Annotated in this window: 60 protein-coding genes (1 of these 60 cut by a window edge); 37 read left to right on the forward strand and 23 right to left on the reverse strand. The window is 53.8% G+C overall.

Annotation, left to right across the window (positions count from 1 at the left end; all coding sequences use genetic code 11):
- Positions 1–171: 171 nt before the first annotated feature.
- On the reverse strand, positions 172–2,274 hold the full coding sequence (locus tag ACO5R6_RS00005; protein WP_485625118.1) for a sodium-translocating pyrophosphatase: 2,103 nt from the start codon (positions 2,272–2,274) through the stop codon (positions 172–174).
- A gap of 191 nt (positions 2,275–2,465) precedes the next feature.
- Positions 2,466–2,651 carry a 50S ribosomal protein L28 gene (gene rpmB, locus ACO5R6_RS00010; RefSeq protein ID WP_485625119.1) on the reverse strand — a complete coding sequence of 62 codons (186 nt, stop codon included), beginning with the start codon at positions 2,649–2,651 and terminating at the stop codon, positions 2,466–2,468.
- Between the two features lie 169 nt (positions 2,652–2,820).
- On the opposite strand from rpmB, the gene ACO5R6_RS00015 reads away from it, so the two are divergent.
- From ACO5R6_RS00015 to recG, 3 genes are all read left to right on the forward strand, one after another.
- Complete coding sequence (locus tag ACO5R6_RS00015) at positions 2,821–3,180, forward strand: Asp23/Gls24 family envelope stress response protein (RefSeq protein ID WP_485625120.1); 360 nt, start codon at positions 2,821–2,823, stop codon at positions 3,178–3,180.
- An 18-nt stretch (positions 3,181–3,198) separates the two neighbouring features.
- The gene (locus ACO5R6_RS00020; protein ID WP_485625240.1) at positions 3,199–4,794 is read left to right on the forward strand and encodes a DAK2 domain-containing protein; all 1,596 of its coding nucleotides are present in this window, start codon (positions 3,199–3,201) and stop codon (positions 4,792–4,794) included.
- Positions 4,795–4,891: 97 nt separating this feature from the next.
- Complete coding sequence (gene recG / locus ACO5R6_RS00025; protein WP_485625121.1) at positions 4,892–6,982, forward strand: ATP-dependent DNA helicase RecG; 2,091 nt, start codon at positions 4,892–4,894, stop codon at positions 6,980–6,982.
- 22 nt (positions 6,983–7,004) lie between these two features.
- Here recG and ACO5R6_RS00030 read toward each other — a convergent pair whose 3' ends face one another.
- Positions 7,005–8,753 carry an Rqc2 family fibronectin-binding protein gene (locus ACO5R6_RS00030; protein WP_485625122.1) on the reverse strand — a complete coding sequence of 583 codons (1,749 nt, stop codon included), beginning with the start codon at positions 8,751–8,753 and terminating at the stop codon, positions 7,005–7,007.
- Between the two features lie 155 nt (positions 8,754–8,908).
- Here ACO5R6_RS00030 and ACO5R6_RS00035 point away from each other — a divergent pair, with 155 nt between their 5' ends.
- The 32 genes from ACO5R6_RS00035 to rsfS all read left to right on the forward strand — a co-directional run bounded on the left by ACO5R6_RS00035 (position 8,909) and on the right by rsfS (position 35,799).
- Positions 8,909–9,787 (forward strand): YicC/YloC family endoribonuclease, encoded by an 879-nt coding sequence (locus ACO5R6_RS00035; RefSeq protein ID WP_485625123.1) that lies wholly within the window; start codon positions 8,909–8,911, stop codon positions 9,785–9,787.
- Between the two features lie 23 nt (positions 9,788–9,810).
- Positions 9,811–10,455: a guanylate kinase gene (gene gmk, locus ACO5R6_RS00040; RefSeq protein ID WP_485625124.1), complete on the forward strand. Its 645-nt coding sequence runs from the start codon at positions 9,811–9,813 to the stop codon at positions 10,453–10,455.
- A gap of 2 nt (positions 10,456–10,457) precedes the next feature.
- On the forward strand, positions 10,458–10,871 hold the full coding sequence (rpoZ, locus tag ACO5R6_RS00045) for a DNA-directed RNA polymerase subunit omega (RefSeq protein WP_485625125.1): 414 nt from the start codon (positions 10,458–10,460) through the stop codon (positions 10,869–10,871).
- A gap of 1 nt (position 10,872) precedes the next feature.
- The gene (gene rimO, locus ACO5R6_RS00050) at positions 10,873–12,219 is read left to right on the forward strand and encodes a 30S ribosomal protein S12 methylthiotransferase RimO (protein ID WP_485625126.1); all 1,347 of its coding nucleotides are present in this window, start codon (positions 10,873–10,875) and stop codon (positions 12,217–12,219) included.
- Positions 12,206–12,748 carry a CDP-diacylglycerol--glycerol-3-phosphate 3-phosphatidyltransferase gene (pgsA, locus tag ACO5R6_RS00055; RefSeq protein ID WP_485625127.1) on the forward strand — a complete coding sequence of 181 codons (543 nt, stop codon included), beginning with the start codon at positions 12,206–12,208 and terminating at the stop codon, positions 12,746–12,748. Before rimO ends, pgsA begins: the two co-directional genes overlap by 14 nt.
- A 1-nt stretch (position 12,749) precedes the next feature.
- On the forward strand, positions 12,750–13,259 hold the full coding sequence (locus ACO5R6_RS00060) for a CinA family protein (protein ID WP_485625128.1): 510 nt from the start codon (positions 12,750–12,752) through the stop codon (positions 13,257–13,259).
- A 2-nt stretch (positions 13,260–13,261) separates the two neighbouring features.
- On the forward strand, positions 13,262–13,807 hold the full coding sequence (gene rsmD / locus ACO5R6_RS00065) for a 16S rRNA (guanine(966)-N(2))-methyltransferase RsmD (protein WP_485625129.1): 546 nt from the start codon (positions 13,262–13,264) through the stop codon (positions 13,805–13,807).
- A gap of 8 nt (positions 13,808–13,815) precedes the next feature.
- Positions 13,816–14,304 (forward strand): pantetheine-phosphate adenylyltransferase, encoded by a 489-nt coding sequence (gene coaD / locus ACO5R6_RS00070; protein WP_485625130.1) that lies wholly within the window; start codon positions 13,816–13,818, stop codon positions 14,302–14,304.
- A 4-nt stretch (positions 14,305–14,308) separates the two neighbouring features.
- A complete protein-coding gene (locus tag ACO5R6_RS00075) occupies positions 14,309–15,022 on the forward strand; it encodes an ATPase (protein WP_485625131.1) in 714 nt (237 codons plus the stop codon).
- 61 nt (positions 15,023–15,083) lie between these two features.
- Complete coding sequence (locus ACO5R6_RS00080) at positions 15,084–15,881, forward strand: pseudouridine synthase (RefSeq protein WP_485625132.1); 798 nt, start codon at positions 15,084–15,086, stop codon at positions 15,879–15,881.
- Positions 15,865–16,578, forward strand: coding sequence for an HAD family hydrolase (locus tag ACO5R6_RS00085; RefSeq protein ID WP_485625133.1), 714 nt, complete (start codon positions 15,865–15,867; stop codon positions 16,576–16,578). Before ACO5R6_RS00080 ends, ACO5R6_RS00085 begins: the two co-directional genes overlap by 17 nt.
- Positions 16,575–17,540, forward strand: a complete 966-nt coding sequence (locus tag ACO5R6_RS00090) for an RluA family pseudouridine synthase (protein WP_485625134.1) — start codon at positions 16,575–16,577, stop codon at positions 17,538–17,540. The genes ACO5R6_RS00085 and ACO5R6_RS00090 overlap by 4 nt, the downstream gene beginning before the upstream one ends.
- Before the next feature lie 2 nt (positions 17,541–17,542).
- A complete protein-coding gene (locus ACO5R6_RS00095) occupies positions 17,543–18,073 on the forward strand; it encodes a Holliday junction resolvase RecU (protein WP_485625135.1) in 531 nt (176 codons plus the stop codon).
- Between the two features lie 108 nt (positions 18,074–18,181).
- The gene (gene hisZ / locus ACO5R6_RS00100) at positions 18,182–19,366 is read left to right on the forward strand and encodes an ATP phosphoribosyltransferase regulatory subunit (RefSeq protein ID WP_485625136.1); all 1,185 of its coding nucleotides are present in this window, start codon (positions 18,182–18,184) and stop codon (positions 19,364–19,366) included.
- 3 nt (positions 19,367–19,369) lie between these two features.
- Positions 19,370–20,026 (forward strand): ATP phosphoribosyltransferase, encoded by a 657-nt coding sequence (hisG, locus tag ACO5R6_RS00105; RefSeq protein WP_485625137.1) that lies wholly within the window; start codon positions 19,370–19,372, stop codon positions 20,024–20,026.
- Positions 20,023–21,372 (forward strand): histidinol dehydrogenase, encoded by a 1,350-nt coding sequence (gene hisD, locus ACO5R6_RS00110; protein ID WP_485625138.1) that lies wholly within the window; start codon positions 20,023–20,025, stop codon positions 21,370–21,372. Before hisG ends, hisD begins: the two co-directional genes overlap by 4 nt.
- Positions 21,372–21,962: an imidazoleglycerol-phosphate dehydratase HisB gene (gene hisB / locus ACO5R6_RS00115; RefSeq protein ID WP_485625241.1), complete on the forward strand. Its 591-nt coding sequence runs from the start codon at positions 21,372–21,374 to the stop codon at positions 21,960–21,962. Before hisD ends, hisB begins: the two co-directional genes overlap by 1 nt.
- A 291-nt stretch (positions 21,963–22,253) precedes the next feature.
- Positions 22,254–22,619 (forward strand): phosphoribosyl-AMP cyclohydrolase, encoded by a 366-nt coding sequence (gene hisI / locus ACO5R6_RS00120; RefSeq protein WP_485625139.1) that lies wholly within the window; start codon positions 22,254–22,256, stop codon positions 22,617–22,619.
- Complete coding sequence (locus ACO5R6_RS00125; protein WP_485625140.1) at positions 22,616–24,484, forward strand: TIGR03960 family B12-binding radical SAM protein; 1,869 nt, start codon at positions 22,616–22,618, stop codon at positions 24,482–24,484. The genes hisI and ACO5R6_RS00125 overlap by 4 nt, the downstream gene beginning before the upstream one ends.
- Positions 24,474–25,271, forward strand: a complete 798-nt coding sequence (locus tag ACO5R6_RS00130; RefSeq protein ID WP_485625141.1) for a TIGR03936 family radical SAM-associated protein — start codon at positions 24,474–24,476, stop codon at positions 25,269–25,271. The genes ACO5R6_RS00125 and ACO5R6_RS00130 overlap by 11 nt, the downstream gene beginning before the upstream one ends.
- Positions 25,272–25,326: 55 nt before the next feature.
- The gene (locus tag ACO5R6_RS00135) at positions 25,327–26,559 is read left to right on the forward strand and encodes a ribonuclease E/G (protein ID WP_485625142.1); all 1,233 of its coding nucleotides are present in this window, start codon (positions 25,327–25,329) and stop codon (positions 26,557–26,559) included.
- 49 nt (positions 26,560–26,608) lie between these two features.
- The gene (locus ACO5R6_RS00140) at positions 26,609–27,292 is read left to right on the forward strand and encodes a response regulator transcription factor (protein ID WP_485625143.1); all 684 of its coding nucleotides are present in this window, start codon (positions 26,609–26,611) and stop codon (positions 27,290–27,292) included.
- Positions 27,285–28,199 (forward strand): sensor histidine kinase, encoded by a 915-nt coding sequence (locus ACO5R6_RS00145; protein WP_485625144.1) that lies wholly within the window; start codon positions 27,285–27,287, stop codon positions 28,197–28,199. The genes ACO5R6_RS00140 and ACO5R6_RS00145 overlap by 8 nt, the downstream gene beginning before the upstream one ends.
- Before the next feature lie 171 nt (positions 28,200–28,370).
- Positions 28,371–29,126: an ABC transporter ATP-binding protein gene (locus ACO5R6_RS00150; protein ID WP_485625145.1), complete on the forward strand. Its 756-nt coding sequence runs from the start codon at positions 28,371–28,373 to the stop codon at positions 29,124–29,126.
- The gene (locus tag ACO5R6_RS00155; RefSeq protein ID WP_485625146.1) at positions 29,123–31,108 is read left to right on the forward strand and encodes an FtsX-like permease family protein; all 1,986 of its coding nucleotides are present in this window, start codon (positions 29,123–29,125) and stop codon (positions 31,106–31,108) included. Before ACO5R6_RS00150 ends, ACO5R6_RS00155 begins: the two co-directional genes overlap by 4 nt.
- Positions 31,109–31,286: 178 nt before the next feature.
- Positions 31,287–31,595 (forward strand): 50S ribosomal protein L21, encoded by a 309-nt coding sequence (rplU, locus tag ACO5R6_RS00160; RefSeq protein WP_485625147.1) that lies wholly within the window; start codon positions 31,287–31,289, stop codon positions 31,593–31,595.
- Between the two features lie 5 nt (positions 31,596–31,600).
- The gene (locus tag ACO5R6_RS00165; RefSeq protein WP_485625148.1) at positions 31,601–31,924 is read left to right on the forward strand and encodes a ribosomal-processing cysteine protease Prp; all 324 of its coding nucleotides are present in this window, start codon (positions 31,601–31,603) and stop codon (positions 31,922–31,924) included.
- A gap of 3 nt (positions 31,925–31,927) precedes the next feature.
- Entirely contained in the window at positions 31,928–32,218 is a 291-nt protein-coding gene (gene rpmA / locus ACO5R6_RS00170) for a 50S ribosomal protein L27 (protein WP_485625149.1), read from the forward strand.
- A gap of 216 nt (positions 32,219–32,434) precedes the next feature.
- Complete coding sequence (gene obgE, locus ACO5R6_RS00175; RefSeq protein WP_485625150.1) at positions 32,435–33,721, forward strand: GTPase ObgE; 1,287 nt, start codon at positions 32,435–32,437, stop codon at positions 33,719–33,721.
- A 2-nt stretch (positions 33,722–33,723) separates the two neighbouring features.
- Entirely contained in the window at positions 33,724–34,020 is a 297-nt protein-coding gene (gene yhbY, locus ACO5R6_RS00180) for a ribosome assembly RNA-binding protein YhbY (protein WP_485625151.1), read from the forward strand.
- A gap of 88 nt (positions 34,021–34,108) precedes the next feature.
- Complete coding sequence (nadD, locus tag ACO5R6_RS00185; RefSeq protein ID WP_485625152.1) at positions 34,109–35,455, forward strand: nicotinate (nicotinamide) nucleotide adenylyltransferase; 1,347 nt, start codon at positions 34,109–34,111, stop codon at positions 35,453–35,455.
- On the forward strand, positions 35,452–35,799 hold the full coding sequence (gene rsfS / locus ACO5R6_RS00190) for a ribosome silencing factor (protein ID WP_485625153.1): 348 nt from the start codon (positions 35,452–35,454) through the stop codon (positions 35,797–35,799). Before nadD ends, rsfS begins: the two co-directional genes overlap by 4 nt.
- Positions 35,800–35,957: 158 nt before the next feature.
- Here the strand turns inward: rsfS and lexA are convergent, their stop codons facing one another.
- Entirely contained in the window at positions 35,958–36,572 is a 615-nt protein-coding gene (gene lexA, locus ACO5R6_RS00195) for a transcriptional repressor LexA (RefSeq protein ID WP_485625154.1), read from the reverse strand.
- A gap of 240 nt (positions 36,573–36,812) precedes the next feature.
- Here lexA and yneA point away from each other — a divergent pair, with 240 nt between their 5' ends.
- Entirely contained in the window at positions 36,813–37,154 is a 342-nt protein-coding gene (gene yneA, locus ACO5R6_RS00200; protein WP_485625155.1) for a cell division suppressor protein YneA, read from the forward strand.
- A 269-nt stretch (positions 37,155–37,423) separates the two neighbouring features.
- Entirely contained in the window at positions 37,424–38,518 is a 1,095-nt protein-coding gene (locus ACO5R6_RS00205) for a tyrosine-type recombinase/integrase (RefSeq protein ID WP_485625156.1), read from the forward strand.
- On the opposite strand, the gene ACO5R6_RS00210 is transcribed toward ACO5R6_RS00205, so the two are convergent.
- From ACO5R6_RS00210 to mutL, 19 genes are all read right to left on the reverse strand, one after another.
- Positions 38,502–39,425 (reverse strand): RluA family pseudouridine synthase, encoded by a 924-nt coding sequence (locus ACO5R6_RS00210; protein WP_485625157.1) that lies wholly within the window; start codon positions 39,423–39,425, stop codon positions 38,502–38,504. The two genes, ACO5R6_RS00205 and ACO5R6_RS00210, sit on opposite strands and share 17 nt — an antisense overlap.
- Positions 39,426–39,448: 23 nt before the next feature.
- Positions 39,449–39,973: a signal peptidase II gene (gene lspA / locus ACO5R6_RS00215; RefSeq protein WP_485625158.1), complete on the reverse strand. Its 525-nt coding sequence runs from the start codon at positions 39,971–39,973 to the stop codon at positions 39,449–39,451.
- Between the two features lie 5 nt (positions 39,974–39,978).
- Positions 39,979–41,109 carry a 3-dehydroquinate synthase gene (gene aroB / locus ACO5R6_RS00220; RefSeq protein WP_485625159.1) on the reverse strand — a complete coding sequence of 377 codons (1,131 nt, stop codon included), beginning with the start codon at positions 41,107–41,109 and terminating at the stop codon, positions 39,979–39,981.
- Positions 41,110–41,168: 59 nt separating this feature from the next.
- Positions 41,169–41,681 (reverse strand): cell division protein SepF, encoded by a 513-nt coding sequence (locus ACO5R6_RS00225; RefSeq protein ID WP_485625160.1) that lies wholly within the window; start codon positions 41,679–41,681, stop codon positions 41,169–41,171.
- 11 nt (positions 41,682–41,692) lie between these two features.
- Positions 41,693–42,394 (reverse strand): YggS family pyridoxal phosphate-dependent enzyme, encoded by a 702-nt coding sequence (locus ACO5R6_RS00230; RefSeq protein ID WP_485625161.1) that lies wholly within the window; start codon positions 42,392–42,394, stop codon positions 41,693–41,695.
- A gap of 17 nt (positions 42,395–42,411) precedes the next feature.
- Positions 42,412–43,779, reverse strand: coding sequence for a biotin/lipoyl attachment domain-containing protein (locus tag ACO5R6_RS00235; RefSeq protein WP_485625162.1), 1,368 nt, complete (start codon positions 43,777–43,779; stop codon positions 42,412–42,414).
- 96 nt (positions 43,780–43,875) lie between these two features.
- Complete coding sequence (locus tag ACO5R6_RS00240) at positions 43,876–44,292, reverse strand: twitching motility protein PilT (protein ID WP_485625163.1); 417 nt, start codon at positions 44,290–44,292, stop codon at positions 43,876–43,878.
- 89 nt (positions 44,293–44,381) lie between these two features.
- On the reverse strand, positions 44,382–45,368 hold the full coding sequence (locus ACO5R6_RS00245; protein WP_485625164.1) for a D-alanyl-D-alanine carboxypeptidase family protein: 987 nt from the start codon (positions 45,366–45,368) through the stop codon (positions 44,382–44,384).
- Positions 45,352–45,747 (reverse strand): methylglyoxal synthase, encoded by a 396-nt coding sequence (gene mgsA / locus ACO5R6_RS00250; protein WP_485625165.1) that lies wholly within the window; start codon positions 45,745–45,747, stop codon positions 45,352–45,354. Before mgsA ends, ACO5R6_RS00245 begins: the two co-directional genes overlap by 17 nt.
- Positions 45,744–46,883: an FtsW/RodA/SpoVE family cell cycle protein gene (locus tag ACO5R6_RS00255; protein ID WP_485625166.1), complete on the reverse strand. Its 1,140-nt coding sequence runs from the start codon at positions 46,881–46,883 to the stop codon at positions 45,744–45,746. The genes mgsA and ACO5R6_RS00255 overlap by 4 nt, the downstream gene beginning before the upstream one ends.
- A 2-nt stretch (positions 46,884–46,885) precedes the next feature.
- Entirely contained in the window at positions 46,886–47,584 is a 699-nt protein-coding gene (locus tag ACO5R6_RS00260) for a septum site-determining protein MinC (RefSeq protein WP_485625167.1), read from the reverse strand.
- Positions 47,585–47,631: 47 nt separating this feature from the next.
- Positions 47,632–50,487, reverse strand: a complete 2,856-nt coding sequence (locus ACO5R6_RS00265) for a penicillin-binding transpeptidase domain-containing protein (protein WP_485625168.1) — start codon at positions 50,485–50,487, stop codon at positions 47,632–47,634.
- Positions 50,480–51,016, reverse strand: coding sequence for a rod shape-determining protein MreD (mreD, locus tag ACO5R6_RS00270; RefSeq protein ID WP_485625169.1), 537 nt, complete (start codon positions 51,014–51,016; stop codon positions 50,480–50,482). The genes ACO5R6_RS00265 and mreD overlap by 8 nt, the downstream gene beginning before the upstream one ends.
- Positions 51,009–51,869 (reverse strand): rod shape-determining protein MreC, encoded by an 861-nt coding sequence (gene mreC / locus ACO5R6_RS00275; RefSeq protein WP_485625170.1) that lies wholly within the window; start codon positions 51,867–51,869, stop codon positions 51,009–51,011. The genes mreD and mreC overlap by 8 nt, the downstream gene beginning before the upstream one ends.
- A 10-nt stretch (positions 51,870–51,879) precedes the next feature.
- Positions 51,880–52,893, reverse strand: a complete 1,014-nt coding sequence (gene mreB, locus ACO5R6_RS00280) for a rod shape-determining protein MreB (protein ID WP_485625171.1) — start codon at positions 52,891–52,893, stop codon at positions 51,880–51,882.
- Positions 52,894–52,904: 11 nt separating this feature from the next.
- A complete protein-coding gene (gene radC / locus ACO5R6_RS00285) occupies positions 52,905–53,594 on the reverse strand; it encodes a RadC family protein (protein ID WP_485625172.1) in 690 nt (229 codons plus the stop codon).
- A gap of 54 nt (positions 53,595–53,648) precedes the next feature.
- On the reverse strand, positions 53,649–54,944 hold the full coding sequence (locus ACO5R6_RS00290; protein ID WP_485625173.1) for a methionine gamma-lyase family protein: 1,296 nt from the start codon (positions 54,942–54,944) through the stop codon (positions 53,649–53,651).
- Positions 54,916–55,881, reverse strand: a complete 966-nt coding sequence (gene miaA, locus ACO5R6_RS00295) for a tRNA (adenosine(37)-N6)-dimethylallyltransferase MiaA (RefSeq protein ID WP_485625174.1) — start codon at positions 55,879–55,881, stop codon at positions 54,916–54,918. Before miaA ends, ACO5R6_RS00290 begins: the two co-directional genes overlap by 29 nt.
- On the reverse strand, positions 55,878–56,164 hold the end of the coding sequence (mutL, locus tag ACO5R6_RS00300) for a DNA mismatch repair endonuclease MutL (protein WP_485625175.1). Its footprint extends 1,639 nt past the window's final position; 287 of the gene's 1,926 nt are visible here — the last part of the coding sequence; its start codon lies beyond the right edge, outside the window; its stop codon occupies positions 55,878–55,880. Before mutL ends, miaA begins: the two co-directional genes overlap by 4 nt.

Genomic DNA, 56,164 nt, shown 5'->3' on the forward strand with positions numbered 1-56,164 from the left:
TCTATTTACAAGGCTTTGAAGGGGTTTTCATCAACACGTTTTGTCCTATAACTCGCAGTGAATAGCCCCCGACCCAAGATAGATGGGCCGGGGGCATTCTTATTGTCAGAGGAAGGAGCTAAGCCAGGAATGGATGAATCAGAAGAAGACTTCATCCGTAAAGGGGCTGGGTCAGATGAAGAACTGGGTCAGATGAAATGCCACAACCAGACCTGAGAAGACAATGGAGATCGTGGAGCAGAGCTTGATCAGGATATTCAGGGCCGGGCCGGAGGTGTCCTTGAAAGGATCGCCGACCGTGTCCCCAACAACCGCAGCCTTATGGCAGTCCGATCCCTTGCCGCCGAAATGACCGCCCTCGATATACTTCTTGGCGTTGTCCCAGGATCCGCCGGCATTGCTCATGAAGACCGCCATCGCAAAGCCGGTGACGGAGACACCACCCAGGAGTCCAACGACAGCCTCGCAGCCGAGAATGAGGCCGGTCAGGATGGGGACAATGATCGCCAAGAGAGCGGGGGTGAGCATCTGGCGCAGGGCTCCCTTAGTGCAGATGGCAACACAGCTGGCGTAGTCCGGGTCCGCAGACCCGTCCATAATTCCCCGGATCTCGCGGAACTGACGGCGAACCTCCCTTACGATGCTCTGGGCGGAAATCTGTACCGCACTCATGGTATAGGACGCGAAGACGAAGGTGAGCATGGCTCCGACAAAGAGTCCGACCAGCACAGACGGGTTGGTCAGGGAGAGGTCCATGAGCTTCTTCCCGGAAAGGGCAAGCTTGGAATCCGCAATCGAGACATAGGAGACCAGGAGGGCAAGGGCGGTCAGTGAGGCGGAGCCGATTGCGAAGCCCTTGCCTGTAGCCGCGGTGGTATTGCCAAGAGAGTCCAGCGCATCTGTGCGGTCACGGACGAAATCCGGAAGGCCTGACATCTCGGCAATCCCGCCGGCATTGTCTGCGACGGGACCGTAGGCGTCCGTCGCCAGCGTGATGCCCAGCGTGGACAGCATGCCGACGGCCGCAATCCCGATTCCGTAGAGCCCCTGATTGTAACTCCGGTAGCCCCCGGCGGTCACAAAGGAGATGATGACAGCTGCCGCGACGATGAGGATGGAGGGCATGGTGGACTTCATTCCCAGGGAGATGCCGCCGATGATCAGGGGACCGATGCCGCTCTTGGATGAGGCGGACAGGCTCTGGGTGGGCCGGTAGCTATCGGAGGTGTAATATTCGGTGAAATATCCGATCGCCGTGCCGCTGATCAGACCGCAGAGGATGGAGACATAGACGCCCATGTTCCCCAGGATGAAATAGGTCAGGGGGGCCGCCAGGAGGGCTGCCAGAATGGTCGCGGAATAAGTGCCCTTGCGAAGAGAATAGAGCAGGGATTTCTGGTTGGTGGTCTCATCCGTGCGAACCAGGAAGCTTCCGAGAATGGAGCACAAGATGCCGATGACGGCCAGAGCCAGGGGGAGAAGCATCCCCTTGTAGCCATAGCCTGCCAGAGGGCCCAGTGAGAAAGTCGCCAGAATCGAGCCGACATAGGATTCATAGAGGTCGGCACCCATCCCGGCGACATCACCGACGTTGTCACCGACATTGTCGGCAATCGTGGCCGGATTGCGGGGGTCGTCCTCCGGGATCCCGGCCTCAACCTTGCCGACCAGGTCTGCACCGACATCTGCCGCTTTTGTGTAAATGCCGCCGCCGACGCGGGCGAAGAGGGCCATGAAGGAGGCCCCCATTCCGTTCATGACCATGATGCTGCCGAGCTCCATGGGATCCGCAATATGGAAGGCGAAGCGGAGAAGGAAGAACCAGAGAGACACATCGAGAATTCCGAGGCCGACGACCGTAAAGCCCATGACAGAGCCGGAAGCGAATGCCACGCGAAGGCCGCTGTTGAGACTCTTAGATGCCGCCTGGGCAGTGCGGGAGTTGGCCTGGGTGGAGATCTTCATGCCAATGTAGCCGGCAGACATGGAGAAGATTCCGCCGGACAGGAAGGCAAAGGGGGTGAACTTGGAGAGCATGGACCCATTGCTGGCAAATGCCATGAGAAGGAGGAGGACAAATACGATTGCGAAGATTTTGGCGACTGTGGCGTACTGGTGTTTCAAATAGGCATCTGCGCCGTCTCGGATTGCGGATGCAATCTTCTTCATCCGGTCTGTTCCCTCGGGACAGGCCATGACCGCGCGGCGCCGACTCTGCGCGAAGAGGAGCGCGGCAAATGCTCCAACAAATCCAATCGCAAAGTAAAGTTCCATACAAGGCCTCCTTATCTATGCTTTTGTCGAAAGAATATTGCATCGGCAACTCTTATATATGAAATGATAAGGTCTGTTTTCCCGAATGACAAGAGACAGAAGGGCTTTATTTGCAGAGAATCATTTTGATCAAGAAATAAAAAAAGACCTGCGAAGATATCGCAGGTCAGGGGATCCCAAGATCCGCTTGCTTAAGCGCGCTCAACTGCGCCGGAGCGGAGACAGGAAGTACATACATATGCCTTCTTCGGGCTTCCATTCTCCATAATACGAACAGACTTTACATTGGACTTCCACATTCTGTTAGATCTTTTATGAGAATGGCTCACTTTAATACCAAAATGAGCGCCCTTACCGCAAACTGCACACTTTGCCATCGTCAGACACCTCCTTAAATTAAGATTATTTGCCCTCAGTGGCAAATCACAACAGTGATAATATAGCAGAGTGGAAACTTGAAATCAAGTAAAATCCCTTTGTATTTTCAAGGGAATCCGATATAATTGCTTATGAAATATGTCTGTTGGGAATGGAGGTACCTATATTATGCAGGGTGCAATGTCTACCGGACTTGGCAAGATTGAGATTAACCCGGATGTGATCGCAACCTATGCCGGTTCTGTTGCAATTGAGTGCTTTGGTATCGTGGGTATGGCAGCGGTCAATATGATGGACGGGCTGACGCGCTTGCTCAAGAAGGATTACCTGAACCGGGGAATCAATGTCACGATTGTCGACAGCAGTGAGATAGCGCTGGATTTCCACGTGATTGTAGCATACGGCGTTGCTATCAGTACGGTCTGCAGCAACCTCAGAGACACGGTGAAGTATCAGCTGGAGGCATTTACCGGAATGAAGGTGAGAGAAATCAATATCTTCGTCGAGGGCGTTCGCGTTACTGATTAAGGAGGAACTCAGGTGGAAATGAAGACGATCAATGCTTCGCTCCTTGCGAAGGCATTTCTCGGTGCCTCAACGAACCTAGATAATCATAAGGAATGGATCAATGAGCTGAATGTATTTCCGGTTCCGGACGGCGATACGGGAACAAATATGACGGCGACGATTGCATCGGCTGCTCATGCGGTGGAAGAGCTTGGCAGCGAGGCGGTCATGAAGGATATCTGCAAGGCGATATCCTCCGGCTCTCTGCGCGGCGCAAGGGGCAATTCCGGTGTCATCCTCTCTCAGCTCTTTCGCGGTTTCTGCAAGATCAGCAGGGATTACTCGGAACTCAATGTTCAGATTCTGAGCGACGCCATCCAACGGGCCTGTGAGACTGCCTATAAGGCAGTCATGAAGCCCAAGGAGGGCACGATTCTTACCGTTGCCCGGGGAATTGCGGACAAGGCCCTTGAAATGGCGGCCCAGACGGACGATATCCTGGTATTTACGGATGCTATCATCAAGGAGGGAGACCGTGTTCTGGCTCAGACGCCGGACCTGCTTCCCGTCTTGAAACAGGCCGGAGTCGTGGATTCCGGCGGCCAGGGCTTGATGGAAGTCTTAAAAGGAGCCCAGATTGTTCTCTCCGGCGGGACCGTAGAGTCCAAGGCTGTTGAGATCCGCACGGAGGCCTCCTATGCCTATCGGCTCCGCTTCAAGGTCGTCTCAGATATGCTTGTCACAGGAGACCAGGTCTCTGATTTAAAGCACAAGATTATGAAGGACAGGGACTGTCAGGTGACCGGCAATGCCAACTCAATCTCGGTTACGATTGAGTGCGATGATCCGGGTCAGGTGATTACAATCGCCATGCAGTACGGTGTCTTGCATGAGGTTCATCTGCACTCCAACCCCAATGCCAAGGCATTCATGGTCAAGGAGACAGAGACAGATGCGCCGGCCGCTGCGCCTGCCAAGGAGATCGCCTTTGTCGCAGTCTCCATCGGCGAAGGGATTAATGATGTCTTCAGACAATTGGGCTGTGACCACATTATTACCGGCGGGCAGACCATGAACCCCTCGACGGAGGATATTCTCTCCGCAATCGAGAAGACCAATGCCAAGAACATTTTTGTTCTTCCCAACAATAAGAACATCATCATGGCAGCCAAGCAGGCTGCGGAACTGACAGAGGACAAGAAGGTCATAGTTATCCCGACCAAGACTGTCCCGCAGGGCATCACGGCCATGATTAATTTCATCCCCGAGCAATCTCTCGAGGAGAACCGCGACCGGATGATCGAGGAGATCGCTCTCGTCAAGACGGGGCAGATCACCTATGCCGTGCGTGACACCCTGATAGATGACAAGCAGATTCACCGGGGCGACTTTATGGGAATCGGAGATGACGGAATCGTCTCTGTAGATTCCGATCTCAACCGGGCCTTCGATCAGATGATTGCCGGCATGGTGGATGAGGACTCCTCTATCATCAGCATCTACTTCGGAAAGGATGCGGACGAGAAAGAGGCCAATGCTCTGGCGGATCGGGTTCGAAAGGCTTATCCCCGGCTCGAAATTGAGCTGCAGAATGGCGGACAGCCTGTCTACTACTATGTGGTCAGTGTCGAGTGAGGACTCGGTCTGATATAAGTGCCCAATGAGGTAGCCGACCGATATATACCGTATGAGGGACTTGTCCCCTCGCGGTGTATGCCGGTCGGCTCTTCTTATGAGACAAGAAGAGAAAATCAACCGGAAGAGGGACACTATGAATTATATGGAGCGCATACGTGATCTCAAGGGAGTGGGAGAGAAGACAGAGAAGCTCTATCAGAAACTGGATATATATACGGTGGGCGACCTGCTCTTGCATTTTCCGAGAAGCTATCAGACCTATCCCCCACTCGCAAATTACGAGAAACCGGAGCCGGGGCAAAAGATCGCTCTTCTGGCAAGGCTTAAGAGTCCGGCCAGAAATAAGAGGGGAAGGCAGATGGATGTGACTCTTGCCACGGCTTTCTATGGAGACCATAGCCTGAATCTCATCTGGTTTCGCACGCCCTATATCAGAAGCCGGCTGACCGTGGGAGAGCCCTTCGTATTCTATGGAAAGCTGGAAGAAGAGCAGGGTAAGTTCTCCATGTCTCAGGCGCAGATCTTCCGTCCGGACCAGTACGAGAGCCTCATGCAAGAGCCCCAGCCGGTCTATGGACTGACCAGGGGCCTGACCAATCACAAGATTCGAAAGCTGGTCCGGGAAGTCTTTGACAGCGGAATCTCCATGGGCGAGTACCTGCCGCCTGAAATCCTTGAGACAAATCAGCTGGTTCCCTATGAGTGGGCCATGAAGCAGATCCATTTTCCGGAAAATCTCGACCATCTGATCAGAGCCAGAAAGAGGCTGGCCTATGATGAGTTCTTCTTCTTCCTCCTGGAGCTGGGGAAGAACCGTATGGAGATGATCCCGGAAGAGACGGGCGATCGCATTGTGAAGACCGGGCAGGTGGAGAGAGTGAAGGCGGAGCTTCCCTATGCCCTGACAAGAGGGCAGGAGGAGGCCCTCTCCGATGTGCTCTCAGACTTGAGTAAGACCCAGGTCACGCAGCGCCTGATTCAGGGGGATGTCGGGAGCGGCAAGACGATCATCGCCTTTCTTGCCATGCTGGCCTGCCTGGAGAACGGCTATCAGGCCGCCATCATGGCGCCGACCGAGGTCCTTGCGAGGCAGCATGAGAGAGCCTTCCGCAGACTCTGTCAGGAACATCATCTTCCCTATACGGTTGTCTGTCTGACCGGGTCTTCAGGTGCAAGACAAAAGAGGGAGATTCAGGAGAAGATCTCCAAGACCTCGTCTCTTCTTATTATCGGAACCCAGGCCCTGATTCAAGACGCGGTGGAGTACAGGAAACTGGCCCTGGTGGTGACCGATGAGCAGCACCGGTTCGGGGTCCGGCAGAGGAAGATATTCTCCGCCAAGGGACAGTCGCCCCATGTTCTTGTTATGTCGGCGACACCGATTCCAAGGACGCTTGCCATGATCCTGTATGGCGATATGAATCTGTCAGTGATTCGAGAAGTGCCGGTCGGCCGCAAGAAGATTAAGAATGCGATTATCCGGTCCGAGGAGAAGAAGACGGCCTGGCGATTTATCGCCAGAGAAGTGCTGGCCGGAAGGCAGGCCTATGTAATCTGTCCGCTTGTAGAGGCGTCCGACGTCAGCGAAGACGAAAATGTTACAGACTATGCAGAAAAAATGAGGGATTTCTACGGAGGTCAGATCAGGCTTGGTATCCTGCACGGGCGCATGAAGTCCGCAGAGAAGGACCGGGTCATGGAGGACTTCGTCTCGGGCGAGGTCCAGGTGCTGGTATCGACGACGGTCATTGAGGTGGGGGTCAATGTGCCCAATGCCAGCGTCATGCTCATCGAGAATGCCAACCGGTTCGGTCTGGCCCAGCTGCACCAGCTGCGGGGGCGCGTTGGGAGAGGAGGAGACCAGTCCTACTGCATCTTTATTGACGCTTCGGACACAGAAGAGGTCTCCGGGCGGCTTGAAATCCTGGTTCACTCCAATGATGGATTTGAAATCGCCTCAGAGGATTTGAAACTGCGGGGGCCCGGTGACTTCTTCGGCATCCGCCAGTCCGGGGATCTGGACTTTAGGATTGCGGACATCTACCAGGATGCCGATATGCTGCAGCTTGCCTCCGACGACTGCAGGGAGATTCTGGAACTTGATCCAGAGCTTGCACTGGAGGAGCACGCGAAAATACGGACCTTCCTGGACCGAAGGCGCCGGGACCTGTATACCAATCTCTGATGCAAGACCGAGGAAGGAATCCTCAGGATTCCGCCGGCCGGACCCCCTCCAGAGAGGGCCTGGCAAGGAGGGAGTAGTTGCTGTGGTAGATGACAAAGCCCGCAATTCCTCCGGCCGGCCTCTTGACATTCTTCTTCTGAAGATAGTCCACCTCAACACTTCCGGAATTTCTCCCCTGGGAGTAATAGGCGGCGAGAGAGGCGGCAATCTCATAGATATGATCCGGCATATCGCCACCCGAGGGATTCTTTACGATGACATGGGACCCGTGGATCTTCTTGGTGTGGAACCACCAGTCATTGCCGCTTGCCAGCTGGAAGGTCAAATAGTCATTCTGCTCGTTATTCTTTCCAACATAGATATCGAACCCATCCTCCGTAATATAGTGAAGGGGCTTGCTCTTGCCCTGGATTCGCTTGCTCTTGCCCTTCTTGCGGAGATAGCCGTAGCGAATCATCTCCCGGCGGATGGCCTCTAGGTCCGCGGGATCCTGGGCGATCTCTATGGCAGTCAGCATGGACTCCAGATGGGAAATGGTCTGACCGGTCTCTGCAATCAACCGGCCGCAGGCCTCTTTTGTCCGCTTGAGCTTCTCATAGCGGGCAAAGTATCTGGAAGCATTTTCCATAGGAGACAGGAGGGGATCCAGGGGAATGCTGATTTCCCGGTTGTCGTAGTAATTTATGCACCTGAGCTCCCGGTCGCCCGGCTTGGCACTGTAGCCGTAGGTGTGAAGCAGCTCTCCCCGAATCCGGTAGAGATCCATCTTGTCCGCGGACTTCTCCTGTTTCTTCTGAATGGCCTCTTTCTTGCGGGCCCGGTCCAGAAGAGTCGTCAAGAGCTGCCTTAGGTCAGAGGACTTCTGCCGGATGTTGGCAGCCCGGTTGCGACCGGCGTAGAAATCAACCAGAAGTCGAGAGATAGATTGGTATTCCGTCAACGCGGCATCGGGATAGAAACTGATCCCGAAGGCCGCATACTCTATGGGAGAACCGGTCTTGGAATCCCGGACCAGGCAGGGCTGATAGCGGTCGGAGCGAAGATCCTGGGTCATCCGATCCCATGCCCCGTAGAGCTGCATTTTCTGTATTTCGGTCAGAGCCTCGCTGTTGTCAACCGAGGACAGGCCCGCCCTGCAGATGATCTCATTGGCGATGACAGAGGAAAAACCGGTATAGGAGCGGTAGATGGCCTTTGCCAGGGGGGCGGGAGAGGCGAAGACCGAGGACATGAATTCTTCCTTCCCGCCGGTCAGGGGATCCAGCCTTCCCTCCTGAGCCGGAATGAAATAGGCCCTGCCGGGCAGGACCTCCCGGACCGAGGAGAGGGAGAAGGGAATGCGCTTGATGGCGTCGATGATCTTGTCTTCGGAATCGCAGAAAATGATGTTGGAATGCTTGCCCATGATCTCAACATAGAGGAACTTCTCGACCGGGTCCCCCAGTTCATCCAGGTGGGAGATCCGAAAGCGGATCACACGCTCAAAACCAATTTGCTCAATAGACCTGATATGTCCGCCCTGGATGTGCTTGCGGAGAAGCATACAGAAAGCAGGGGCGGTCATGGGGGCAGTCTTGTGCTCATCCGTCAGATAGATAAGGGGGAGAGAGGCGTTGGCAGAGATCAGGAGACGGCGGTTTGCGCCCGCCGTCTTGATGGTCAGCTCCAACTCGCATGCCTCCGGCTGGATAATTTTTGAGATCCGGCCGGAGCTAAGCTCCTGCCTTAATTCCGCGACCAGGCAGTGGATGGTGGAACCGTCAAATGCCATATCATCAACCTTCTTTCATACATTTCTCCAACAGAGACCATTATACAGGATTTTCGGCCCAAAAAGTGATCCGTCCGGTTTGACGGAGTTTGCATCCTAGAATATAATAAATTGACTTATCTCCGTCTATTCAAGAGTGATTTGTGAGGCTCAGTATGGTTTGCAGTATGACAGGCTTTGGCAGAGGCGCGGCGAGCAGCGCATGCGGAGACCTGGTCCTAGAGATCAAGTCAGTCAATCACCGCTATTTTGAGTGCGTCGTGAAGCTCCCCCGCTCTTCCTATGCGATGGAGACAGAGATCCGAAACCGCATACAGAGCGTGATATCCAGGGGGAAACTGGATGTCTGCCTCAGCTTTCACAAGACCGGAGCAAGCGGTTATCAGCTCAACTACAATGCCGATCTGGCTGATCTTTATCTAAAACGGCTCAGGCAGATGTCCGACGAATTTGAGATCGGAGACCGGGTCTTTAACATAGATCTGGCCCGTTTTCCGGATGTACTGACCTTGGAGGAGAGGGAGCCCGATTCGGACATGCTATGCCGGCTTACGGAAGAGGCTTTGGACCAAGCGCTGACAGACCTTCTGGACCAGAGGGCCAAGGAGGGAGCCCGCCTGGGGCAGGACCTGACCCATAAGCTGAATCGTCTGGAAGAACTGGTCCTGTCCCTGGAGGAGAGGTCCGGTCAGATAATCGCAGAGTATACGGATCGGCTGCGGGGCAAGATCAAGACCCTTCTGGATGAGGAGGCCGTTGACGAGAACCGGATTGCCCAGGAGCTTGTCATATACGCGGATAAGATCTGTATTGACGAGGAGATGGTCCGACTCAAGAGTCATGTCGCCCAGGCGAGAGATCAGATTCAAAGAGGCGGCGAGGCCGGACGAAAAATAGATTTCCTGGCCCAGGAGATGAATCGGGAGGCCAATACGATCTTGTCCAAATCGACGGATGCAAGGACTGCCGATATCGGAATCGAGATGAAGACGCTGATTGAGAAAATACGCGAGCAGGCGCAGAATATCGAATAAGAGTCACAGATAAGGAGTGATCCATGTTACAGAAAGACAGTGGAATGGTCATCGTACTCTCCGGATTCTCAGGTGCCGGCAAGGGAACCATTATGAAACACCTCATGACGGATTACCCGGATGCCTATCACCTGTCCATCTCTGCCACAACCCGCGCTATCCGCGAAGAAGAAGTGGAGGGACGGGAGTACTTCTTTAAGACCAAAGAAGAATTTGAACAGATGATTGCGAATGGAGACCTCCTCGAGTACGCCAATTTCAATGACAATTACTATGGGACCCCCAAGGCCTATGTCAAGGAACAGATTGAAGCCGGCAGAGATATTATCCTGGAGATCGAAGTGCAGGGAGCCCTGCAGGTCAAGAAGATCTTCCCGGATGCCCTCCTGCTCTTTGTGACGCCGCCGTCCGCAGAGGCTCTTAGAGACCGCCTGATTGGGAGGGGGACAGAGAGCGAAGAGGTTGTCGCCCAGAGGCTTGCCATCTCTTGCAGAGAATCAAAGCTCATGGATCAATACGACTATCTGATCATCAACAACAAGCTAGAGGACTCTGTCGCCCAGGTTCACTCAATCATCCAGAGTGAACACAACAACACCTCACGAAGAAGAGAGGCAATTGCTCAGATTCAGAAAGAACTGCAGGTATTTGCGAAAGGAGAGCAGTAACAATGGCCAAGAATGATGTGCGCTTAGAGATGATTCACCCCTCCTATGTGGAGCTCATGCAGATTATCAATAATCAGGTGGAGGTGGGAGAGGAGCCTATGGTCAACTCCCGCTATACGATTGTCGCAGCTTGCGCCAAGCGCGCCCGTCAGCTGATCGACGGAGCCAGGCCGATGATCGAGAACACGGAGGGAATGAAACCGATCACAATCGCCGTCCATGAACTCGCCGAGGGAAAACTCACAATCCTGAATGAGGAGGAACTTCTGGCTGCCAAGGCCGCTGTCAAGGCGGAGGAGGAGAGACGAATGGCTCTTGCGGCGCAGCAAGAGGCCGCCCCGGAGGAGGCTGAGACTGAGGAAGAGAAAGAGAAAGAGGAATCCTCTGCCGCAGACAGGGATACAGAGGAGGTATAGCTTGTCCTATCAGATCCTCTTTATCTCCCTTGGATGCGATAAGAACCTGGTGGACTCGGAACACATGCTCTCCCGCCTGCACAGAGATGGTTTCTCTCTGACAGATCGGGAGGAAGAGGCGGACATCATCATTGTCAATACCTGCGCCTTCATCGACTCCGCCAAGGAAGAGAGCATTGAGACCATCCTTGAGATGGCTGCCTATAAGAAGGAGGGGCGACTCAAGGCGCTGATTGCCACGGGCTGTCTCTCCCAGCGCTATGCTGACCAGATCCGGGATCAGATACCGGAGGTCGACGGAATCGTCGGAACGAATTCCTATGACGATATTGTCCCCGTCCTGCGCGCTGTCTTAGAGGGAAAGCCACAGACCAGGCTTGACAGCCTTGACGGTCTCCCGGATGATGAGGAGGGAGGACGTCTCCTCACAACAGCCGGCCACTATGCGTATCTCAAGATTGCCGAGGGCTGTGACAAGGGCTGTAGCTACTGTATCATTCCGCAACTCCGCGGAAGCTACCGGTCCGTCCCCATGGTAAGATTAGTCAAAGAGGCAAGAGATCTGGTCGCGGGGGGCGTGCGGGAACTCATCCTGGTCGCCCAGGAGACGACGCGCTACGGGATCGACCTCTACGGCAAGAAGATGCTGCCGGACCTCCTCGATAAGTTAAATGCCATTGAGGGCCTCCAATGGATCCGCCTGCTCTATGCGTATCCGGAGGAAATTGACCGGGAGCTGATTGAAGCCATGGTCTGGAATCGGAAGGTCCTGCACTATATCGACATGCCCATCCAGCACGGTGACGATGAGGTTCTCCGCCGCATGGGCCGCAGAACCAGCAGGGCGGATATCCGGGAGAAGGTCGCCATGTTAAGAGAGGCGATGCCGGACATCTGCATTCGCACCACGGTAATCTGCGGTTTCCCCGGAGAGACGGACGAGATGCACCGGAGACTGCTTGATTTCATCCGGGAGATACGGTTTGACCGCCTGGGGGCATTTACATACTCGCAGGAGGAGGGGACGGCCGCCGCTCGATTTGAGGATCAAATTGATCCCGAGCAAAAGGAAGAGCGCCTGGCCCGGGTCATGGAGCTGCAGCAGGAGATCAGTCACAGGATAAACGAGTCCCTGATCGGCTCCGATCTGCAGGTCATGATCGAGGGGAAGGTCGCTGATGAAGCCGCTTATATCGGCCGCAGCTACCGGGATGCCCCGGATGTGGACGGATATGTCTTTGTCAATGGAGAAGAGGAGGTCTTCCACACCGGAGATCTGGTCCTGACCCATGTGTCAGGCGCCTATGAATACGATTTGATTGGAGAAGCTGTCAATGAACCTGCCTAACAAATTAACGCTCTTTCGCGTCTTCTTGATTCCGGTCTTTGTTATCCTCTATCTGGTCGGCTGGAGATCGCAGGAGATGCGCCTTGCGGCGGCTCTGGTCTTTATTGCAGCCAGCCTGACCGACCTTCTGGACGGGAAGATCGCGCGCAAATACAACCTGATCACAGACTTCGGCAAATTCATGGATCCCCTGGCCGACAAACTCCTTGTGGTCTCCGCCCTGATCTGCCTGATTGTCTCGGGGCAGGTGTACGCCTGGATTGTCATTATCATTGTGGCAAGAGAGTTCACGATCAGCGGTTTTCGCCTGATCGCCTCTGATAACGGGATCGTTATTGCCGCCAACTACTGGGGCAAATTCAAGACGGTCTTTCAGATGCTGATGGTCATTGTCAAGGTTCTGGCATTCGAGAAAGTCTACTGGACAATTCTGGGTGACATTCTCATGTGGATCGCTCTGGCCCTGACTGTGATCTCACTGATCACCTACCTGCTGCAGAATGCAGCTGTCTTAAAGGAGCAGAAATAGCATGGAAAACAATCTTCAGATGCGAACCGCACAACTGGCTGACCGGTTGGTCAAGGAGCTCGACCGCGCGGGCTGGTCTGTCACCAGCAGTGAGTCCTGCACAGGAGGGCTGATCTCCGCAGCTCTGGTCAGCGTCCCGGGAGCCTCGAACGTGTTCTCCCAGGGCTTGATCACCTATTCGAACCAGTCCAAGGAGTCTCTGCTTGGGGTGCGGCACGAGACGCTGGAAGCCTTCGGACCGGTTTCTCCGCAGACCGCCCGGGAGATGGCTTTTGGATCCAGGGTCTGCTATCAGTCAGATTTCGGCATCGCCTCAACCGGAGTTGCCGGGCCGGACGGAGGCAGCAAGGACCGGCCGGTCGGCACGGTCTACCTGTCCTGCTCTTATGAGGGCAATACCATGGTCCGCCATTATATCTTCTCCGGGGATCGAAATACAGTCCGCGCCAAGGCAACTGCCGCCGCCCTGGAACTTCTCCTGGACTGTGTCACAGAGAAGAGCGAGGCCTGACTATGCGTGTGATCGCAGGAAGCGCCAGAAGGCTTCAGCTGTCTACGCCCAGGGGCTTAAAGACCCGTCCCACCCAGGACAGGGTCAAGGAGACCCTCTTTAATATGCTGCAAAACGATATTGAGGGATCCTACTTTGCGGACCTCTTTGCCGGAAGCGGCCAGATGGGGATCGAGGCTCTGAGTCGGGGGGCCAGGACGGCCTTTTTCGTTGATCATGAGAGGGAGGCCCTGGCTTGTATTCGGGAGAATCTGATTCGATGTCATCTGGATGGTAAGGCCAGAGTGATCGCCTCTGACGTGTCTTCTGCACTGGCCGTCTGGGACAGACGAATTGTCCCGAATATTGTCTTTATGGATCCGCCCTATGGACAGGATCTTGAGAGACCGGTCCTGATGCAGCTTAAGGAGATACTTGACTCCCGGGCCCTTGTCATTCTGGAGAGCTCTTTGGATTGCGATCTCTCCTACATCGAGCCCTGTGGGTATCGCATAGACAGAGTCAAGCGATACAAGACCAACCAGCATATTTTTCTGTCTTTGGAGTGAAGAGGACGATGCGAACAGCAATTTACCCGGGTTCTTTCGATCCGGCGACTTTCGGACATCTGGATATTATTGAGCGATCCAGCAGGCTCTTCGATCAGCTGATCGTCGCGGTTCTGAATAACTCGGCCAAGAATTCCCTCTTTAGCGCGGAGGAGAGAGTCTCTATGCTTAAGACTCTGACTGCCGATTATCCCAATGTCCGGGTTGACTCTTTCGAGGGCCTTCTGATCGATTATGCAAAGCGCGTCGGGGCCGGCTTCCTGGTCCGCGGGTTGAGGGCGGTCAGTGATTTCGAGTATGAACTTCAGATCGCTCAGACCAACCATGTGGAGTATCCGGGAATCGACACGATTTTTTTGACAACAAGTTTGAATTATTCCTACTTAAGTTCTACAATAGTAAGGGAGTTTGCATCCTATGGGGGCGATATTCGCCATTTTGTTCCGGCGGAGATTATTCCGTTGATTTACGACAAATACCATATCAATAAGGAGTGAAAAGATGGCAAGTAGAATCGAAGATATAATCAGTGAGATTGAGGAGTACATCGACAGCTGTAAACCGTCAGCCTTCTCCTCGACCAAAATTGTTGTCAATCGTGATGAGATCGACGCCCTGCTCGAGGAACTCAGGAGCAAGACCCCTGAGGAGATCAAGCGCTATCAGAAGATCATCAACAACAAGGAGGCTATTCTCGCAGATGCTCAGACGAAAGCGGATGCCATCATAGCCCAGGCCCAGATTCAGACCAATGAGCTTGTGAGCGAACATCAGATTATGCAGCAGGCTTATGCCCAGGCCAACGAGGTGGTCAATGTGGCGACCCGCAATGCTCAGGAGATGCTGGATAAGGCAACGGAGGATGCCAACAGCATCCGGACCGGTGCGATTGAGTACACGGATGACCTGCTCGCCCGGGTCCAGGCCCTTGTGGAGAAGTCCCTGCAGGACGCGAATCAGTATTATACCGCTCTGGAAGAAGCGGTTCGCGCATCTGATGAGCACTTCTCTTCCTCCATGAACGGCTACCTGGACCTGATCCAGAAGAATCGAGAGGAGTTGCACCCTGTCTCCATTCAGACGCCCCGTGTCAAAAGGAGCACAGACCAGGGAGCCAAAGAGGGCCAGGGTCAGCAGCTGGCTGCTCCCGAAGATTTAGAGGCTTCTGCCTCAGAAGATTCTTCGATTGATGTACCCGAGGAGCTCTTCTCCTAAGAGGGAATAGAAGATCAAGAAGAGCTGTGAGAATCACAGCTCTTTTTTTATAGGAGGAAGGATGGGGGCGCTTCGACTGGACAAATATCTGGCAGATGCAGGGCTTGGAAGCCGCGGCCAGGTCAAGCAACTGATCAGAAAAGGACTGGTGACCGTGGATGGGGTCTGCGTGCGGGATCCGGCATATGTCCTTGCCGAGAGCAGCCCTGTGTCCTGTCAGGGACAGGCGGTCTTGGGCAAGGCCTTCGTCTACATTCTCTTTTTCAAGCCGGCCGGCTGCGTCTGCGCGGCCCGGGACAGATACCACAAGACCATCTTCGACTATATTCCACAGACCAGGAAGAGGGATCTGGCTCCGGTGGGACGACTGGACCTGGACACGGAGGGCCTTCTTCTTGTCACAAACGACGGCGCTCTGACCCATCGCCTGCTCGCGCCGGGGCGGCATGTGGATAAGACCTACTACGCTGAGACGACCGGTCGATTGGGTCAGGCAGAGGTCAGAGCCTTTGCGGAGGGAATGGACATAGGAGAGGGGCGGCGCCTGGACCCTGCGGAATTGCTTGTCCTCTTAAACCGGGAGGACCCGGCCGGATCTCATCGGGAGCCGGTCCCCTCATATGACTGGGAGAGGGAGTCCTGGAGGCGGCAGGATCACGGGTCCGGCCAGGCCTGCGCCTACGTGACCATTCATGAGGGCAAGTTTCATCAGATCAAGCGAATGTTCGCCATGACAGGGCACGAGCTAACTTATCTCAAGCGTCTTCGCATGGGTCCTCTCGTCCTTGACCCGGCCCTTTCGCCCGGAGACTATCGGCCACTCACAGAGGAGGAAGAGGCACTTGTTCGATCATATTAAAGGGGTTATTTTCGATATGGATGGGACCCTGCTTGACTCCATGCATATCTGGAGGCAGATCGATGAAGATTTCCTGGCCGGTCGGGGACTTCCGATGCGTGAAGATCTGCAGAGACAAATCGAGGGGATGTCCATGATTCAGACAGCGGCCTGGTTCAGGGAGACTTATCAGCTCCCGGAGACCATTGAGGACCTGACGGAGATCTGGAATGCCATGGCAAAAGAGGCCTACGAGAAGACCATAGAGACCAAGCCCTATGCCATGGAACTCCTCCATGTGCTCAGGGAAAGGGGCTATGCCCTGGCAATCGCGACATCGAATTCCAGGGCCCTGGTTGAGGCCTCCTTTTCGAAGAATCATCTGGACCGGCTGGTCTCGGTCTGTATTACCTCGGATGAGATCCCCAGGGGAAAACCGGCGCCCGACATCTATCTGCGGGCGGCCGATGACCTGTCGTTGGACCCGGCGCGCTGCCTGGTCTTCGAGGATATCCTGCCTGGAATCCATGCGGCAAAGGCGTCGGGCATGAGGGTCTGCGCGGTTGAGGACGCATACTCTGCTCAGATTCGGGATCAGAAGAGGCGGGAGGCGGATTATTTCGTCTATGACTTCAAGGAGGCCCTTTCGGTTCTGGAATCCCGGACGCAAGTCACGAACGGCCCGACTGACAGCAAGAGGGGAAGCGAAGAAAAATGAGAGAGATCTCGATTACAAAAGAGGAGGCCGGACAGAGACTGGATAAGTTCCTCGGCAAGTATTTCCGCGAGGCCGGATCCTCCTTTCTCTATAAGATGCTTCGAAAGAAGAATATCGTCTTGAACCGAAAGCGGGCCTGCGGGAGGGAAATGCTCGCCGAGGGAGATCGAATCGAGGTATTCTTCTCCGAGGAGACCTTTGGCAAGATGCGGGGAGGAGATGTCCAGAGGCAATTGTTTGCCTTTTTGAGACATGTGGGATCCCAGCACGTTCACCCGATCTACGAGGACGCGGACATTCTGGTGCTCAATAAACCGGCGGATTGTCTCTCCCAGAAGACGAGACCGGGGGAAATCACCCTCAATGAGGAGATGGTCTCCTATCTGATCGCAAGCGGAAGTCTCACGGAGGACTCCTTCTGTCTCTTTCACCCCTCGGTTTCCAATCGCCTGGATCGCAACACGACAGGCCTCATTCTTGCGGGAAAGACCCTGCGGGGACAGCAGTACCTGTCCGATCAGATCAGAGACCGAAGCGCCCGGAAGATCTATCACGCAATTGTCAAGGGTAGGGTCACGAAGGCGATGGAGATAAGTGCCTATCTCTACAAGGATGAGAGGGAGAATCGGGTCCGGATTGCCGACCGGAAGGAGGAACTGCCGGACGGATCCCATGAGATACGGACAGCCTATCGGCCCCTGGCCCATGGAAATCATGTGACTCTGCTTGAGCTGGACCTGCTGACCGGACGCAGCCATCAGCTCCGGGCTCATCTGGCCTCGATCGGTCACCCCATCGGAGGAGACCCCAAATACGGAGACAGGAACTTGAACCGGGAGCTCCGAGAGAAGTACGGGATCCGACATCAGCTCCTGCACGCATACTCTATAAGGCTTGCGGATGGGAGAGAATTTGTCTGTCCGGAGGATGAGATCTATCGCCGGATCATGGAGGAGGAGTAGATATGGCGACCTGGAATTCCAGAGGCCTGCGCGGTTCTGCCTTAGAGGAATATATCAATCAGACCAACGAAGTCTATCGGACCAACCATCTGGCTCTGGTCCAGAAGGTCCCTACCCCCATTACCCCGATCCATATCGATAAGACCAACCGCCATATTACGCTGGCCTATTTCGACCAGAAATCAACCGTCGACTATATCGGCTTAGTCCAGGGAATTCCGGTCTGCTTTGACGCCAAGGAGTGCGCGGAGGACACCTTCCCCCTGGCCAACCTCCATCGGCATCAGGTGGACTTCATGAGTGATTTCGAGGGGCAGGACGGAATCAGCTTTCTTCTGATTTCTTTTACCCAGAGAGAAGAGTTCTACTACATGAAGTACCGGGAGATGATGTTCTTCTGGGAGCGGATGCAGAAAGGGGGGCGCAAGAGCTTCCGCCGGGATGAGCTGGATCCGTCCTGTTTCTTCGGGCGCAGGGGAAACCTCCTGGTTCCGTATCTGGATCCTCTGGCTTTGGACCTGCGGGACCGCTAGACCGGACCGGTTTCGGTTGATTCTTGACGGATGAATGAAAAGATGTAAAATAAGAATTTAATAGAGCACTACACTAACACGCTAATACGATAAAGCAAAGGAGCCCGCATGAACGACCGCATCTTACATACGCCGGAGGGGGTCAGAGATATCTACGGACAAGAACTGGCCGGAAAGGTCAGAATTGAAACTTGCCTGAATGATCTTCTGGCATCCTTCGGCTACCATGCCATTCAGACTCCCAGCTTTGAATACTTCGATGTCTTCGGGACTCAGCGTGGGACTTCTCATGCCGGGTCCTGGTACAAGTTTTTCGACCGGGAAGGCAATACCTTGGTCCTGCGCCCGGATATCACCCCCTCGGTCGCAAGGGCCGCCGCCAAGTATTTCACGGAGGATGACAGGGTTCAGCGTCTCTCCTATCAGGGAAGCGTCTTTGACAACCAGTCATCCTACCAGGGACGTCTCAAGGAGAGCACGCAATTGGGAGCGGAGCTGATCGGAGATCCCTCCGCCGATGCGGATGCGGAGATGATTGCCCTTGTGATCTATGGGATGAAGGAGATCGGGTTCAAGGATTTTCAGGTTTCCTTTACCCATGCCGATATCTTCGCCGGTCTGATGGAGGCCTGCGACTTTGACGAGGATGACCGGAGTCAGATCGAGAGTCTGATCGAGAATCACAATCGCTTTGGCCTGCAGGAATATCTGGAGAGCAGGGCACTTTCATCGGACTTGCTGGACCTGTTTGACAGGATGACCAGAATCTACAATGATCCATCCGATTGGTCAGAATTGCGAGAACTCTCTTCCCCCTATCCCGGGATATCAGGGGCCCTGGACCGGCTGGGGCAGATCTATGAGATCCTGAGGATTTACGGAATTGAGTCCTATGTCTCTTTCGAGCCGGGCCTATTGGCCTCGTCCCGGTATTATACGGGGGTGATTTTCGCCGGATACACCTTCGGGAGCGGACAGGCTCTGGTCAGAGGCGGCCGCTATGACAGGCTTCTGTCCGATTTCGGCAAGAATGCCGCCGCCATCGGCTTCGCCTTCTCTGTCGATCAGCTGATGCTGGCCGCGTCAAGTCAGGGGATTGCGGTTCCTGAGATCCAACAGGAACACATCATCCTCTATCACAGGTCCTGCCGGGCCGATGCCCTGCGTCTGGCCGGAGAACTTCGCCGGGCAGGAGAGAGGCCGGCGCTGGTATCCTGTGATGATGACAGGGACCTGGAGCTTGAGAGGGGTAAATACCCTGGCGCCAGGGTGGATTGTATCAATGCGAGGTGAGAGATGTCGGAGGACAGATATTTGACAGTGGCTCTGGGCAAGGGCCGCCTGGCCAAAAAGGCCATGCAGCTCTTTGGAAGGATTGGAATTTCCTGCCCCGAGATGGAGGACCCCGGGACCAGAAAACTGATTTTCACGGATCCGGAGCACAAGATGCGTTTCTTCCTCGCCAAGGGCCCGGATGTTCCGACCTATGTTGAGTATGGGGCGGCGGACATCGGCATCGTGGGAGAGGACACCATTCTGGAAGAGGGGAGAAAGGTCTATGAGGTCCTGGACCTGGGCTTTGGCCGGTGCCGGATGTGTGTGGCCGGCCCCCCGTCCGCCATGGATAAGCTAGAGCACAGGGAACGGATCCGGGTGGCGACCAAGTATCCGGGGATCACCCGGGATTATTTCTACAAGAAAAGGCATCAGACTGTGGAGATCATCAAGTTGAACGGGTCCATTGAGCTGGCCCCCATGGTCGGCCTGTCCGAGCTTATCTGCGACATTGTGGAGACCGGCTCTACCCTCAAGGAGAACGGGTTGATTGTCCTGGAAGAGGTGATTCCCCTGTCTGCCCGCATGCTGGTCAACCAGGTCAGCATGAAGATGGAAAACGACAGGATCACCGGGCTGATCGAGGGCTTAAAGAGGGCCAGTCAGGAGGAAGGATGAAGATCACAGAGTTAAATGACATCAATATCACAGAGATCCTGGACCAGCTCCTGAAGAGAAGCCCAACGTCCTATTCAGAATATGAGGACCGGGTCCGGGAGATCATAGGGCAGGTCCGTCTCAGGGGGGATGAGGCCGTCTTCGCCTATACAGCCGAATTCGACGGGGCCCGTCTTGACGCGGGGTCTGTCAGAGTGAGCCGGGAGGAGATCGAGGAGGCCTATCGTGAAGTGGACCCAGCCCTTGTCTCTGTCATTCGAAAATCCATTGCCAACATTCGGGCCTTTCATGAGAAACAGGGCCGACAGTCCTGGATCGATGCGGATCGGGCCGGGATCATCCTGGGACAGAGGGTCTGCCCCCTGGAACGGGTCGGCGTCTATGTGCCAGGCGGGAGAGCAGCCTACCCGTCCTCGGTCCTTATGAATGTGCTCCCGGCCCGGGTTGCGGGGGTCGATGAAATTATCATGACGACCCCTTCCGATCGGGAGGGCAGGGTCTATGCTCCCACCCTGGTTGCAGCCAGGGAGGCGGGAGTTGACCGGATCTATAAGCTGGGAGGGGCTCAGGCAATTGCCGCTCTTGCCTTCGGGACAGAGACCATCCCCAAGGTGGACAAGATTGTCGGACCCGGCAATATCTATGTGGCTCTGGCCAAGAAGGCGGTTTTTGGCTACGTGTCCATTGACTCGATTGCGGGTCCCTCTGAGGTCATGGCTCTTGTCGATGAGAGCTGCAATCCCAGGTATGTGGCGGCAGACCTCCTGTCACAGGCGGAGCACGATCCCATGGCGTCTGCGATTTTGCTGACAGACAGCCGCAAGGTGGCCGAGGAGGTGATCTACTGGGAGGACTACTTTGCCAGGCGGCTGGCTCGCCGGGAGATCATCCAAAAGTCCCTCAGCGATTATGGGTATGTCCTCTTGGCAGAGAACATGGACCAGGCCATTGCCTGTGCCAACGCCATCGCGCCCGAGCATCTGGAGCTTGTGACCAAAGACCCCTGGGAGAGCCTGACCAAGATTCGCAATGCCGGTGCTATCTTCCTTGGACCCTATTCCTCAGAGCCCATCGGGGATTATTTTGCCGGCCCCAACCACGTCCTTCCGACCAATGGAACGGCTAAGTTCTTCTCGCCCCTGTCCGTGGATGACTTTATCAAGAAATCCTCCCTGATCTCGTATTCCAAGGAGGCCCTCAGGAAGGTCTATCGGGACATCGCCCTATTTGCGGAATCTGAGGGGCTGACAGGCCATGCCAATTCGGTGAGAGTCCGCTTCGAAACGGATGAAGAGAATGTAGAGCTCATGGGAACAGGAGAGGCAAAGGAGGGGGAGACAAGATGATGCAGGACAGGATTGCCGGTCTCACAAGAGAGACCAAGGAGACCCGGATAGAACTTACCATCAATCTGGATGGAAGCGGGAAATCAGAGATATCCACGGGGATCGGATTCTTCGATCACATGCTGGAGGGCTTTGCCAGGCACGGTTTCTTTGACATGAAGCTTATGGTCAAGGGAGATCTTGCGGTGGACTGTCATCATACGATCGAGGACACGGGAATCGTCCTGGGCACAGCAATTCAAAAGGCGGTCGGAGACAAGAGGGGGATCCGCCGCTACGGGTCCTGTCTTCTTCCCATGGATGAGGTCCTGGTCCTGTCCGCGGTTGACTTGTCCGGCCGGCCCTATCTGCAATTCGACCCTGTCTTTCCCGCTCCCATGGTGGGGCAGATGGACACGGAGATGGTGCGGGAATTCTTCTATGCCGTCTCCTATGCGGCTATGATGAATCTTCACGTGAAAATGCTCACGCCGGGCAACTGCCATCACATGATCGAGGCCATCTTCAAGGCCTTTGCCAAGGCTTTGGACCAGGCGGTGTCCTATGATCCGAGAATTGAGGATGTACTTTCAACCAAGGGCAGAATTTGATATAATTTTCTTGTTCAATTTCCGGGGGAATGGGAGAATATCAACAATTCGTCATGGGGGTGACAGGATGCTAACAGTTCTGGGATTTATCACGGCCACACTTGTCTTCATATGTGCCGGTACCTTGATCGGCACGAGGGATGACAAGTAGCCGGAAAATGGACTTTCGATTCATTCTATGGAAGAGTAGCGGACTCAGGATGATCTCATCAGTCGGGATCAGCCTGGGTCCATGTTTTCTGGGATTGTCTGCCCTCCATTTTATCCTGCGGCAATGAAGAGGAATATTTTATGAGTCATGATCTGCTTGCCTGGAATGATTTCAAACAAAACTCTGACGGCATGGTGCCTGTCATTGTCCAGGAAGAGGAGAGCAAGGATGTGCTGATGCTCGCCTATATGAACGAGGAGGCCTATGAGGAGACGATCAGAACCGGCCTCATGACCTACTGGTCCAGGTCCAGAAACCGGCTCTGGACCAAGGGCCTGACCTCCGGTCACATCCAGGAGATGATCCGGCTTGTGGCAGACTGCGACCTCGATACCCTCCTGGCGACCGTAAGACAGGTGGGGGGAATCGCCTGTCACACCGGGGCTCATTCCTGCTTCCACAACCCAATCATTGATCGGGAGGAAAAGGGCAAGGAGAATGTATGAGGACACTGGCTCTCTCAGAAGATATTTTAATGCAGGTGGACAAACCTGCCCGCTATATCGGCAACGAGCTCAACAGCGTCATGAAGGATCCCTCTGAGGTTCATGTGAACTTCGTCATGTGCTTTCCGGATGTCTATGAAGTGGGCATGTCTCATCAGGGCATTCAGATCCTCTATGACATGTACAACAGGGAAGAGGGGATCTACTGTGAGCGCGTCTACTCCCCCTGGCCGGACTTGCATAAGATCATGAAGGAGAAGAGGATCCCCCTCTTCACCTTAGAGACGCAGACTCCGGTCAGGGACAAGGATTTTCTCGGAATCACTCTTCAGTACGAGATGTGTTACACCAATATTCTGCAGATTCTGGACCTGAGTCAGATCCCCCTCAAGGCAGAAGACCGGGGGGAGGAGGACCCCATTGTGGTCGGCGGGGGCCCCTGTGCCTATAACCCGGAGCCCATCGCCCCCTTCTTCGACCTCTTTTTCCTGGGAGAGGGGGAGGTCAACAATGTCGACGTTGTCCGTCTCTATGAGCGGATGAGACGGGAGGGCACCTATACGCGCGAGGCTTTTCTCCATGCGGCGGCTCAGTTCCCGGGTGTCTACGTCCCCTCCTTCTTCGACCCCATCTATCAGGCGGATGGGACCATTAAGGGATGGAAGATCAAGTATGACGATATTCCGAGCCGGGTCCGCAGGCAGGTCATGATGGACATGGACCACGCGACCTATCCCGTCCACCCCATCGTTCCCTTCGTCCGCTCGGTTCAGGACCGGGTGGTCATTGAGATCATGCGGGGCTGTATCCGGGGCTGCCGCTTCTGCCAGGCCGGTATGGTCTATCGGCCGACCAGGGAGAAACGGCTTGAGACCCTCAAGTCCTATGTGGAGGAGATGCTCTCTTCCTCCGGATATGATGAGATTTCCCTGTCCTCCCTGTCATCCTCAGACTACCGGGGACTGTCTGATTTTCTGGACTATCTGCTCGATAAGTGCAATCGGGAGAAGATTAATATCTCCCTGCCCTCTCTTCGCATCGACGCCTTTTCTCTGGACGTGATGTCCAAGATCCAGGATGTCCGCAAGTCCTCCGTGACCTTCGCCCCCGAAGCCGGATCCCAGCGGATGCGAGACGTCATCAACAAGGGCATTACGCTGGAGGAGATTCTCCTGGGGGCCAAGGAGGCCTTCCACGGCGGCTGGAATAAGTTAAAGCTCTACTTCATGCTGGGCCTTCCCACAGAGACGGATGAGGATATCCGTGCGATTCCGCAACTGGGCAATGATCTGGCCGCCCTCTACTTCGATGAGATTCCAAAGGACCAGAGAAATGGAAGAGTTCAGATCACCATGTCCACTTCTTTCTTCGTCCCAAAGCCCTTCACCCCCCTGCAGTGGGCGTCCATGCATCCGCCGGAGGACTATATCCGAAGGGCAGGGCTGGTCAGAGATACCATGCGTGACCAGCTCAACCGCAAGAGCCTCCACTATGAGTGGCATCATCCGCAGATCTCTGTCCTGGAGGGGATCTTTGCCAGGGGAGACCGGAATGTGTCTGAGGCCATTCTCTGGGCCTATACTAAGCGGGGGCAGATCTATGACGCCTGGAGCGAGTACTTTCGACAAGAGGTCTGGCAGGAGGCCTTCGATACGTTCGGAATTTCCGCTGATTTCTACGCCTATCGCGAGCGTCCACTGGATGAGATCTTCCCCTGGGACTTCATTGACTGCGGTGTGACCAGGGACTTCCTGGAACGGGAGTGGTCCAATGCAATGGCAGGCAAGGTGACTCCCAATTGCCGCCAGGCCTGCTCCGGCTGCGGAATGCGGTCGATGAATGGAGGAGTCTGCTTTGAGAATTAGGATCCGTTTCGGCAAGCATGGGGCCATGAAATTCGTCGGTCATTTGGATCTCATGCGTTATTTCCAGAAGGCCATGCGGCGGGCACAGATGCCCATTAAGTTTTCGCAGGGCTACCACCCCCACCCCATTATGTCCTTCGCCGAACCCCTGGGGCTTGGAATTACTTCTGACGGGGAGTATATGGACATTGAGACCGAGGAGGATGTCAGCGGCCCCGCCCTTATTGATGCCCTTCAGGCGACAATGGTGGACGGGATGAGGATTCACTCGGTGCGGAGGCTTCCGGACCAGGCCAAGAACGCTATGGCATCTGTTGCAGCCTCCGTCTACCGGCTGACCTACCAGAAGGGGGAGGCCCCGGCCCCTCTTTCGACCCTGCTTGCCGCCAGGCAGACCTTCTATGACCTTGCGACCTCCATTCCCATGGTCAAGAAGACCAAGAAGTCCGAGCGGACCTTGGACCTAAAGCCCCTGATTTACGCCTGGCAGATAGAGCCTTTTCCCGGAGATGGGGCGGAAGAAAAGACTTGTGTGGAAGGAGAAGACGCCAAATGGTCTTTTCCCATTGACCCCTCCGATGGAGAGGACGGGCCGATCTGTCACCGCATCATTCTCTCCTCCGGATCGACGGACAATATCAAACCGGGTTTTGTCATGGACCGATTTCACTCCTTTTTGGCTGTCGACCCGGAAGACTATCCCATCCGGGTATACAGAGAAGACATCCTGACCAGGCTGGATCAGGACCTGGTCTCCTTAGACCAGGTCGGGCTGGAAATGCCATAAGCAGGTCGGGATAGAAATGTTCTAAGGCGATCAGGAGTCAGGAGGCTTGTGTCACATGCAGGATATGACAGACCAGGGACCATGGAAGATCACAATTACCCGGATGCCCTGGAGGAATAAGGAGATGGGCATCTTCCTGGTCCAGGACGAGAGCGACCAGGCGGTGGAGATTCAGGTCCAGAATCTGTCCAGGCCCAGTATGGTGGGCCAGGTCCATATCGGCCGCATTCAGAAGTACCTGCCCTCCTTGCATGCGGCCTTTGTCGATATTGCTGACGGAGGGAGGGTCTTTCTTCCGGTCGGGCGCCCCGAAGAGCTTCACTATGTCCGCAAGCACTCCAAGTCAGGCGGCATATGCGGGGGAGATGAAATCCTCCTCCAGATTGTAGCGGATCCCATCAAGAGCAAGGACCCGATCGGGTCAAGTGACATCGTCTTCAAGTCCGCCGATGTCCTTCTCCATATGGGGGCTGGCCCATCCGGGATCTCCAGGAAGATTGCGGGGGAGGATCGGAAGCGACTCAGGGACTTCCTTGAGGACTATGAGGACAGAGACTACCATCTGACCCTGCGGACTTCCGCCGCCGCCGTCGATGTGGAGGAACTGGCCCGGCAGGTCGCATACCTATCGAAGCGGATGGAGGAGCTTTGGCGGATTCTCCCCAAGCAGGCGCTCTTCTACAGCTTTAAGACTCAGCCCCCTCTCTGGCTTGAGCGTCTGATGACCTATCCTGTCGCCAGGATCAAGTCCATCAGCAGCGACCTGGACCAGGTGATGTCCTTCTTCGACCAGGTCCAGGAGGAAGATCCCCGCCTGCACGCCTACAGGTCCCTCTTTGCAGCCTATCGGGAGGACTATCCCCTCTATCAGAGGCGGGGCCTGACCAGGCTCATGAGGGAGCTTACGGCCAGGACCGTCTGGCTGCCCTGCGGCGGCAACCTTGTCATTGACCAGACGGAGGCCATGAATGTCATTGACGTCAACAGTGGCAAGATGAAGATGACTGGCCCGAAGAGGGAGGCCATCTTGACCTGCAACCGGGAGGCGGCGGAGGAGATCGCCCGACAGCTTAGGCTCAGGAACTTGTCAGGAATGATCCTCATTGATTTTATCAATATGAAGGGAAGCGAGGACCTGCACAGATTGATGGATCATTTGGCCTCATGCTGCAGGGATGACCCGCAGAAAGTCTGCATCGTCGATGCAACAGGTCTGGGTCTGGTGGAAGTCACCAGGCAGAAGAAGTATGTGTCGCTGCTACAGGCCATCTCTGATGAACCGTCCTGAGCGCTGTTTGCAAGCGACCTCTGTCAAATCAGTATGAAATGAGTCTAAGATGTATCTGTTTCTTGTTGAAGACGATCGAATCATTGCAGAATCCCTGCAGGACCACCTGTCCGGCTGGGGACACAGGGTGAAGGCGGCGAGTGATTTTACGAATATCGACTTACAGGTGAAGGAGGAGGCCCCGGACCTTGTGATCATGGATATTGTCCTTCCCTCCTACAACGGCCTGTACTGGTGTCAGAGGATCCGCACCTTCTCGACCGTCCCGATCTTGATCTTGAGTTCCAGATCAGATGATCTTGACCTGATCCAGGGAATCCAGATGGGAGCCGATGATTATCTGACAAAGCCCATCTCTCTGGACCTGGTTCGGACCAAGGTAGAGGCCCTTCTGCGCCGGTCCTACCAGTTTAATCAGGCCGGAAGCGAACTGGAGTGGAAGAGCACCCGACTTGATCTGGCCCAGATGGCCATATCCTACAGGGACTGCGGGCTAGACCTGACCAAGACAGAACTCCTCATCTTAGAGCCCCTCTATATCGGGCGGGGCAAGGTGATTAGCCGGCAGTCCCTCATGGACCATTGCTGGCAGAGTGAGGACTTTATCGACGACAATACGCTGGCTGTCAATATGTCGCGCCTGCGCAAGAAGCTCAAGGAGATCGGACTGGAAGACCTGATCGGGACCAAGAAGGGAATCGGCTATTATCTGACGGAGGACTTTCATGCCTAGGAGAGACGAGCTTCTTAATTGGATCCGGGAGATTCTCCCGGTCACGGTGACCCTGATTTCTGTTCTGGTCCTCTTTCTTGCCGTTCGGATCCTCGGGGGGATGGAAGAGGCCTATTTCATTCTGTGCACGCAGATTATAGGTTTTTGCTGGCTGATCTACCTGGTCTTTGCCAGCTATCGGGTCGGCCGAAGGAGGGACTTAGAAAGAGAATTAAATCAGGTCAGGGAGGAGAAAAAGGCCTTAGAGGAGAGTACCCTGCGCAAACAGAAGGAATTGGAGGACTATTTTCTCCTCTGGATCCACCAGATGAAAACCCCGATCACGGCGGCCTCCCTCCTGCTGGAGTCCGACTCCCTCTCCGCTGACAGCAATGCCCTTCGGGTCAAGTCCCGCCTGATGGAGATCAACCGATATGCCAATATGGCCATGTCCTATCTGAAGCTCATGCGCGATTCTACAGATATGGACCTGACGGAGGTCAGGATCAAGCCCCTTGTGACAGGAATCCTCAAGCGCTATGCCCTCTTCTTCATCGAGCAGGATGACCGGGTGGAAGTAGAATTGGAGGGATCAGACCGGGTGGTCTCAGATGCCCGCTGGCTCTCGATCCTCATAGAGCAGCTGATCTCCAATTCGGTCAAGTACACGAGAGGGGGGAGGATTCTGATTCATTTTGATCCCGAGGCCAAGGTCCTGTCCATTAAGGACACCGGCGCCGGGATCCCCAAGCAGGACCTGCCCAAGATCTTCGAGAAGGGGTATTCGGGATTCAATGGGCGAGCTACAGATAAGTCATCCGGCCTGGGCCTCTTTCTGGTTGACACCATAGCAAGGAGACTATCAATCCGCATTGAAGTTCAATCCGCGGTGGGACAGGGGACCTGCTTTGAGCTGACCTTTCCATGACTGCGGCAGGAATTAGAGGATCCCGATGCATAACCGGCATGTAGCCGAATTTGCCAGCAGTTGCCTTACAAGTTCGTAAGGCAACTGTTATTTTATATAAAGGTCTTTTTCGTCCGAGAGGTCTATGATAGCGGTCAGATGAAACAGATAACACGATATAGGAGGTATTCCGTGAAAATACTCGAGTTACAGGATGTAAAGAAGACGTACCGGTCCAGGGGGGTTGAGACGAAGGCCTTAAAGGGTGTGAATTTCTCCGTCAATGAGGGAGAGTTCATCGCCATTATGGGAGAGTCGGGATCCGGGAAGACAACCCTTCTGAACCTGGTCGCCACGCTGGACCAACCCACGTCCGGCAATATCATTCTGAGGAATCAGAATCTGGCCAAGCTGAAAGAGAAGGATATTGCCGCCTTCCGACGCAATGAGCTGGGCTTCGTCTTTCAGACCTTCAATCTTCTGGACCAGTTCAGCAACAGAGATAATATCTTCCTCCCCCTGGTCCTCTCCGGGACCAGTCCCGAGGAGATGAACCGGCGGCTCTTGGAGATCCAGGACCAGCTGATGATCACGGACATTGTCAACAAGTACCCCTATGAGATCTCCGGGGGACAGAAGCAGAGGATCGCAACTGCAAGGGCAATCATCACGAAGCCGTCTTTGCTTCTGGCGGACGAGCCCACCGGAAGCCTTGACTCCGCCTCTGCGGATGCCATTATGAATCTCTTCGTCAGGATCAATGAGAATGCGCAGACCATCCTCATGGTCACCCACTCCCTGCGCGCGGCCTCATATGCCAGACGGATACTCTTCATCAAGGACGGGATCGTCTTCCATGAACTCTATCGGGGGGCAGAGGACCAGGAGTCCTTCATGGAGCGGATCCATCAGGCCCAGACGGTTCTCAGAAAGAAGGTGCTGGCATGACTTCCATTGCAGCCCGTTTTGCAGTCAAAAACATCCACGCCAACCGGCTGATCAATATCCCCTTCGTCCTCTCTAACGGGATCATGTTCCTCCTCTACAATGTCATGGTCTCTCTTGAGTCCAATGAGTATGTCTTGACCCGACACAAGGATCTGGTGACCTTCATCCAATATGGGGCCTGGTTGATCCTGATTCTGGCAGGCGTCTTCGCTATCTACTCCAACCGCTTTCTGATGAGCAGGAGGAAGCGGGAGTTGGCCCTCTATTCCATTCTCGGTCTGGAAAAGAGGCACATCCGAAGGATCCTCTTTCTGGAGCTTGGAATTCTCTTCCTTGCCATTAGTCTCATCAGCAGCCTGGGAGGATTTGTCTTCGGAAAGCTGGTCTTCGCCGGCCTAAATCATCTGATGCGTGACACCGGCGTGAATCTGATGCATTATCCCTTCTCCGGGAAGGCTCTGCGGATGACCTTGCTCTGGGAATTGGCCTTCTTTATTCTCCTCTTCCTGATCAACAGCAGTAAAATCCGGTCCAAGGCCCCGCTGGCCCTCCTCTCAGGAGAGAAGAGGGGGGAAAAAGAGCCGAGGTCCAACTGGATTCTTCTGGTCATCGGCCTTGCGGCCCTGGCCTTCGGCTATTATCAGGCCCTCCATGTCGATGGCTTCTTAGCTGCCGTGATGCAAATCGTCTCTGCTGTCCTGGCAGTCATCCTTGCTACCTATTGCCTCTTCGTGTCCCTCTCGATCATTTACCTGAAATTCCGGCGGAAGAGGAAGTCCTTCTACAAGGCCAGAAATTTCCTGAATATCTCTGGCCTTCTCTACCGGATGAAATCCCATGCAGTCGGTCTTGCCTCTATGGCCGTCATGTCCTGCGGCGTCATCCTGACCCTCTCTGTTGTCTTCGCCCTCTATGCAAATATGGAGAAGAACGCGAATGGAATCATGCACGACCGCTATTATGAGCTGACTTCCATCCAGGTTTCGCTTGAGCCTCCTAGCCCAGATGACCTCAACAATTGGGCGAATGAGGTGGAGAAAATGGCCCGCAGGACAACGGAAGCATATTCCGACCTAAAGGACGGAGTTCATATTACGCAATTTATGAAAGCGATCTTATATTCCAAGCAGGAAATCAAGCCGATCCCCGCAAACGGAGCGAATCTCGCCAGCCCAAAGGACGGCTTTAGAGTCGGCTTCGTTGTATTCGGAACGCTCGATGAGTACAACCAATACTTCGGGACAGACGTCAAGCTCGATCAGGATCAGGCACTGATCTACAGCAATCGAAGCGAGATGCTTGAGACCGGCGGTCTGAAAATCGGAGATGAGACCTATCGGGTTCGTCCGGGCAAAACCATGGTGCAGTCAAGCTTATCCGTAGACTATGTCTACCTCGTTCTCCCGAACCGGGAGGCTATGCTTGCAGCAAGCCGGCAATTGCTTGCGAAAGAAGACATGGGAACCAGCATCTACTCTTACTACGCATGGAATGTATCCAATCGATCAGAGGCCCTGGATCAGGCGGTCAAGAAGCTGACTCACGATAACTTCATCTCCCAAAATCAGACGGATGCAAGAAAGGCCGTCTATACTCTGAATGGCGGTTTTCTCTTCCTGGGCCTTCTGGTCGGCCTGGTATTTATGATCGGAACCATTCTGGTCACCTACTATAAGCAGATCAATGAGGCTTATGAGGACCGGGAGAAGTACCAGATCATGAAGCAGGTGGGATTGTCTGACCATCTGATCCGGAGTACCGCAGCCAGTCAGATCGTATGGCTCTTCTTTGCCCCCCTGGCCGTTGCGATCATCCACTGCCTGGCCGCGGGAAAGATCATGTCCAATCTTCTGATTCTCTTTGGTGTCAACAACATGTCCTTCTATATGGTCCGGCTTGGAATCGTAACCGGAGTCTTTGCCCTTATTTATCTGCTGATCTTCCTTCTGACCAGCCGGATCTACTATCGGATTGTCCGCTGATCTTCCTTCTGACCAGCCGGATCGTCCGCTGACATCTGTCTGCTCTCGGATTGCCGGGCAAGTTTGACAGATGCAAGGGAGGGTGCTAATATAATCCAGTATGTCGCACAGTTCGGTTAGAAGCTTCCGGGATGGGCCCGGGACACCAAAACTGGCGTATTGAGCAGGAGGTACAGGTATGTACGCAATTATTGCTACCGGTGGTAAGCAGTACAAGGTATCCGAAGGGGATATCATTACTGTTGAGAAGCTTGGCGCTGAGGCCGGTGAGAAGGTGACATTCGACCAGGTTCTTCTTGTCAACAATGACGGACTGAAGCTTGGGAACCCGACGGTTGAAGGCGCAAGTGTTGAGGCCTCTGTGCTTCGCAATGGCCGCGCCCGCAAGGTGATTGTCTACAAGTATAAGAGAAAGACCGGTTATCATAAGAAGAACGGTCACAGACAGGCATTCACGCAGGTTAAGATCGACAAGATCAACGGCTGACAGCCATGATTTCAGTTACTGTCACAAAACAGAAGGGTGAATTTCAAAGGCTCTACTTGCTGGGGCATGCGGAGTATGCCGAGACGGATGATATTGTCTGCGCCGCGGTTTCCGCCCTGACCATGAACACGATCAATGCCATCGAGGCTTTCACGGAGGATCGTTTTTCCGTCGGAAGAGATCCCGAGCGCGGGATGATCGATTTTCAGTTCACGGACACTGTTTCGCACGACAGTCACTTGTTGATGAAAGCCCTGCTTTTGGGAATACAACAAATTGCAGATAGCTATGGTGAGACTTATGTTTCACTTGACACACAGGAGGTGTGAACCATGTTAGAGATGAATCTTCAGTTCTTCGCGCATAAGAAGGGAGTCGGTTCTACCAAGAACGGCAGAGATTCCGAGTCCAAGAGGCTTGGCGCCAAGAGAGCAGACGGACAGCACGTTAAGGCCGGCAATATTCTGTACAGACAGCGCGGCACCAAGATCCATCCGGGTCAGAATGTCGGTATCGGCGGTGATGACACCCTTTTCGCCAAAGTTGACGGCGTACTCCGCTTCGAGCGCAAGGGAAGAGACAGGAAGGTCGCTTCTGTCTATCCCGTCGCAGATGCCGAGTAATCGGCAGACGGCCGGAGGGACTGTGTAACCAGATGAGGCAACCACCATATTTCGAGCTTGCATGGAAGATGCATATGCGATCTATGGTGGTTGCTTTTTGCTTTTCCGGTCTTTTCTTGTTCCCAATATAAATATGGGCTATGATGCTCATATATCACGCAGTTTTGCAAACGCTTTATGGGGGCAGTCGCTCCCTCGGATAAGTGGAGGAATTTTATGTTCGCAGATCGCGCTAAGATCCTGATTGCCTCCGGCAAGGGAGGAGATGGGCACGTCAGCTTCCGCAGAGAGAAGTTTGTGCCCAACGGCGGCCCTGATGGGGGTGACGGCGGCAAGGGAGGAGATGTCATCTTGGAAGTGGATGACGGAATCAATACCCTCTATCACTTCCGCCATAAGCACAAGTTTGTCGCCGGCAATGGAGAAGAGGGAGGCAAGCGGCGCTGCCACGGCAAGAACGGGCAGGATATCGTACTCAAGGTTCCTGCAGGCACGCTTGTCAGGTCTGCCGAGACCGGTCAGGTCATGGCGGATATGTCGGGGAAGAACCGCCGGATGGTCCTCCTGCGCGGCGGCGAGGGGGGCCTTGGGAATATGCACTTTGCCACCTCCACCATGCAGGCTCCTAAATTCGCCAAGCCCGGCCAGGAAGCCATCTCCATAGAAGTCATCCTGGAACTCAAGGTCATCGCGGATGTGGGTCTCATTGGCTTCCCGAATGTCGGCAAGTCGACCTTCCTGAGCCGGGTGACCAATGCCCAGCCCAAGATCGCCAACTACCACTTCACAACCTTAAATCCCAATCTGGGGGTTGTGGACCTGGATGGAGGGGGCGGATTTGTCATCGCCGATATTCCAGGTCTGATTGAGGGAGCCTCCGAGGGACTGGGCCTGGGACATCAGTTCCTCCGCCATATCGAGCGGACCAAGCTCATGATCCACATTGTTGATGCCGCCTCCGTGGAGGGGAGAGATCCCATCGAGGATATCAGGGCCATCAATCATGAGCTGGAATCCTATAATCCCAAACTCCTCGAGAAGCCACAGCTGATTGCCGCCAACAAGCTGGATGTCTGCCCGGATGGGGGAGAGGAGATCCTCTCTCGGCTGCGGGAGGCGTTTTCCCAAGAGGGAATGGAGGTGTTCGGTATCTCCGCCGCCACAGGAAAGGGGGTCAGGGAACTCCTCTACAGGGTATCAGAGCTTCTCTCGACCCTGCCCCGGGACCCGATCACCTATGAGGTTGAGTTCGATCCCAATGAAATGGTCCGGCCGGAAGAAGCCTATACAGTTGAAGTCAACAGCGACGGTGAGTATGTAGTCGAAGGCCCCAGGATCGACAAAATGCTTGGCTACACGAACCTGGAATCTGAGCGGGGCTTCGTATTCTTCCAGCAATTCCTGAAGAAAGAGGGCATCTTAAGGGATCTTGAGGCCAGAGGAATTCAGGAGGGCGATACGGTCCGTATGTACGGGCTTACATTTGCCTATTATAAGGAGTGAATATGCTGACACTTAACAATAAGCAGAGGGCCTACCTGTCTTCTCAGGCCAATGCTCTGAATGCGATTCTGCAGATCGGAAAGGCCTCTCTGACGCCGGAGATGGTTCAGTCTGTCGATGAGGCCCTAGAGGCCAGGGAACTGATCAAGATCCATGTGCTGAAAAACTGTTTCGACGACCCAAGAGAGATCGCCGAAATGCTGGCAGACCGGTCTCATGCAGCGGTCGTTCGGGTGATCGGGAAGATGATCATCCTCTATCGTCCCTCGAAGAAGCCCAAGATCGACCTGCCCGGATGAGGAGGTCTAAGATCGACTTGCCCCGACTATGAAGCTGAGGATCGATCTGCTCGATGAGGAGGCAGTTGGCTTGTAAATGGAGTAGCAGATGACGCGAAAGATTGGATTGATGGGTGGGACATACAACCCCATTCACAATGGGCATCTGAATATGATTCGCCAGGCCAGAGACCAGTTTGATCTGGACCAGATCTGGCTGATCCCGACGGGAGATTCTCCCCACAAGGGTATTTCCGGTTCTCTGGGGCGCTATGACAGGCTTCGGATGTGCCAGCTGGCAGTCGAGGGCATGCGGGGCGTCCGGGTGAGCGACTGGGAGATCCGGAGGGCAGGGAAATCCTATAGCTACCTGACCCTGGAGGAGTTGAAGAGACAGTTCCCGGAGGATGAACTCTATTACATCATCGGAGAGGATTCCCTGGACCTCTTCTTCAGCTGGGCCAAGCCGGACCGGATCTGCCAACTGGCCACCATTCTGGTTGCCTGCCGCAGTCCCGAGGAGACCCTGCATGCCATCGCTGCATCCAGGCAGATTAGCCCTGACCAGGCAGATACTCTGACCAGGCAGCTTGCGGCCCGGGAGGGGAAGCAGGGGCAGTCCTCCAAGGACCTGTGGTCTCGCTTCCCTGAGACGGACTCAGCCCCTTGTCAACAGGAACTGAGAGATAAGATCCGAGCCCTGTCGCAGAGATATCACGGGTCCTTCCGGATCCTCGACTGTGGCCGCATCGACATCTCCTCCTCGAAGATCCGGCAGATGGAAGGAGAGGGGGCAGACCTGTCCCCCTATGTCCCGTCGAAGGTCCTGTCCTATATCAGGGAGCACGCCCTCTATCGGGAGGAGAACACCTATGATATCGGGGCAATCGAGAGGGATCTTGCCAAGTCCTTGAGCACTCATCGCTATCAGCACACCCTGGGTGTCATGCACACGGCATGCGCCCTGGCGATGGCCCACAGCTATCCACTGCAAAAGGCCCGGATTGCCGGACTCCTGCACGACTGCGCCAAAAACCTGTCCAATGAAAAGCTAAGAGAGATTGCCTGCCAGGAGGGGATTCCAATTAGCAAAGGGGAGGAGAGAGCTCCCCAGCTACTTCATGCGAAAGTGGGCGCCCACCTGGCCCGAGAGGTCTACGGCGTGGATGACCCTGCGGTCCTGCGGGCCATTCGCCTGCACACGACCGGTAGCCCGGCCATGGGGCTTTTAGACAAGATCATCTTCGTGGCCGATTACATCGAGCCCGGTCGCGACCGGGCCCCCCGCCTGGCCGATATCCGGCAGGTGGCTTTCCATGACCTGGACCTGGCTGTCTGCATGATTTTAGAGGATACGATTGCTTTCCTGGAGGCGAGCAAGGCAGAGATTGATCAGAGCAGCAGACAGACCTTAAAGGCATACCAGGACATCACACAGACAAGGAGATTCCAATGAAGATTGAAGAGCAGGTTAAGGCCGCATATGAGGCCCTGGACGAGAAGCAGGCTGAGGATATACGAATTATCGATATCCGGGGGATTTCAACCATCGCCGACTATTTCATCGTGGCAAGCGGGTCCAATCAGAGCCAGCTCCAGGCCATGGAGGATTCCGTGGGACAGAAGATGAAGGACCTGGGCTTAAGGCAACCTAAGCTGGAGGGGAACCGCAACTCCACCTGGATTCTGATGGACTATGAGGACTTCATCGTCCATATTTTCTCGGAGGAGGACCGTCTCTTCTATGACTTAGAGCGGATCTGGACCGATGGGAGAGAAGTCCCTGTCGATGAACTCTAATATGAGAATGTGATCCCCTCAGATCCTTCCGAAAAATCGGGTTAAGGAACAATGGATATCGAAAAACTTAAATAGCTGCCGGATTCCCTTGACTGGAAATCCGGCAGCTATTTTAGCATGAATGGGCTGATGAACCCAAAACTGGAACTAGCGAGCAGTCAGTAGAGTCTCAGAACCCCGAATACCCTGCCGAGAATCTGGCAGTCCGGAACAAGGATCGGCTCCATGTCGTCATTCTCCGGCTGGAGACGAATATGTCCTGCCTCCTTATAGAAGGTCTTAACCGTGGCGGAATCATCGACAAGAGCGACAATGATCTCTCCATTGCGGGCAGTAGGGCATTTCTCAACCATAATGAAGTCCCCGTCGAAAATCCCGACATTGATCATGGACTCCCCCTTGACCTTGAGCATGAAGGTCTGTTCCTTGGGGGTAAATTCTGCAGGAAGGGGGAAGTAGTTGGTAATGTTCTCGACGGCCAAAAGGGGCTGACCGGCAGCTACCTGGCCAACCATCGGAATATTGACGACTTCTCTTCGGGTGAGATTGAAATTATCATCGACGACTTCAATGGCCCTCGGCTTGGTGGGATCACGGCGGATATAGCCGTTATTCTCAAGCTTCTCCAGATGGGCGAAGACAGAAGAGGTAGACTTGAGTCCGACCGCATCACAGATCTCGCGGACCGTCGGAGGATAGCCGGAGTTCAGGATCTCATTCTTGATGTACTCCAGGATCTGCATCTGCTTGTCAGTGATCTTTCCGTAAGCCATAGCCTTTCTTATGCCTCCCAACCCGAATGCAAGAGTAGTATGTTCGAATCAAATTACTATTATTATAAGAAAACACGGGGCAAAAAGCAAACACATATTCGCAAAAATATGTTCGATTTTTACTTGACAGCCAAACGCCTGTTTGGTATGATTCAAATCGAACAGTTGTTCCGAACAAATTATCGAACAGAAAGCGTTGATATGGGAGCGGGCAAGGGAACGCTCTTACAGGAGGGATATATGAGAAGTAAGAATAATCGCTACAGGGCAAGAGCTCAGAGGACCAGGATGAAGCTTGCCATTTTTCTCATTATGCTATTGATCGGGCTGTCCGTCCTGTTTATTCTGAACCGGCCCATGACGGCGTCCGCGTCTCAGGAGAAGACCTACCGGGAGGTCTATTGCTCGATCGAAGTCAATCAGGGAGACAGCCTCTATAAGATTGCGGACCAGTACAAGAGGGATTCCAGTGTGAGCCGCCGACAATATGTGAATAAGGTCATAGAGATCAACCATCTGACCAGCCAGAATATCCGGTCGGGAATGTCCCTGGTCATTCCGACCTATGTCGACCAGGAATAGGTCGCTTTAGCTTATTGGAAAATGTCACAGGAGAGTTGAGACCGAGGCTTCCGGGAGTTTGGAAGTCTCGGTCTTTGCTTGCATTTACGGGAATTGTTCGCGGGAATTGAGAGGATTTTCATGGATTTCAGTAGACAATGGCCTGTAAGAGTAGTAAACTAGATCTATAAATCTAGCGGATAAATATCTGTTTTTCCGTTAGATAGAATTGCTTTTGGCAGGACTAATGCTTTTATGCGGTTGATGAGAAACAATTGCGAGGAAATCAAATGGCACGTGATTCGGAATACTACAGAGACAGACAGAAAAAAATGACACTCAAGCTGCGCGGTTTGCTGGATCAGCTTCCGGATTTCTGCGTTGACTTCATCTATTCCAAGGAGGTCACTACACAGACATCCACCCTGATTTCTTATTCCTATGATCTATTGACCTTCCTGCGCTTCCTCAGGGAGAAAAACCCCCAGCTCAGAGATATTCCGCCCAAATCCATGAATCTGGACCTTCTGAAAGGGATTCAGTCTGAAGATATCCTTGAGTACCAGCGTTATCTGTCCCTGAATGTGGACGGCGAGTACCATGAAAACGGCAAGAAGGCCATTGCCCGCAAGATGTCCGCCCTTCGGGGTATGTACAAGTATCAGCTGATTCACAAGCATATCAGCGATGATCCGACGGCCCTGGTGGCCATGCCAAGGCTCAAAAAGGACAAGAACATTGTCCGCATGAACAATTATGAGGTCCGGGATATTCTAAACGCAATCCGGATCGGGAACGAGCAGATGTCCGACCGGCAGCGCAAATTCTGCCTCAAGACGCAGCAGAGAGATCTTGCCATCTTGACCCTCCTCCTGAATACCGGCCTGCGTGTATCCGAGTGCCGGGGGCTGGACAAAAAAGACGTCAATTTGCTTGAAAACAGTCTTCTGATCGTGCGCAAGGGCGGGGGTCAGGATGTCATCTATTTCGGAAAAGCGGTGCATGAGACCCTGTCAGATTATATGGAGGGCGAACGGCAGGCGGTCAACCCGGTCGAGAGTGACCGGGAGGCCCTCTTCTACTCCATGCAGGGCAAGCGGATCTCCGTGGACGCCATCGAGAAATTGGTCAGAAAATACTCGAGAATTGCGGTTCCGGGCAAGCACATCACTCCTCATAAACTCCGCTCCACCTACGGGACGGCCCTCTATAGGGAGACGGGGGATATTCGCCTGGTGGCAGATGTCTTGGGACACGAAAATATCAATACGACCATTGACTACTATGCGGCCATTGAGGATGAACACAAGCGTCAGGCCGCAGACGCCGTTGATTTCAACCGTAGAGACAGGAATCTGAATTCCGATATTAATCCGAAGGACTAAGTCGGTCCAGCAGTTTGCGGAAATAGGCAGGCAGGGGGGCGGAGAATTCCATATAGTCGCCGCTGGTCGGATGGATAAAGCCGATTGTCATGGCATGCAGGGTCTGGCCCGTCAGCCGGTAGGGGCATCTGGCGGGGCCATAGACATCATCCCCCAGAATGGGATGGCCGATGGAGGCCATGTGGACCCGGATCTGATGCGTGCGGCCGGTTTCCAGCTGAAATTCCACATAGGAGAACCGGTTCTTGAGTCGGGCGAGTTCATGGTAGTGGGTGATGGCCCGACGGCCATTTCTGACTCCGACGGCCATTTTCTTGCGGTCTCTCGGGTCTCTTCCGATCACAGTATTGATTGTTCCATCTTCCGGATTCATATAGCCATATACGATGGCCCGGTATACGCGGCGGACCGTGTGATTTTTGATCTGATCCGCGATCATCCGGTGGGCGTAATCGGTCTTGCATACAATCAGAGACCCGGTCGTATTCATGTCAATCCGGTGGACGATTCCCGGCCGGACCATGCCGTTGATCCCGGACAGACTCCCCTTGCAGTGATACAGGATGGCGTTGACCAGGGTCTGCGTACTGTGACCGGGACCGGGATGAACGACCATTCCCTTGGGCTTATTGACGACCAGGACCTGGTCGTCCTCATAGAGAATATCTAAGGGAATATTCTCCGGCAGAATTTCCGGTTCAATGGGATCCGGGATACAGACGGAGATTTTGTCATCCGAAGAGAGCTTATAGCCTGCCTTGCAGGGACTTCCGTTCACCAGGATCTCTTCCTCTTCAATTAATTTTTGAATGCTGCTTCGAGATTGCCCGTCCAGCCGGTCGGTCAAATAGCGATCGATCCGGACGCCCTTCTCCTCTTCCCCGCAGCTGATCATCATTTTCTGCATACGGCAAATCCTCTGCACCGGTTTCAGTGACCGCGTCGCCAGGGCAGAATCTCTTCCAATTCCTGATCCTGATAGTAGAATAGAACCAAGAGAATCAGGGCCAGCATGGATAGGGTCACATAGATATCTGCGACATTAAAGACCGGAAAATCAATGAGACAGAAATAGATAAAGTCTGTGACATAGCCCCTTGCGACCCGGTCAATCAGATTCCCAAGGGCGCCGGAGATCAGAAGCATATAGATGATATGCAGGGGCAGAAATCTTCTCTTCATGGGGGTAGAGAGAGCGAAGGCGCAGATGCATAGGACCAGAACCGGGGTCAGAATCAGAAAAAACAGGGGCTTACCTTCCAGGAAGGAAAAGGCAGCACCGGTGTTTTGGAGATAATGCAGTTTCAGGACCCGGGGAATGAGATCCATATCTCCTCCCTGCAATTTATGAACAGCTACTAGCTTCGTCCACTGATCGAGAGCGATCAGAAGGAGGATGAAGATACAGGCGGAAAGCCGCAGGGGCAGAATACTTTTTTTGTCGGTATGATTCATAGTTCTCAGATCTCCTGACAGAGAGAGGATGAAGATAAAACAAAATCGATTGCCCCGCGCAGGTCATCATCCGTGAAATCCATATAGGTATCAGCCTGTCCGATGGCCCGCAGGTAGACAAACTTGATGCGGTTTCCGTCCATCTTCTTGTCAGACTTGATGGCGGAAAGAATAGACTCCCGTGTCATCTGCGGATAGGATTTCGGATCAAGGGAGACCGGAAGGTCAAACAGGGCAAGCGTCCGGATGGCATCTTCCATCTCAATCTGACTGATCCCCCCCAGCTTCCTGGACAAGCAGAGCGCGGCGGCCGAGCCGATGGAGACGCACTGGCCGTGATAGAGGCGAAAATCAGAGAGTTTCTCAACCGCATGCCCAATGGTATGGCCAAAATTCAGATGGGCCCGAATCCCCTCTTCTTTGGGATCGACCTGGCAGGTCCTGCGCTTGATATCGGTGGAGACATAGACCATCTGAGCAAGTGCGCGCAGGTCTCTCGCCTTGATCTTGTCGGAAGATGACTTGAGCCATTGATAATAACTGATATCTCGAATCAGACCATGCTTTATCACCTCTCCCATGCCGCAGGTAAACTGGTCTGGGCTAAGGGTTTTGAGGCAGGAAATATTGATGTAGACCAGGACCGGCATCTTGAAGGCCCCGACCATGTTCTTGTAGTGGCCGAAGTCAACGCCTGTCTTGCCGCCGATCGAGGAGTCCACCTGGGCCAGGAGACTGGTCGGAACCTGGACGTAGTCAATTCCCCGCATATAGGTCGCTGCGGCAAAGCCGGTCAGGTCCCCGACTACACCTCCGCCCAGGGCAATCAGAAGGTCATGGCGGTCGAAACGCTCTCTCACAAGCTCTTCATAGAGCGCTTCCACGCTCGCCAGGGTCTTACTCGTCTCCCCTGCCGTAATGATAAAATGACAGATCTGGCAGAAGCTTCCGGCCAGACTTTCTTTCAGCTGATCCAGGTAGAAGCCGCAGACATTGGAATCGCTGACAATGCAGGCCCTTCGATAGGTCCTTGGAAGATTCGCAATTTCATCCGAGAGGGCAGAGAATGAATCCTCAATTACAATATCATAGGAATGCTTGTTTTCATATGTGACATCCAGTCGATGGTAATGCATAATAACTCCAAAAAAAGCACCCTGAAGCGAAGTTCAAGGCGCTGTGAGTGATTCGAATCTCAGAAGCCGGTCTGAATACCGGAAATATCAAAGGAATCCATAAGTCCCTGCAGGTCTCCGGAGATATCAACGCTTGCGGGAGTGACAATGAAGATATAGGAAGAGACCTTCTGAAGTGTTCCCTCAAGGGCCAGGCAGGCTCCGCTGACCACATCAATAACCCTCTGGGCCAGGGAGAGATCCAGACCCTCCATGTTCATGATGACCGGTTTTCCGGACAAAATGGTATCAATGACTTCTTTGGAGTCCTCAAAAACAGCAGGCTTGATCACGCAGACTTCCATTCCGGAACCGGTTCCCCGTCTGACAGACCGCATGGGAGTGATCTTGGAGGGGCGGTAGACCGGCTTTGCTGTATCCTCAGCGGATGTCTCCTCGCCGGAAGCGTTCTTGCGGCGAAAGGAAGCCTTCTTGGGACCAGTCTCCTCCTCTTCATAGATGTCATCGTCGTAGTACTCGTCGTCTTCGTCGGAAAGCTTCATTGCGTCCAACATCTTATCAAAAAACCCCATAAATTCACCTCTTATTTATGATAATCTCTCGCGCCGAAAATCGCAGTACCGACCCGCACCATAGTGGCGCCCTCTTCGATGGCGATTTGATAGTCATTGGTCATTCCCATGGAAAGAACATCCATTTCAACATTATCAATGTTTCGGGAATCGATGTCAACCGCAAGGGCCTTAATGGAGCGAAAATAGGCCCGGTTCTCCTCTGCATTCCGGACATTGGGCGCTGAGGTCATCAGGCCCCTGATATGGACCCCGTCAAGACGGGCGATGTCTTTAACCAGAGCGATGGCGTCTTCTCTCTTGATGCCGAATTTGGAGTCCTCATCCGCAATATTTACCTCGATTAAGATATCAATGACGGTCTTGTTCTTCTTGGCCTGAATATTGATTTCCTCGGCGAGCCGATAGGTGTCGACAGAGTGAATCAGGGCGATGGATCCGGCAGCTCTGGCCAGGTACTTGACCTTGTTCCGCTGCAAATGACCGATCATGTGCCAGCGGATGTCCTTTGGCAGGTGATAGATCTTCTCTGTCAACTCCTGAACATAATTCTCCCCGAAATCACGCTGTCCCTGCTCGTAAAGCTCCTTGATGTCTGATGCAGGCTTGGTCTTGGAGACAGCGACCAGGGTCACCTCAGAGGGATCTCTCCCTACCTTCTCACAGGCTCTTGCAATATTGGCCTGGACGATTTTTAAATTTTCGACAAGCATCTTTCACCCTCTTCTCTTTACTGCACCATGTCTCCCTCTTTGATCTGACTGCTGTTAAGGGCAATCCGATCGTAGAGGACAAGTCCGTAGGAGGTTGTCGATGAGACAATGGCAAATTCTTTATTCTGGAATTGTATGTCAATGGGCTTGAACTCAGCAAAGCCCTTGTTGACATTATAGACGCCGGTCAGGTCTTCCGACACGCTGTTGACCTGCCAGGTCTTGTCGCTGTTTTGCTCTATCAGAACATCATTTCCTTGCAATTGGTCCTGTTTGATAAAGTAGTCATTCTCGTCCTCCGCATAGATGGTCGGCACAACAAATTCATGTCCGTTCCCCTTCTTTCTGAGCAGGCCCAGCTCATTGCTGTTGCCGCCCTTGAAGAAATAGGTCTTGGGGATCTTGTAGAAGGATTGCTTGGCAATGGCAGAAAGGGGGATTTTGAGACCGGAGGCCCGATCGAGCTTGAGATTGATTCCAATAAAGCGAAGATCGGCATAGCGCTCCATGGAATCATCCAGGGAGAGGGTCAGATACTTTCTTCCATAGCGCTCGATGATGGAGGTCTTGGCCCAGCTGGACCGCTTGTCCTTGTCAAAGACCAGTTCCACATTGGGCGAGTCAGACAGGATCGAGGCCGTCTCGGCATCAATTTCAACCAGCATTTTCCACTGCTCCGAGGTCACCAACTTGTAGACGGGGTCCCCGGATTTGACCGAGGATACGGTCTTTAGGTCCTTGGAATCAAGTCTCGAGCTGTCGAAGGAATCCCTTGTGAAATTGTCCAGACGCAGGTCCTCGGCCCCATCGGTGGAATAGACAAGGAGGCCCGGAGAGGGAGCCCGGTAAGTGTGAAAGCTCTGCTTCTTCTGCGCGGCCTCAATCTGATCCTTGTATTTGTCCAGGATCGCCAGGTGAAAGGAATCAAAGAGACTGGACTCCAATTGATTCTTGTAATCATAAATCTTGAAGAATCGGTTATTATCTCCTGTCTTGACATAGTCGCTCAGGGAATGGACCAGTTGCTTTTGTTCTGTTTCGCTGAGCGACGCTGCATCCATGGGGGTCCGGTTCAGAAGGTCCTGAATGTCTCCGCTCTGATCCAGAGAGTAAATGACAGAATTACTTCCGACTTGCGATTCGTTGGACTTAAAGTGATAGATCTGCCCGTCAGCATCCGCCCGGACCAGGATCTCTTCTCTCAGGGCCAGAGCTTCATAATGCCTGCTGCTGGAGATCGTGCCGCTGTTGACCTGGTAGATGGCAACATGCTTCTTGGTGATGTAGCTGAACATGTGAAAGAGAACATAAATCACAATGATAATGCCCACAATCAGCCCGATATTCATTTGGATATTTCGATGAAAGCGCGTGACTTTGGCCATTTTGTTCTCTCTGTCTTACATACATGGAAAGCGGGGGCCGCATCTGCCACCCCCACCGGATACGAGATCGGTAACTTCCATGTCACCGAATCACCTTCAATCTGAGACAAGGTCTCCCAGCTCATCGGGGAGCTCACTCGGATTCTTTGAAATACTTACAACGAAGTCAACATCAAATCGATCGGACGCCCGCTTCAAGAATGCAATCGCCTTGATGATGTCATCATCTTCAGAGATGTGCGAGATGGCCAGGAAGGAATCCAGATAGATCTTCTGGATATCGCGGTTCTGGGACAAGCTGCCACAGAGGAAGCCCACAAAGCCATCCCAATTAGAGACCGGGTAACGACTCATATCAATCATCCGGATCTTCGAGCTGAGCTCTAACATCCGCTGGTCGCTCTTGTCGATATAGACAACCAGTCCATCGACGCTTCCAACAGACTTCTCAGCGGAATCCAGCATGCGTCTGGTCTTCCCGGTACCCTTGACTCCTGCAATTATTTCAACCATATTCACCCCTCCAATACATATCAATGATCTGTATTTCCTAAGAAAAATTATAGTATATGGTCTTTAAAAGTACAATAAGTCACGCTGTCTTATCTCTTTTGCCCATAGAGTTCCAGAAGATGATTCATCTGCTTGTAGAGGGCTGTATGATTATTGGCCTTGAAAATAATGCTGATGATCTCCTCATTCCTGGAATTCCTGGAGAGCAGGACCAAGCAGGCACCGGCCTGGTCTGTGGTCCCGGTCTTCCCGCCGATGACCCGGATGCCGGAAGGAGCCGTGACGGTCTCCTGAAGATAGCGGTTGGTATTCCTCCAGCTGAGCTTCTTAACGGCGCCTCCGGCGGACAGGAATTCTCCGACATGGGTCGAGGAGGCGATGATCTCGCGAAAGAGAGGTTCTTTTAAGGCTTCATGAAAGATCAAGTACATGTCATTCGCCGTCGTGTAATGATTGTCGTCATGGAGCCCGTTGACCGTCACATAATGCGTGTGCGTTGCCCCGATGGAAGCCGCCGTCCGGTTCATCAGCTCCGCGAATTGACCGGTAGAACCGCCGACCCCTTCTGCGATTGTAATGGCAGCGTCATTGCCGGAGGGGAGGATCATTCCGTAGAGGGCTTCCTTCAGGCTGATCTGGTCTCCGACGCGAAGACCAGCTATGGTAGATCCGGTCATAAGCTGCAGGGCGTTCTCTGATACGGTCAGTCGATCGGACAGATGACCATAGCGCATGGCGGTCAGAAAGGTCAGGACCTTGGTCATGGAGGCGGGATAGACCTTATCATTCGCCTTTTTGCTGTAGAGGACATGGCCGCTGGTCTCATTGATGACCAGGGCGGATTTAACGGCAGATGCGTCCGGATTGGTCGCAGTATTGACGTCATCGATCCGGGGAATCGTAAGATCTCCCGAGAGCAGACTTTGATAATCCCGTCCCGAATCGGTCAGATGATAGTCCGTCGACGTCTCCATAAGCTTATAGTCTGCCTGCCGACTGGCATTGCCGCAGGAAGTCAAGGCCAGAAGACCGACCAGAAGAAGGAGGGATATGATTTTCTTACCTGTACATTTCACGCCACTCAAGGTCTCCTCGATCCAGTGATTTAATCAGAAGTTCCGCGGTCGCCAGATTGGTGGCCAGGGGAATATTATTGGTGTCACAGGCGCGGACAATGGGATTGATGTCCGGCTCGTTGGACTTGGCCGTCAGGGGGTCGCGGAGGAAAATCACCAGATCCATCTCATTCTGCTCGATCTGTGCTCCCAGCTGCTGGGCACCGCCCAGGTGTCCGGCCAGGTACTTATGAATACTCAGATTTGTGACCTCCTCGATCAAGCGGCCGGTTGTTCCGGTCGCATAGAGATCATTCTGGCTCAGAATCCCCCGGTAGGCGATACAGAAATTCTGCATTAATTTCTTCTTCGCATCATGCGCGATCAGTCCGATATTCAAAATCGCAAACCTCCTCTTCGATGGCCGGATTGTAAACCGACATTGAGAACCAGGCCCATGCCAAAGTACAGAGTGACAAGGGAAGTCAGCCCGTAAGAGACAAAAGGCAGGGGAAGGCCGGTATTGGGCATGAGTCCCGATACGACGCAGATATTTACGAAAGTCTGAAAGCCGATCAGGGAGCCGACGCCGATGCAGATCAGCTTGCCCGATAAGTTCTTAGCTCTGGCTCCGGTCGTAAAGCACAGATAGACGATCAAAAACAACAGACCTACGATGAGCATCGACCCGATGAAACCCAGCTCCTCTCCCGCTACAGCGAAGATAAAGTCGGTCTGCGGCTCCAAGATATAATTGCCGTTTTTGACAGAATCAACCGCGGTATTGTTAATTCCCTTGCCGAAAAACATCCCGGAGGCAATAGCCATAATGGAATTCTGTTGCTGGTATGAAGTCTCCGGAAATTCATTGGGACGGAGCCAGGCGAGAATGCGCTTGACCTGATAGCCGGCCCGGTCCGCTATGGCAGGTCCTCTCCAGTAGATATAGAAGATCAAAAGAGAAATCGAGGGGACCGTAATGCCAAGCGCTACAGCTACTATTCTACGACTTAATCCGGCGATAAACAACATGGACGCTATGATCAAAAAGGTGACAATGCTGGTGGACAAGTCCGGTTCCTTTAGGATCAGGACAAGGGGGACTGCGACCAGAAGGCCTGTGATCAGGAGTCTCCAGTACTCGTTTAGATCATCGGAATGATCGGAGAAGTACTTGGCGAAGAAGAGAACAAGCAAGAGCTTGGCCAGTTCCGATGGCTGAAACTGGAAGCCGCTGATCCGAATCCAGCGGGTCGCTCCGCCGGTCGTCTTTCCGAAGAAGAAAATGGCGACCAGGGAGGCACAGGTCAGCAGGTAATAGACGACGGAGAAGTTCAGCAGAAAGTCATAGTCCACCAGAGAAATACCGACCATGACAATTACACCGATCCCCAGTCCGGCCAGCTGCCGGTTGAAGAAATTCGAGTTGGCAGAGCCAATGACGAAGATCCCGATCAGGGTTATGGCAAGGACGGAGAAAAAGAGCTTGAAGTTGTAGTCCCTGAGCCGATAATTGCGAAAGATGTTATGAAACATACTCAGCCTTCCTTGAGCTTACGTCCGGTCAACTGGGGGACAAGACCGCTGGAGAGGGGCTCCATGATCAGCTGTCCTTCAAAAACAGCGACTGCTCTCGGCATATTCCGGCTCTTTCTGGCGCGAAGGGACCACTTCCTCTCCTCTACCGGGATCCCGCTGATCTTGCCGATGGTCAGATCCCTGTTGTCGAACTGATTGGCGACGATGTAACAGTCGTCATTGTCAGGATATCCCGCCACAACCCGGCCGGAAAGAGTACCCATAACGATGACATTGCCGGCTGCCCGAAGGCTGGCCCTGGCGGACAGGTCTCCCAGGACGATGAGGCTTGTGTCGGAGCAGATCTCCCGCTCCCTGCGGACGCTCCCGTTGATAATCATGGCGTTCTTATAGATATTCCTCAGACCGGCCTCTTCTATCGACTTGACCAGAATCTTGTCCGTCTCCGGGTCTGTATCCTGCAGCATGGAAATATGAATATCGGAGTTGAGCTCTATGGCCTCTATGACAACCGGGATCTCCCGGGCAGACAGCTTTCTCCCCTCAATCCCCAGGGCAAAGCTGCTTGCCCCGAAGAAGGACTTGCTGTCGTGGAACTTGCGGCAGATATCCCGAATCAGGTCTTCAAAGGGGATCTGATCACTCAAAAACAGAGTGATCCCATACTTGCTGCTCTTAATAACAACTGATTGCTTCATTTCGCTCTCCTTTTCTGAGCTCACGATCATCCATCTCTGTGCCCGTATCAGTCTCCATGTCCGCTGCTGCCCGCCTGAATGGCTCCTGTGCCAACAAGCTCGTTAGACTTGGCATCGCCCAGATAAGAGCCGATGATGTCCTTAGAGACATCCGCCGCATAGAAGGACTCATAGGCGTAAGGGATGCGCACGGCCAGACAGACTCTGGGACTGTCATAGGGGGCGAATCCGATGAAGAGGCCATGTGAGGCCGTGCTGGTCGAGGACTGGGCTGTTCCCGTCTTGCCGGCGATGGGAATGGAGAAATTGCGCATGGACGACATATCCGTCGCCACTTCTCTCATTCCCGTGTGGATATAGTTCCAGGTGTCCGCTGAGACCGAGTCGATCCGGGAATGAACCGTGGGGCGATAGGTCTTCAGGACATTGCCCTTATTGTCCGCCACATGGTCCAGGAGGGTCATATTGTAGACGGTTCCCTTGTTGGTGATGGCCGTTGCGTAGCGGGCCAGAGCGATGGTGGTCATGTTGTTGTCCGATTGACCGATCGCCGCCATGACCGGGTACTGGGAGGCAATCGTGGACTCTGCCTCGGGAATTTCAACCCCCGTCTTCTGGTCAAGCGCAAACATCTGAGCGTACTTTTGGAGCAGGTTGATCCCCGCCCCGTCATTGTAGCTTCCGCTGGTCTTTGAAGCCAGCCGGTATCCCACTTCATAGAAGAAGTAGTTGCAGGAGTGGCGGATTGCCTCCTGGACATTGAGCGTTCCGTGCGTGAAGGTCGGATATGACCAGCACTTGGGGTGGTTTGATACCTTGGTGAAGACTCCCTCGTCCCGGATCATGGTAGAGCCTGTGATTACCCCCTCGGAAATACCGGCAATCGCCGTGACGGGCTTGAGCGTTGAGCCGGGCGCTGTCTTCTGCTGGGTCGCATAGTTAAAGAGAGGCCTGGATGAGGACCGGGTCAGCTTCTTGTAGTAGGAAGTATTGGCCGCGTTCGCCAGCTGATTGCTGTCATAGCCGGGATAAGAGACACAGGCCAGAATCTCTCCGCTTCCCGGATCGGTGACAACCGCCGAGGCAGTCGACAGATGCAGTCCAAGCTGGCCGGGCCGGATCTCAAGACTGCGCAGCTTGGACTGGATAAATCCATAGGCCGATAATGTTCCGGATGCGAGGGCATTTCTCGTTGCGTCGTCTTTAGCCAGGAAACCCTGATCATAGAGGATGGCGCAGAGGGCATTGGGAGAGACCTCATCATTTAAGATGGTGTACTTTCTGGACAGGGCGGCGAAGTCAGGATCGTCCCTTAAGAGAGACAGGGTATAGTCCACAAGTCCCCGGTAGGCCTGGTCGGTATCCAGATATTTGGACAGGCCCAATACCTTGCTGATATCAATCCAGTTGTTCTTCAGAGCGTATGTAAGGTATTCATTGACGGAGATCTCCTGGTTCGACCAGCGGACCTGGATGGGATCCTTGCTGTCAATTCGGTCCGTGTTCAGAATGCCGTCAATCTTGAGTCTTTTGACTATGTAAGAGGCGTATTCCCTTCCCTCATCTCCAAGAGACTTGTAGGAGACGCCGGAGTCGGAAGCCAGCTGGTCCCTAAGGGAATCCAGACTGTGATCCAGGTGACCGCGGAAGGTCTCGGCCACAGACTTCTCCAGGTCGCTGGCATCATCTGCGGTCAGCCGGTCGGTATCAATCAGATGATTGTTGACCAGCTGCACATAGATGTCATATACCGGCAGGATTTTATCCGCGTGATTTCCGGCATTGGGATCAGTGCTGACCTTCTTGCTGTTGCTCATCCTGGTCAGAATGACGCCCGCCACCTCCTGCTCTAAGAGCTTGTAGGTCTTGACCTGCAGGTCCTTGTCAATGGAGAGGTAGACGTCATTGCCGGCCTCAGGATCCTGGGAGATCCCTGTCTGCAGGGGGGTCCCGACACTGTCGACATACAGGGTCCGGCTCCCCTTCCTGCCGGTCAGCTGGTCATCCATGGCCTGTTCCAAGCCGGCCTTGCCCACCTGGTCCGTAATCGCAACGGTCTTGTCCTTTTCGGATTTCTCGTTAAATTCATCCGTGGAGATGGTTCCCGTGTAGCCGATTACAGAGGAAAAAGCCTCTGAATCCGTGTATTTGCGGATGCTTGTCTCCTTGATATCAACGCCGGGAAGGGACTTGGAATTCTCCTTGATATAGGCGGCTGTCTTATCGGAGACATTGGTGGCGATCTCCGTGGCGATGTACTTCTGATAGGAGTTGAGACTCATCTCGAAGCGCAGTATGGCAATTTCGTAGGCGGTCTCCTTGTCATAGGCATTCCGGTCAATGGAAAAGCGCTTGTCGATCAGATAGTCCATGATCTGGTCCGGACTCGCCTGGGATTCATCGTAGTTGAGCTTCTTGTTATAGGCCAGGCCGTTGACATCCGACCGTCCGTAGATATCTGCCCGAAAGCGCTGCAGCGCGGACCCCTCAACAGAAAACTGATACTGGCCGCCTCCGTCAATGAAGATGTTGAAGTTGTTCTTGATGTGATCTCCGTTGGCCTTGATCTTTCGAATGATCTGAGCGAGTTCCTCGTTCAGAGCCAAGTTCTTCTGCGCGCTGCTCTTGTAGGAGGCGGTATCTTCTATGACAACGGCATAGGCTAGCTTGTTGTATGCCAGGAGATTCCCGTTTCGGTCGTAGATATTTCCCCGGGAGGCATCGATCAGCTGCTTTTTTTCGATCCGCAGTTTGTAGTTATTCTGGTAGTAAGGCCCGCGAACGATCTGCAGGTAGAATAATCTCGTCAGCAGAATGGAGGCAAAGAGCATCATGAGGACCAGAAGAACCCACAATCGGGATCCGGCCAGACGAGTGCGTAGTTTTCCGACAAAATCAGCCAAGTTTCGGTCTCCTTTGCTTATCCTCCTGCATCCGGCGGTAGATCCGGTAAATCAGGGGGCAGATGAAAAGTGAAACGACACAGGTATAGACCGCTTCGGGAATCATTACATTCAAGAGATAGAACAAGAAATCCTCCCTTCCGCAGAAGAAGAAGGCGCTGAAATAGACCATCATCCCGTAGATCAGGTCTGAGACCGCAATCATAATCAGCGGCATTTTCAAGTCGTCTCCGAAGAAGAGATGACGGAAGAAGCCGTTTATGCTTCCGATCAAAAGATAGATCAGGGCATAGTAGCCAAAGACCTGGGAGGAATAGAGATCCAGGGCCAGTCCGCAGAAAAAGCCCATGATCATCCCCTCTTTCTGATTCCGCATAAAGCCGGAGCTGGAAGTCAGAATCACCATCAGATTAGGCATGACAATTCCAAGCCGGAGGCTTGGGAGAATCCCCATTTGCAAAACAAGACAGATTAGAATCATCAGCCCCGCCGCAAGAAGGCAGAAGGCCTGCCTCAGAAACTTATTCATGGTCGCCGGTCTCCTTGAGCTGGGTAATCACAAGAACCTCCCGCAGATTTTTAAAATCAGCCGCCGGGGTCAGGCTTCCGGACCGGGTTAGTTTATTGGAGTCATCGGTCAAGTCGGTCACATAGCCGATCAATATTCCGGGCAGATATTTATCCGAAATATTCGAGGTTACGACGGAGTCTCCTGCCGCCACGCTTGCGGACGGGTCCTCCAGAGAACTGATCCGGATGACATTGGACTCGGTCATATCCTTGAGCGACCCGGTCGTGATCAGATTCTGGCCCTTGTCGGAGACCTGGGCGGAAACACTGGTGGAATCATTGATAATGGTATCCACAATCGAGTAATGGGGGCCGGTCTCCACGATAATTCCGATCAGACCCTTATCGGCAAGGACATTCATGTTGACCTTCATCCCCTCACATGTGCCCTTGTCAATGGTGAAGGAGTTAAACCAGTTGGACGAATCTCTGGCGACCACATGGGCGGCTGTCTTGGGATACTGCCCATAGGACTGGTCCAGCTTGTAGAGACTCTTGAGATCGGCGAGCTGGGTCTGCTGGCTCTGCAGCTGGCTGATCTGTTCTCTGGCACTGGCGAGCTGGTCCTTCAGCTTGCGATTTTCCTCAATCAGTGCCGCCTTGGACCTGGCCTCCTGGCCATTGACCAAGATATGACTCCCAATATAGTCAATGCCCCTTTGCATGGGGAGGAAGATGGCAGAGACAGCTCTGTTCAGAGCTCCTCCGCTAAAACCGGTCGAGTAGCCGGCAAAGAGCATAAGGCCGCAGATCAGAAGCAGACATATGAAAATAAAACGACCGGATAAAGCTTTGCGTCTTCGTCTCTTCATGAATCAAATCCTAGTTGAATTTTCTTGACTTCATCTCATAGCCGAATTTGGAGTAGTGGTCATCTGTCACGACGAGACTTAGGCCCATGGCCACGGTCTCCTCTCCTCTGTCGGCTACGTTCATGCTGATGTTGGTGATGGATTGAATGAAATTGTCCAGAGAACGGATCTTGGAACCGCCTCCGGTCAGATAGATGCCCTCGTGCACGATATCCTTGGCCAGTTCCGGGGGGACCTTCTCCAGGAGCAGCTTGATCGCTGTCGCAAGATTCTGGAGGTCATCCTTCATTCCCTCGAAGACCATTTGGGCGTTCACCTCGAATTCGATCGGAAGACCGGAGACAACATCTCTTCCGACCACCATGAGGGATTCCTTGGCATCCCCAATGGCAGACCCAATCTCCTCTTTGAGCATCCTGGCGGTCTTTCTCCCGATGATCAGATTATACTGGCGCCGAATATATGTGACGATGGAGTTGTCCAGTCGATTTCCGCCCATAGGGAGGAGTTCGGAAATAACAATCCCGCCAAGGGACACCACCGAGATCTCCGTCGTGTCCGCCCCCATATCGACCACCATGACGCCCTTTGGCTCATTAACGTCCACTCCCATCCCGATGGCGTCCGCCAGAGGCTTCTCACAGATGCGAATGGACCGGGGCTTGATTCTGGCCTTGGCGAAAATATCAAAGAAGGCCTTCTTCTCCACCTCCGTAATATCATGGGGAACGGCAACGACAATATCGCTCCGCTTTATATTGGCCTTGAGATCCGACTCCAAGACCTCATAGATCATGGCCTGCATGTTGTCAAAGTCGGCAATCACCCCGTTGACAATCGGAAAGGATACATCAATATTGGTCGGCGCCTTCTCATACATGGCATAGGCGGCGTCGCCATAGGAGTACATCTGCCTGTGGTTGACCAGGGCAATGGTATCCTTGATGTTGGTAATATCGTTGGAAGCCTTGGAAAAGATCTTCAGATTTCCGGTTCCGAGATCAATGCCGTAAGCGTTACTCATATGATTTCCTCCTAGATCAGTTCTCCCTGACGGAAGCTGTAGTACCGGTGGTCTCCGATAATAATATGGTCTCTTAAGACAATATCGAGGTACTGTCCTGCCGTTTTGGCCTCCCGGGTAGCCAGGTAATCGGCCTGAGACGGCATGGGATCTCCGCTGGGGTGATTGTGGAGCAGGACCAGCTGACTGGCATGGTGAAGGAGTGCCAGAGAATAGATTTTTCGGATGGGAAAATCCGTCCTGTCACTGCTGCCCAGGCTGATCACTGACTCGAAGACGAGCTCATCTTTCACATTAAAATAAGCCGCAACCAGAAGTTCACTGTCTTCGTGTCGCAGCCGTTCCATATAATAGCCTGCAATAGAGGGTGTATCAGCTAATTTCAACTTCCTTCGCCTGGTATTGCTGGCGATTCGCCGGGACAACTCGAAGACAGAACTGAGTTCTCTTGCCTTGACCGGTCCGATCCCGCGAATTCGCATCAACTCATCCGCAGAGATATTAACCAGATCAGCCAGCGAGCCCTGTCTGAGCCTGAGAACCCCTTCGGCCATAGCCAAGACATCACAGTCCCTCGTCCCGCTCCGAAGAAGAACGGCAACCAGTTCCGCATCTGTCAAGGCCGAAGCGCCATAGCGGTCCAGCTTTCGATCCGGCGCATTGTCAGCGTATCTATTGTCAAAATGATTCCTGCTTCTCATGCCTGCCTCACGGGTCCTGCACAAGAGCGATATCATCGGTCAGCCAAAATCATATTAGCATAATTGACGATCGGTCACAAGATTCGCCTCATAGACTTTCTGCAGAGACATCATGATCCCGAGCTTGGCGTGGGGCCAGGTCAGGCCACCCTGGAAATAGGCCGTGTAGGGGGGACGAAGGGGGCCGTCGGCGGACAACTCGATCGAGGACCCCTGGACAAAGGCTCCGGCAGCCATAATGACCGGGTCGTCATAGCCCGGCATGTCCCAGGGCTCCGGCTTGACATAGGAATCTACAGGAGCTGCAGCCTGGATTCCCTCACAGAAAGCAATCAATCCCTCGGGTCTGCCGAAGGTTACTGCCTGGATGATATCATGCCTTGCTTCGGTCCCGTTGGGAACAACAGGAAAACCGAGTCCCTCGTAGAGCCTGGCGGCAAAGATTGCCCCCTTTAGAGCGGAGGCCGTGACAGTCGGCGCCAGAAAAAAGCCCTGGAAGAAATCACGCATGACTCCCAGCGAGGCCCCGACCTCCTTGCCGAGTCCGGGAGAGGTCAGCCGGTAGGCGGCGTTCGCGACGCAGTCCCTCCTTCCGACGATATAGCCGCCGACCGGGGCCAGGCCACCGCCCGGGTTCTTGATCAGAGATCCGACCATCATATCCGCCCCGACCTCCAGAGGTTCTCTGATCTCTGTAAATTCCCCGTAGCAGTTGTCCACCATGACGATGAGGGAGGGCTTGATCTCTTTGACAAAGGAGATCAGCTGACCGATTTTCTCTACGGACAGGGTCGGCCTGGTCTGATAGCCCTTGGACCTTTGGATGGTGACCAGCCGTGTCTTGTCGTTGATGGCGGCCCGGATGCCGTCATAATCGAAACTCCCGTCCTCCAGGAGATCGACCTGGCGGTAGCTGATCTGATATTCTGCCAGCGAGCCCCTGCTGGGGCGGATGCCGATCACCTCTTCCAGGGTGTCATAGGGCTTGCCGACCGGGGAGAGGAGCTCGTCTCCCGGACGCAGATTCGACATCAGGGCAAGGGCCAGCGCATGCGTTCCGCAGGTAATCTGGGGACGAACCAGGGCATCCTCTCCGCCGAAACAATCCGCGTAGACTCTCTCCAGGCAGTCTCTTCCCAGATCGTCATATCCATAACCGGTGGAGGCGCCCAGGCACTCGGCGGAAACCCGGTTCTTCTGCATGGCGGCGATGACCTTCATCTGGTTGTAGTCTGTCATGCGGTCGATTGCATCGAGGCGGTCTCGCATCTGATCGAGAACCCGATGGGCATAGTTGTAGACCCGGGGGCTGATGCCCAGCTTATCGTACATCTCTTGCGTCTGATCCATATATGTCTCTCTCTCTTAAAATCTCAAGGACCCTGTCTAAGACGAGATCCTCGTCATTCCCAAGCCTGGACTTATCAATCCAGATACTGTCCTCTTCTCTCTTAAACCAGGTCAGTTGTCTCTTGGCAAAATGCCTCGTGTCCCTCTTGATCTCATAGACGGCTTGGTCCAGGGAGATCTGCCCGTCCAGATAGCTCAGGAGTTCCTTATAGCCAAGCCCCTGCATAGAGACCATGCCCCTGTGATATCCGGCCCTCTTGAGGGCCATGACCTCCTCTAAGAGTCCCTCTTCCATCATGCGGTCGACCCGCCTGTCAATCCGGTCATAGAGGGTCTGCCGGTCCTGGGTCAAGACCAGATAAGCCAGTTGATAGGGGCTCTTCTTGCCCCTCTCTCTCGCATTGTGGTCAGAGATCCTCTGGCCGCTTGTGTGATAGAACTCCAGGGCCCGTATCACTCGCTTGACATTGTGGGCGTGAATCTGCGCTGCGGCCTCGGGATCGACCAGGGATAGGCGGTCGTGCAGGGCCTTCTCGCCCTCTTCTCTCGCCAAAAGGTCCATCTCCCGGCGGAATTCAGGGTCTTCTCTGACCGGAGTAAAGCAAATGTCCCTGGTCAGGGCCTGAATATAGAAGCCGGTTCCTCCGACCAGGATCGGGATTCGGCCGCAGGCGTAGATTTCCCCCATGGCCTCCCTGGCCCTTTTCTGAAAGATGGTCACATTCCAGGCCTGGTCCGGCCGGATACAGTCGATCAGATAGTGGGGGATCCGGTCCATCTCCTCGCTCTTGATTTTGGCTGACCCGATATCCATGCCGCGGTAGACCTGCATGGAATCCGCGGAAATAATGCTCCCCCCGATCGTCTTGGCCAGCCGGATCGCGAGATCGCTTTTCCCGACAGCGGTCGGACCAGCAATGACAATTAATGGCTTCATGTGACGATCCTCTTGAATTTGCGATCCAGATCATAGTGGCTGAAGGAAATGATCGTCGGGCGGCCGTGGGGACAGTGATAGGGATTCTCCAGGGTCAGAAGCTCCGCAATCAATTCCTTGATCTCGGCGAGAGACAGCTGGTGATTTCCCTTGACAGCGGCCTTGCAGGACATGGACGCCACTCTCTCCAGGATCAGGTCCGAGGACTCATTTCCCCGGAAATCGCAGGCCTTGGAGATCATATTCAAAAACAGGTCCCTGGGATCCAGATTGAAGAGGTTGG

It is taken from the genome of Shuttleworthella sp. (assembly GCF_057251025.1).

What these genes read in the sequence shown, in the direction of transcription:
- rsfS (WP_485625153.1), top strand. Translation starts at nt 35,452, where the DNA reads ATGAAGATTGAAGAGCAGGTTAAGGCCGCATATGAGGCCCTGGACGAG.
- ACO5R6_RS00240 (WP_485625163.1), bottom strand. Translation starts at nt 44,292, where the DNA reads ATGGTTGAAATAATTGCAGGAGTCAAGGGTACCGGGAAGACCAGACGC.
- rpmB (WP_485625119.1), bottom strand. Translation starts at nt 2,651, where the DNA reads ATGGCAAAGTGTGCAGTTTGCGGTAAGGGCGCTCATTTTGGTATTAAA.
- ACO5R6_RS00060 (WP_485625128.1), top strand. Translation starts at nt 12,750, where the DNA reads ATGGAAAACAATCTTCAGATGCGAACCGCACAACTGGCTGACCGGTTG.
- ACO5R6_RS00080 (WP_485625132.1), top strand. Translation starts at nt 15,084, where the DNA reads ATGGGGGCGCTTCGACTGGACAAATATCTGGCAGATGCAGGGCTTGGA.
- ACO5R6_RS00230 (WP_485625161.1), bottom strand. Translation starts at nt 42,394, where the DNA reads ATGCTTGTCGAAAATTTAAAAATCGTCCAGGCCAATATTGCAAGAGCC.
- obgE (WP_485625150.1), top strand. Translation starts at nt 32,435, where the DNA reads ATGTTCGCAGATCGCGCTAAGATCCTGATTGCCTCCGGCAAGGGAGGA.
- ACO5R6_RS00290 (WP_485625173.1), bottom strand. Translation starts at nt 54,944, where the DNA reads ATGGATCAGACGCAAGAGATGTACGATAAGCTGGGCATCAGCCCCCGG.
- rpoZ (WP_485625125.1), top strand. Translation starts at nt 10,458, where the DNA reads ATGGCCAAGAATGATGTGCGCTTAGAGATGATTCACCCCTCCTATGTG.
- ACO5R6_RS00235 (WP_485625162.1), bottom strand. Translation starts at nt 43,779, where the DNA reads ATGGCCAAAGTCACGCGCTTTCATCGAAATATCCAAATGAATATCGGG.
- ACO5R6_RS00155 (WP_485625146.1), top strand. Translation starts at nt 29,123, where the DNA reads ATGACTTCCATTGCAGCCCGTTTTGCAGTCAAAAACATCCACGCCAAC.
- mreC (WP_485625170.1), bottom strand. Translation starts at nt 51,869, where the DNA reads ATGAAGAGACGAAGACGCAAAGCTTTATCCGGTCGTTTTATTTTCATA.
- ACO5R6_RS00225 (WP_485625160.1), bottom strand. Translation starts at nt 41,681, where the DNA reads ATGGGGTTTTTTGATAAGATGTTGGACGCAATGAAGCTTTCCGACGAA.
- ACO5R6_RS00035 (WP_485625123.1), top strand. Translation starts at nt 8,909, where the DNA reads ATGGTTTGCAGTATGACAGGCTTTGGCAGAGGCGCGGCGAGCAGCGCA.
- rpmA (WP_485625149.1), top strand. Translation starts at nt 31,928, where the DNA reads ATGTTAGAGATGAATCTTCAGTTCTTCGCGCATAAGAAGGGAGTCGGT.
- gmk (WP_485625124.1), top strand. Translation starts at nt 9,811, where the DNA reads ATGTTACAGAAAGACAGTGGAATGGTCATCGTACTCTCCGGATTCTCA.
- ACO5R6_RS00140 (WP_485625143.1), top strand. Translation starts at nt 26,609, where the DNA reads ATGTATCTGTTTCTTGTTGAAGACGATCGAATCATTGCAGAATCCCTG.
- aroB (WP_485625159.1), bottom strand. Translation starts at nt 41,109, where the DNA reads ATGCATTACCATCGACTGGATGTCACATATGAAAACAAGCATTCCTAT.
- ACO5R6_RS00090 (WP_485625134.1), top strand. Translation starts at nt 16,575, where the DNA reads ATGAGAGAGATCTCGATTACAAAAGAGGAGGCCGGACAGAGACTGGAT.
- ACO5R6_RS00260 (WP_485625167.1), bottom strand. Translation starts at nt 47,584, where the DNA reads ATGAAGCAATCAGTTGTTATTAAGAGCAGCAAGTATGGGATCACTCTG.
- ACO5R6_RS00015 (WP_485625120.1), top strand. Translation starts at nt 2,821, where the DNA reads ATGCAGGGTGCAATGTCTACCGGACTTGGCAAGATTGAGATTAACCCG.
- rsmD (WP_485625129.1), top strand. Translation starts at nt 13,262, where the DNA reads ATGCGTGTGATCGCAGGAAGCGCCAGAAGGCTTCAGCTGTCTACGCCC.
- ACO5R6_RS00125 (WP_485625140.1), top strand. Translation starts at nt 22,616, where the DNA reads ATGAGGACACTGGCTCTCTCAGAAGATATTTTAATGCAGGTGGACAAA.
- ACO5R6_RS00165 (WP_485625148.1), top strand. Translation starts at nt 31,601, where the DNA reads ATGATTTCAGTTACTGTCACAAAACAGAAGGGTGAATTTCAAAGGCTC.
- ACO5R6_RS00020 (WP_485625240.1), top strand. Translation starts at nt 3,199, where the DNA reads ATGAAGACGATCAATGCTTCGCTCCTTGCGAAGGCATTTCTCGGTGCC.
- ACO5R6_RS00255 (WP_485625166.1), bottom strand. Translation starts at nt 46,883, where the DNA reads ATGTTTCATAACATCTTTCGCAATTATCGGCTCAGGGACTACAACTTC.
- hisD (WP_485625138.1), top strand. Translation starts at nt 20,023, where the DNA reads ATGAAGATCACAGAGTTAAATGACATCAATATCACAGAGATCCTGGAC.
- hisZ (WP_485625136.1), top strand. Translation starts at nt 18,182, where the DNA reads ATGAACGACCGCATCTTACATACGCCGGAGGGGGTCAGAGATATCTAC.
- mreD (WP_485625169.1), bottom strand. Translation starts at nt 51,016, where the DNA reads ATGAATAAGTTTCTGAGGCAGGCCTTCTGCCTTCTTGCGGCGGGGCTG.
- hisG (WP_485625137.1), top strand. Translation starts at nt 19,370, where the DNA reads ATGTCGGAGGACAGATATTTGACAGTGGCTCTGGGCAAGGGCCGCCTG.
- ACO5R6_RS00005 (WP_485625118.1), bottom strand. Translation starts at nt 2,274, where the DNA reads ATGGAACTTTACTTTGCGATTGGATTTGTTGGAGCATTTGCCGCGCTC.
- mreB (WP_485625171.1), bottom strand. Translation starts at nt 52,893, where the DNA reads ATGAGTAACGCTTACGGCATTGATCTCGGAACCGGAAATCTGAAGATC.
- yneA (WP_485625155.1), top strand. Translation starts at nt 36,813, where the DNA reads ATGAGAAGTAAGAATAATCGCTACAGGGCAAGAGCTCAGAGGACCAGG.
- ACO5R6_RS00030 (WP_485625122.1), bottom strand. Translation starts at nt 8,753, where the DNA reads ATGGCATTTGACGGTTCCACCATCCACTGCCTGGTCGCGGAATTAAGG.
- nadD (WP_485625152.1), top strand. Translation starts at nt 34,109, where the DNA reads ATGACGCGAAAGATTGGATTGATGGGTGGGACATACAACCCCATTCAC.
- ACO5R6_RS00075 (WP_485625131.1), top strand. Translation starts at nt 14,309, where the DNA reads ATGGCAAGTAGAATCGAAGATATAATCAGTGAGATTGAGGAGTACATC.
- ACO5R6_RS00145 (WP_485625144.1), top strand. Translation starts at nt 27,285, where the DNA reads ATGCCTAGGAGAGACGAGCTTCTTAATTGGATCCGGGAGATTCTCCCG.
- lspA (WP_485625158.1), bottom strand. Translation starts at nt 39,973, where the DNA reads ATGAATCATACCGACAAAAAAAGTATTCTGCCCCTGCGGCTTTCCGCC.
- ACO5R6_RS00210 (WP_485625157.1), bottom strand. Translation starts at nt 39,425, where the DNA reads ATGCAGAAAATGATGATCAGCTGCGGGGAAGAGGAGAAGGGCGTCCGG.
- rplU (WP_485625147.1), top strand. Translation starts at nt 31,287, where the DNA reads ATGTACGCAATTATTGCTACCGGTGGTAAGCAGTACAAGGTATCCGAA.
- coaD (WP_485625130.1), top strand. Translation starts at nt 13,816, where the DNA reads ATGCGAACAGCAATTTACCCGGGTTCTTTCGATCCGGCGACTTTCGGA.
- pgsA (WP_485625127.1), top strand. Translation starts at nt 12,206, where the DNA reads ATGAACCTGCCTAACAAATTAACGCTCTTTCGCGTCTTCTTGATTCCG.
- ACO5R6_RS00135 (WP_485625142.1), top strand. Translation starts at nt 25,327, where the DNA reads ATGCAGGATATGACAGACCAGGGACCATGGAAGATCACAATTACCCGG.
- hisI (WP_485625139.1), top strand. Translation starts at nt 22,254, where the DNA reads ATGAGTCATGATCTGCTTGCCTGGAATGATTTCAAACAAAACTCTGAC.
- miaA (WP_485625174.1), bottom strand. Translation starts at nt 55,881, where the DNA reads ATGAAGCCATTAATTGTCATTGCTGGTCCGACCGCTGTCGGGAAAAGC.
- lexA (WP_485625154.1), bottom strand. Translation starts at nt 36,572, where the DNA reads ATGGCTTACGGAAAGATCACTGACAAGCAGATGCAGATCCTGGAGTAC.
- hisB (WP_485625241.1), top strand. Translation starts at nt 21,372, where the DNA reads ATGCAGGACAGGATTGCCGGTCTCACAAGAGAGACCAAGGAGACCCGG.
- ACO5R6_RS00205 (WP_485625156.1), top strand. Translation starts at nt 37,424, where the DNA reads ATGGCACGTGATTCGGAATACTACAGAGACAGACAGAAAAAAATGACA.
- yhbY (WP_485625151.1), top strand. Translation starts at nt 33,724, where the DNA reads ATGCTGACACTTAACAATAAGCAGAGGGCCTACCTGTCTTCTCAGGCC.
- ACO5R6_RS00095 (WP_485625135.1), top strand. Translation starts at nt 17,543, where the DNA reads ATGGCGACCTGGAATTCCAGAGGCCTGCGCGGTTCTGCCTTAGAGGAA.
- recG (WP_485625121.1), top strand. Translation starts at nt 4,892, where the DNA reads ATGAGACAAGAAGAGAAAATCAACCGGAAGAGGGACACTATGAATTAT.
- radC (WP_485625172.1), bottom strand. Translation starts at nt 53,594, where the DNA reads ATGAGAAGCAGGAATCATTTTGACAATAGATACGCTGACAATGCGCCG.